The following is a 57671-nucleotide window of genomic DNA, read 5'->3' as shown; positions in this document are numbered from 1 at the left end:
CGGATTCGTTCACGCCGCCGAATGGCGTCTCGGCTTCGTGGACGGAGGTGTGGTTGATGCCGACGCAACCTGTTTCAAGCTCTTCGCTCATCATGGCCGAGATTGCGGCGCTTCTGGTGAACACATACGACGCAAGGCCCCACGGCAGACCGTTTGCCCGCTCGATGACTTCGTCCATCGTTTTGAAGGACGCGAACTGGGCGAGGGGGCCGAACGGCTCTTCTGTCATAACCTTTGCGTTGTCAGGGATGTCGCGCAGAACGGTTGGCAGATAGAAATTGCCCGTGCCGGCAATGCGTTCGCCGCCGAGCAGAACCTGTGCTCCCAGAGCTTTGGCGTCAGACACGAATTCATCCATCATGTCCAGCCGGCGGTTCGTGATCAACGGTCCCATCTGCGTCGCATCGTCAAGCCCGTTGCCAACAACGATCTTCTTGGTGCGTTCGACGAAACCGTCAACAAATCGATCGTAGATGCTTTCCTGAACGTAAAAGCGGGTCGGTGAAGTGCAGACCTGTCCAGCATTCCTGAACTTGGACGGCACCAAAGCGTCGAGTGCCTTCTCTATATCGGCGTCTGCGAAAACCACGACGGGCGCGTGACCGCCAAGCTCCATCGTGCAGCGCTTGAGGGTGTCGGATGCGAGCCGCTGCAGAAGCTTACCTACCGGAGTCGAGCCGGTGAGCGACACCTTCTTGGGAATCCTTGACGCAATCAGGTGTTCCGAGATCGGCGCAGGAGGGCCGAATACGAGGTTAAGCGCACCGTCCGGCACCCCGGCATCTTGGAAACAACGCGCGATGGTCACTGCGGTCCCCGGGGTCTCGTCGCTCGGCTTGACGATGATGCTGCAGCCTGCGGCAAGGGCGGCGGCGATCTTGAGCGTCACGTTGCCACCGGGGAAATTCCACGCCGCGAAGCCGAGGGCTGGACCGACAGGCTCGCGAAGGACGGTCTGGCGTATGTCGAGGCTACGCGAGGGGATAATGCGGCCGTAGGCGCGTTTTCCTTCTTCGGCGTACCACCGCGTCGCGTCGGCGCAAAATTGGATTTCGCCGGCGGCCTCGCGAAGCGACTTGCCGTTCTCCAGAGTCAATACGCGGGCGATTTCCGCCTTGCGTTCTTCGATCAGGTCGGCGGCACGGCTGAGAACCTGCCAGCGATGGGCGGCTGTCGTCCGCTTCCACGTCCGGAACGCACGTCCGGCCGCGTCGAGCGCCCGGTCGAGATCCGAAGTTGTTGCCCGGGGAAGCGCGGCAAGCTCCTCTCCGGTCGCGGGATTAAAGAGGGCTTCGCTATCGCGCGCGTCAGCGCCGATCCACTCTCCGTCGATCAGCATTGCCAGTTTTTCACCGTACATAATCATCTTCCTAACATCCGCCATTCAACGATCCCACCGCGGGAAAGTGAAACTTCGGTATTGTATAAAAGATTTCTATATCATATTCAATTATCAGAAGTTGGATAATATCCAGCCGTTGTTGAGGGCAGGATAATGAGGCAGGGAGATTGCAATGTCAGGTGGGCAGGAACATGCCGAGGTCGCCATTATAGGGGCTGGCATTGTCGGCATCTCGGTCGCCTATTATCTCGTCGAAAAATACGGCGTGAAGCGCGTCGTCATTATCGATCCTCGCGATCCGATGAGTCTTACCTCTGCCCAATCCGGCGAAAACTACCGCAACTGGTGGTCAGACGCGGTCATGCGAAAATTTACCGATGACAGCATCGATCTCATGGATCGCATTGCCCGGGATTCCGGCAACATGATCAATATGACGCGGCGGGGTTATGCCCTCATCACCCGCAGGGAGCGACCGGATGACCTGATGGGAGAGCTTGAGGAGTCGTACCGCGATAATCCCGGCCGCCTGAGAGTATATGAAGGTGGTGCGCCGCAAAGCTCCTACAAAGAGTCCAGTTCCGATTGGGCAGACGCTCCGGCAGGCGTGGACGTACTTTACGATCGAGCAATGATTCAGCGCGTGTTCCCGACACTGGCAAAGAACGTTAACACCGTCCTTCACGTGCGTCGTGCCGGCTCGATCAGCGGTCAGCAACTCGGCCAATACATGCTGGAGCGTATCCGGAACAAAGGCGGGGGGATACTTCGCGGGGAGTTGATGTCGATCGACAACCGCGAGCCCTTCTGGCTGGATGTCAAGATGGCGGGCGGGCATGTTCGTGTGATTGCGGACCGGCTGGTCAACGCTGCCGGACCATTTGTCCGCGACGTTGCAGCGATGCTTGGCGAAGATTTGCCCGTTGAGTGTGTCTATCAACAGAAGATCAGCTTCGAAGACAGGCAGCGCGTTGTACCGCGCGATCTCCCGTTCACGATCGACCTCGATCCACAGACGCTTGCCTGGACGGACGAGGAGATGGACTTACTCCGCGAAAACCCTGCAACAGCAAGGTTTACGGAGCAAATGATTGGCGGCATACACTGCAGACCCGATGGGGCTGCCGATGGTGCCTGGATCAAATTGGGTTGGGCATACAATAAGACGGCTACGGACCCGCACGCACCAGAACCGATTGACCCCGAATTCCCCGATATCGTCCTGCGCGGCGCAAGCCGTCTTCAACCCGGTCTGGCGCAGTACGTCGGCAGGCTTCCCCGCAATGCTCATCACTACGGGGGGTACTACACGATGACCAAGGAGAACTGGCCGCTCATTGGTCCAAGCGGCACCCCCGGCGCGTTCGTCGCTGGTGCTCTCTCAGGATTTGGTACGATGGCAGCCTGTATGACCGGTTCAATTTGCGCTGACTGGGCGATGGGTGGCCCTCTCGTTCCATACGCCAGAGCGCTGAGTGCTGACAGATACTCAGACCCGTCGTTGGCAGGCGACCTTTTGGCAGGCAGTCGTGGCCTGCTTTAACCTCATAACAGTTGACCGCTAATCACAAGGAAGAGGCGATGAAGACGGATATTGCCATTATTGGAGGCGGCGCGATCGGCTCGGCCGTAGCGTACTTTCTCAAGATCAAGGATCCAAGCGTTGGCGTGACAGTGGTCGAGCGCGATCCGACTTACAACCTCGCCTCTACGCCGCGTGCGTCTGGCGGTGTGCGCCGTCTTTTCTCGCTTCCCGAGAACATCGCGCTGTCCAATTTCAGCATTCCGTTCTTCGATAACTTCGCCAACACTATGGCGGTCGGCGGTGAGAAAGCAGAGATCGGATTAAAGAAGAACGGCTACCTCTTCATCGTACCTCCGACATCGCGCGAGATGCTTAAGCAGAATTTCGACACCGAACTGGAAATGGGCTGCAACGTCCTCTGGCTCGAGCCGGACGAAATCAAGTACAAATTCCCCTCAATGAACGTGTCGGACCTCGGTGCTGCGGTTCACTCGCCGGACGATGGCTGGCTTGACCCGCACAGCGTTCTCATGGGGTTCCGGAAGAAAGCGAAGAGCCTTGGCGTGGACTTCGTCGCCGATGAAGTGTCCGGTTTCGACCGGCAGGGTAGTATCGTCATCCGCGCGAAGCTCAAGTCTGGCGGAACGCTGGAGGCCAGCCAGTTCGTCAATGCGGCCGGAGCCTGGGCTAAGGACCTCTGCGAGATGCTGGACTTCAAGGTGCCGATTGAGCCTCTGCGTCGGTACGAACACTACTTCGAATCCGAAGATCCAATCGAGCCTCTGCCTTACCTGAAGGACCCGGAGCGCTTGGCATTCCGTCCCGAGGGCAAGGGTTATTCCGGTGGTGTGCCGACACTCGACGAGCCGCGCGGATATAATTTCGAGGTGGACCACGACTACTTCGAGAATGTCGTTTGGCCAGCGCTTGCTCATCGCTTCCCGCAGTTCGAAAAGACGAAATGTAAGAATACGCTACCAGGCCTTTATGATCAGAACGATCTCGATGGCAACGTGATCATCGGGAGCGGTGCTGACGGCCTCACCAATTTCCACCTGTTAGCGGGATTCTCCGGGCACGGCTTGATGCATGCTCCGGGTTGTGGCCTTGCCATGGCCGAGCTCCTCCTCGACGGTCGCTATGAGACGATCGACCTGACCCGCTTCGGATGGCAGCGCGTACTCGACAATACGCCGCTTCACGAGCGGGGAATTATCTGAAGAAGATCACCGGGCTTCCGCGCGACGCGTCGAGGCCCGGAGCGATTTCTGGGTTTGCTCGATGTGCCGCTCGAGCAGGCTCACGGCGCCATTCACATCACCCGATCTGCAAAGTCCGAGCAGTTCTATGTGATCGTGCTGGGGCTTTGTCTTGCCTGTCGCCGCGGAAACCTGGCGGCGGATATATCGGCTCACGTGGCCGTAGTTGGTTTCGATCATGTCCAGGAGCTTGCGCCGCTGGCATGGAAGATAAAGTGTCCAGTGAAACTGCCAGTTGAGTTCACCCCACGCCGACTGGTCCTCGCTTTCGTCGTACGCTTTCAGAATAGCCTCCGCCGCTTCGAAGTCTTCGAGCGCCATATTGGGAACGGAGAGTTTCAGCGCGCGGCACTCGAGCGCAATCCGGATTTCAAGCATCTCGACAACATCTTCGATGGAGAAACCCTTGACGATTACGCCCTTGTTTCGCTCAAAACTGACAAGGCCTTCGCTTTCCAGTTGGCGCAGTGCCTCTCGCACGGGGATGCGCGACGTACCGTACATCGCTGCTATTTCATCCTGGCGCAATGGTGTTCCTGCCGCATACTCACCCGCGAAAATAGCCGCACGCAGGCCATCCCGCACAACGAGGGGCGCAGGCTTGTCATTGTTTTTGATTTTTTCGTCCATTTACCGGAATCCTTATCTTTGGATTAAATTGGCATGAATTGCATAAGATTTATAACTGCCACCTGTTCCCGGAACAAGGATTTTAGTTCCTTCCTCTGCCAGTACCCTGGAAGGGCGGGCTCAGGTGCCTTCCGCTTTCCGGACGAAACTTTGGCTGCCGCTCTCGGATCGGCAGGTCTTCTTGGCCTGCTGGTTCTGTGGTGGCTGGGTGCCGACGTCTTGGCGGCGGAGCGCAGCTTCGCGCGCCGGTTCTCCCCCGTCGCCGCCCTGCCGGCGCTGGCAAACCTGCTGGCTTCTGGAACTCTGTGGGACCACATCCTCATCAGCCTGCAGCGCGTGCTCCTGGGCCTGGGACTGGGTTTCGCCGTGGGGGTGCCGCTCGGGCTTCTCGTCGGCACCTCCCGTCTGGCAGAGGTGGCCACGGCGCCGGCGTTTGAGTTCTTGCGCATGATCTCGCCTCTTTCGTGGATGCCGATAGCCATCATGGTGTTCGGGATAGGCGACAGGCCGATCTACTTCCTGCTAGCCTTCGCCGCAGTCTGGCCAATCCTGCTCAACACGGCAGCGGGGGTCCGACAGCTAGATCCGAACTGGCTTCAGCTTTCACGCAGCCTAGAGTCTGTCAGGTCTACGTTGAAGCATATCCTGCATGCGCGAGATAGGCGGCGCATTCGTGTGGGCTGAAGGTTTTGAGGACTTCGCCGACGCGCCTCCATGTTGCGTCAACAGTACGCTCGTCGGCTTTGCGCAGCAGGGTCTTGAGTTTGGCGAACATCATCTCGATCGGATTGAGATCGGGGCTGTAGGGCGGCAGGAAGAACAGATGGGCGCCGGCATCGCGAATGGCGTCGCGTGCCGGCTTGCCCTTGTGGCTGCCGAGATTGTCGAGGATGACGATATCGCCGGGATTGAGAGTTGGCGCCAGGCATTGCTCGATCCAGGCAGTGAAGGCGATGCCGTTGATCGGGCCGTCGAGCACGAAGGGCGCGACGATGCGGTCGTGGCGCAACCCGGCGAGGAAGGTCAGCGTCTTCCAATGGCCATGCGGTATTCTGGCGATCAGCGGCTGGCCGCGCTGACACCAGCCGCGGGTGCGCGTCATGTTGGTTTTGACCCAGGTTTCGTCAACAAAAACGAGGCGGTGCGGGTCAAGTCGATGTTGATGGGTCTTCCAGCGGGTCCGGAACCGCGCCACCTTCGGCCTGTCCTGCTCGCTGGCGATCAGCGTTTTTTTTAAATGTCTTGCCTTGGCGGCGCAGGAAACGCCAAACGGTGTCATGAGAGACATTGATCCCTGCCGCCTTCAGGTCGGCGGCAAGCGCCCGAACCGTCCAATCGGTCTTGGCCGCCAGTCGGATGTGAACCGCATCGGCCGCCGCGCCCCGCAGCATCGGCTTGACATGGCCACCCATCTTGGCCGGCGCCAAACCACGGCCGGATCGGTCAAGCTGGCCGATCCGCACCGCCGTCGCCGCCGATATCCCGAAGCGCAAGGCTGCCGCCCGCACCGTCATGCCCCCGGCCAGAGCGTCGGCGACGCGCTGGCGTAAATCCAGAGAAAGAGGTCGCGCCATTATTGCTGGCCTCCCCACCAGCAATAATCTTGAACGTATGGCCCGCCCCGTCTGCAAGGGGTAATTTGAAGATCGCTCTGCTCAGTCTGCGTCAACGTATCCGGTCTCGGGATCAAGTCCCGGCCAAGATGGAGATTCGCGCAGTCTGGTCCTCATAATCACACCGGCCTCGATCGGCCGTTCAATGGTTCAGGTTTCCAGGCTGCCGTTCGACTGTCAGGCCATCTTCTTCTCACCACGCGCAGATTTCCGCGACCATCAGATCAGCATCCGATGATCTCCTGTTTCTACGCCGCTGCGATTGCCGGATCGAAGCTACGCTCCTTGCGCAGCACCGCCCAGACAATGCGCGCGAGTTTGGCGGCCAGCGCGACGACGACGATGTTCTTGTGCGCCCGCTCCAACAAACCTCGAGCCCAGCGGCCCAGGGGTGTATCCTGAGCCATGATGCGCGGCAGGACCGCGCGAGCACCATGGATCAGGTTTGCTCGCAGGTAGCGGTTGCCGCGCTTGGATATGCCCAGCAGCCGGGGCTTGCCTCCGGTGGTCGCCTGCCGGGGCGTGAGGCCCAGCCAGGCGGCAAGATCACGCCCGCGCCCGAAGCTTGCTGCATCGCCGACCGCGGCAACAAGCGCGGTGGCGTTGACGACCCCGATACCGGGGATCGTCGAAAGGCGACGGGCCGTGTCGTCGTCACGCGCCATGCGCACGAACTCAGCATCGAAGGCAGCAATCCGTTCGTCGAGGCTGCGCCACTCGGCGCGCAGGTCCTCGACCAGAAGGCGCATGCGTGATGACAGCCGAGGATCGTCCTCATCGGCGAAAACCCCAAGCAGATCTTCCAGCTTGCGGCGACCCTGGGCAACGACGATCCCGCGCTCCAGCAACAAGGCGCGCAGGTGATTGATCAGCGCCGTCCGCTCCGCCACCAGGCGCGAGCGCGCTCGATGCAGCGCCTGGATGTCGGATTGCGCTTCGCTCTTCACCGGCACGAACCGCATCGTCGGCCGCGTTGCGGCTTCCGCGATTGCCTCGGCATCGTGGTCGTCGTTCTTGTTCGCCTTCACATAGGGTCGCACATACTCCGGCGACATCAGCCGGATTGTGTGGCCCCTGGAACCCAATACCCGCCCAAGGTGATGCGCGCCGCAGCAGGCTTCCATCGCCACGATGCAAGGCTCTATCTTGCCGACAAAGTCCAAAACGCCATCGCGACGAAGGCGACGGCGCAGAACCACAGCGCCGGTCCCATCGAGACCGACAAGGCTGCAGACGTTCTTGCCAAGATCAATTCCGAGCACAAATATCGACATTGTCCGTTCCTCTCTCTTTCCAAAGCGGAGCAATCCTAACCGATTGCTCCGGAGAGGGGCGGGCCATCCCATAATCACAATCGCAACGAAAAGGGAATCCTGTTTCGATTCAGCTTAAAGCTGACCGACTCTAGCAGCGACGAGATGGGAAACTCTGAACAGGATCATTCTGCCCGGCATCCTCGGCTATGTCCTGACAGGGGTCAGGCTGGCCATAGGCATCTCATGGATCGTTCTCGTCTCGTGCGAAATGCTGGGGGTCCAAGCCGGCCTGGGCTATTTCATTCTCGACGCCCGAGATCGCCTCGCATACCCGGACCTGATGGCGACGGTTCTTGTGATCGGCGCGACGGGCTTCGCCCTTGACCTGCTCGCAAGGTCCGCCGTGGTTCGGATGACCCGTTGACGCTGTCGCTACTGCGGTCGACCACGTTCCACGCTGGCGCCGATCGTGTCATGGATTGGCCTTGAGGTAGGCAACAAGATCCTCGACCTTCCGATTTCCGGACACTCCAGAAGCGCATGCTCGCTCGTGGGACCTTCTTCGCTTGGATGAGTTGTGAACTGAACTCCGCAAGCGCTTACGGCATGATCAGCCCATCCAGCCGCCGCCGGAAAGGGAGTTTGCAAGGAACAGGAGCCCGGCGCGCAGTTCGTCCCGCTTGATGACTCCTCCGAGGCAGATCCGCACGTGCTCGTCCGGCTTGCCGAGGACCGTGAACGCGTCCGAGGGCATTAGTCCGACATGCCGTCCTGCCATGCGTCCCATGAGTTCGGCCCTGCTCGCGCCCTCAGGCAGCTTCAGCCAGATATTGAAGGCTTCCGGTTCACCCCGGTACTCCAGTCCGGGCAGGGACTCGGCGACGATGTTTTGACGCGCCGCGCTCTCCGTTCGTACGAAGTGCCGGATCGCATCTGCAGTACCGTCCTCGATCCAGCGTGTCGCAAGCGCCATGCAGATGGGCGAGGGCATCACGGCGCTGGCGCGAAGGGCCTGTGCGAGAGCATAGGCGGCGCGGGCGTTGGGGGCGACAGTGTACGCCAGCCGGAGCCCGGCTCCCAGGCATTTCGCCAGGCCGCCGATATGCCAGGTAAGGTCGGGTGCGAGCGTGGCGAATGGAGCCGGGGCGGATGCGGGTATGAAACCGTAAGCGTCGTCCTCGATGATCGGCAGGCGATGGCGCAGGACCGCCTCCGCGATCTCCATCCTGCGTGCCGGGGGTATGGTGAGCGTCGTAGGGTTTTGAACTGTCGGATTGAGGTAGAGAGCCTTCGGCTGATGAAGGTGGATCGCAGTGTCCAGTGCATCCGGAATGATGCCCGACGAGTCCATTGGAATACCTACCAGTTGCAGCCCCATGCGGGAGGCAATGGCGCGCAGGCCGGGATACGTCACGGCCTCGCAAAGGATGACGTCTCCCGGACGCGTCATCGTTGACAGGATGGCGGTCATCGTCGCATGGGCGCCCGGCGTGATCGCGATGCGCTCCAGGCTCGGAACCATTCCCCTCTTGGAAAGCCAGGAAGATGCCGCCGCCTTGTCCTGATCCCCTCCGCTGGTCGATTGGTACCGCAGAAGCGACACGAGGTTCGCAGAGACGGTTCCAAGTCCGTTCTGCATCCGCGCCAGCAGCTCCGGATCCTCGGGCTCGGGCGGCATGTTCATCGACAGATCTTCGTCGCGAGATCGCCTCGGGTCTACCCGGTGCTCGTTCTGCACGAGGCTGCGGGCGAAAGTGCCGCGGCCCACATGGCTCTCCACTACGTTCCGCGCGTGCGCCTCCGCGTAGGCACGGCTGACAGTGGTGAAGTCGATCCCCAGTCGTTCGGCCAGCTTCCTTTGCGGAGGCAGCCGCTCGCCGGTCGTGAGCTCTCCGCTTTTTACGGAAGCTTCGATCGCGTCTGCAATCTGCAGATACCTAGGCTTTCCGTCTGGGCGGAGCACCGGCAACCATCTCCCCAAGGCTGGATCTCCTTCTTGGCTTGAGAAATTGTTGCGCATTGTATGGATTAGTTTTTCAAGATGCAAGGGCATCATTCCCGGAACAATGATGCCGAATTTCTGGGCGCATCGAGCAAGATTTTGATGATCTACTAGTCACTCCGCATCTAAAATTGGCATTTTTGATCGCTGCACAAAATTTATTGTATGGATAAAAGACTGATCGTTGATTCCTACAATTATCGCCGTACCGTATGCTCCATCACCCACGCCAATAGGAGCGATGTAATGCCTCAGGTCACGCATGAACCCCACAAGGACGGCGACTTCTTTGTAGACTACGAAAGCAAGGTCTTCGAGGATGTGAAGGCGGACGCCGGGGAGAAGGCTCTTGTCACGTTCCATACCGTCGCGTTCGAGGGATCGATCGGCCTGGTGAACATCCTCAACGCCATCCGGCTCCAGAGGAAAGGGTACGAGACGTCGATCCTGCTTTACGGTCCGGGCGTCACCCTCGGCCTGCAGCGCGGGTTCCCCAAGCTCGGAGACGAAGCCTTTCCCGGACACCTGAACTTCAACAAGAACCTCGAACGATTCATGAAGGAAGGCGGCAAAGTATACGCCTGCCGCTTCGCACTCCAGGCGCTCTACGGCCATGGAGAGCCCGCTCTGATCCCCGGCATCATTCCGATCCTGCCGCAGGACGTTCTCGACTGTGTTCTGCTTCACAAGAAGGCAAACGCGCTGATCATCGACACCTGGACCGTCTGACCGGTTCCGGCGTCCGGCGCGCGACGCGCCGGACGCCCAGTCCGCTCGTAACATGCAGGAGCCAGCCATGAGCAGAATCATACGCGCTGCCGCGGTGCAGATCGCGCCCGACCTTTCTTCCCGTGCGGGAACGGTGGAACGGGTGCTGAACGCAATTGCGGAGGCGGCCGACAAGGGAGCGGAAATGGTCGTCTTTCCGGAGACGTTCGTGCCTTGGTATCCCTACTTCAGCTTCGTCCTGCCGCCCATTCAGCAGGGTCCCGAGCACCTGCGCCTCTACGAGGAGGCGGTTGTCGTTCCCTCCGCCGAAACGCAGGCCGTCGCGGACGCCGCGCGAAAGCGTCGCTTGGTCGTCGTTCTAGGAGTGAATGAACGTGACCACGGGTCGCTGTACAACACGCAGCTCGTCTTCGACGCTGATGGAAGCCTCAAACTGAAGCGCCGCAAGATCACGCCCACCTATCATGAGCGGATGATCTGGGGGCAGGGGGACGGGGCCGGGCTCAAGGTGGTGGACACCGCAGTTGGCCGTGTGGGCGCCCTGGCCTGCTGGGAGCACTACAATCCTCTCGCACGATACGCGTTGATGGCCCAGCACGAGGAGATACATGCGTCACATTTCCCTGGCTCGCTTGTCGGCCCGATCTTCGGCGAACAGATCGAGGTGACGATGCGTCACCACGCGCTCGAAGCAGGGTGTTTCGTCGTGAACGCGACGGGATGGTTGAGCGAGGAGCAGATCTCTTCCATCCATCCTGATCCGAAGTTTCAGAAGGGGCTTCGGGACGGGTGCATGACCTGCATCATAACGCCCGAAGGACGCCACGCAGTGCCTCCACTGACTTCGGGCGAGGGAATTCTTGTCGCCGATCTCGACATGCGACTGATCGTCAAGCGCAAGCGGATGATGGACTCGGTCGGACATTATGCCCGTCCGGAGCTTCTGCATCTCGTCCATGACACGAAGCCGGCTGCGGCGGTGGAACTGACGCAGCCATTCCCGTTCGACCCGATCGTCGTTGCAGGCGAAGAAAGCTATCCGGCGCAGGAGCTTCAAAATGCTTGAACTGACGGCAAAGACCGATCCCGACCTGATCAACGACCTGCAGACGAGGGGTATGCGGCTGGTTGACCCGCGCGCCGGTCACGAGAGCCGGCGTGGCGGTGCGGGGCCGTCCGATCACAAGGCAGTCACTTTCGGCGACAGCACGGTGATGGTGCCCGTCCACACCGCTCCCGCCTTCGAGAGCCCGTATGTGGTGGAGGCCCCGGCCGCCGACGGACTTGCGCGGGTGACGAAGGAGGGAGCGGAGATCGGCCGCGTCCGCTTTCCGGGAAGGCCGAAGTTCTACGACCTCACAACTGCGGACGGCATTCCTTACAACAAGATCGCGGTACTGCATTCGCGCGACGTTCTGGCGACTACGATCCTCCAGACATGCATCCGCTACGAGAGTCGAAAGAAGACGTGCCAGTTCTGTTCGATCGGCCAGAGCTTGGCCGCAGGCAGGACCATCGCCCACAAGACGCCACAGCAGCTTGCGGAAGTCGCGAAGGCCGCAGTCGAGCTGGACGGCGTGAAGCACATGGTAATGACCACCGGCACGCCGGCCGGCAAGGACCGAGGCGCGGCCGTGCTCGCGGAGAGCGCCCGCGCGGTGAAGGCGGTCGTCGATCTTCCGATCCAGGTGCAGTGCGAGCCCCCCGAGGACGACGTCTGGCACCAGCGCATGAAGGATGCCGGTGCGGACACGCTCGGGATGCATCTGGAAGCGGTGACCCAGGAGGTCCGCGAGAGGATCATGCCCGGTAAGGCGAGCGTCCCGCTGGAGAAGTATTTTTCCAGCTTCGAGGCCGCAGTCAAAGTTTTCGGAAGAGGACAGGTCTCGACCTACATCCTCGCGGGTCTCGGCGACACGAAGGAGGCTATCGTCGAAATGTCCGCCCGACTCGTCGCCATGGGCGTCTATCCCTTCGTGGTGCCGTTCGTGCCGATCTCCGGAACTCCGCTGGAAAGTCACCCGGCGCCGGCGTCGGAGTTCATGGCGGCCATTCTCGAACCCGTGTCGAAGCTCGTGGTCGACGGTGGTCTGAAGGCCACCGACATCAAGGCAGGCTGCGGAAAATGCGGAGCCTGTTCGGCGCTGTCGATCTACGAGAAGCTGAGGATAAAGGCATGAGCGTCATGGACCATTCTTCCTTCATCAGCCCCGAATTCATCATAAGGGCCGCGACCGCGCGATGGGAGGTCGCGGGAGCGGCCCGGCTTCGCCGCCAGGTCTTCGTGGAAGAGCAGCGCATCTTCGAGAACGACGACTCAGACGACATCGACGAAACGGCGATCCCGCTCGTGGCAATCGCGACCTTGGCAGCGGAGCCAGCCGACGTCGTCGGCACCGTCCGGATAAATGAGGACGCTCCGGGGGTCTGGAAGGGGTCGCGGCTTGCGGTAGCGCCCTCGCACAGGAAGGTCGGCAGGCTCGGGGCCGAGCTCATCCGTTTGGCCGTCAGCACGGCGAACGGTCGGGGATGCCGTGAATTCCATGCACATGTCCAGATCCAGAACGTGCCCCTGTTCAAACGGCTGCACTGGCTTCCGGTGCAGGAGATGAACATCCATGGCGTGCCGCACATGCACATGCTGGCTTCGCTCGAGCATTACCCACCCATTTTCGATCCTGCCTCGGGCTGGTCCGCCAGAGCAAGGAGAGGCGCATGAACCCTCGGGAACTCGCCGAAGAGCTGAGGGCTCATCCATCTATCCGAGGCAAGCTCGACATTGGAGTAGCCGCCACCGCACTGGCCATGTCGTCGGCAGGAGCAGGACGGCCGGGAGACGACGCGGCTGCTATCGCGCGACCCGAAGGCGGCTGGGACCTGCTGGCTGGCGAAGGATTCATGCCGCAGTTCGTCCAGGACGATCCATGGTTCGCAGGTTGGTGCGGCGTTATGGTAAACCTGTCCGATATCGCCGCCATGGGTGGGCGCGCGACGGCGTTGCTGGACGCAGTATGGTCTCCGGACGCAGACGCGGCTGGCCCTCTTCTAGCCGGCCTCAAGGACGCGGCGTCCGCCTATGGCGTGCCGATCGTCGGAGGGCACACCAACCTGCACAGCCCCGAACTCGGCCTTTCGGTGTCGGTGACGGGTAGGGCGTCCAGGCTCATAACTAGCTTCGACGCCCGACCTGGAGACGTACTGGTAGCCGCCATCGACCACCGGGGCACATACCGGCCGCGCTTCGACAACTGGTGCGCCGCGCTCGACGCTCCTCACGAACGTCTTCGCGAGGACTATGAACTACTGCCCTCGATGGCAGAGGCGGGTCTCGTCGACGCCGGCAAGGATATCAGCCAGGGCGGCATCGCGGGCACCGCCCTGATGCTCGCTGAAAGTTCACGTTGCGGGTTCGATATCGATCTCTCGGCCATTCCCCTGCCACCTGGAGCCGAACTATCGCGATGGCTCCGCAGTTTTCCAAGCTTCGGCTTCCTTCTCTCGGTCCGACCGGAGCTAGCCGAGGAGGTATGTGCCCGATTCGACGAACGCGACATAGCCGCCGTCGGCATTGGGCGGGCGACCAACGGGTCCAAGATAAGCCTGGTCTCGGACAGGGCGTCAGCCCTGTTCTGGGACTATGCGGAGAAACCTTATCTTTCACTTCACAGGGAGGCGGAATTTGCCTGAAGTTCGTTTCACCATCCGATGGCCGGACGGGCAGGAGGAGAGCTGCCACTCGCCGTCCACGGCGATCCACCGTCATCTTGAAGCCGGCCAGACCTATGAGATCTCAGATTTCCTCGGAAGGGCACGGGCCGGACTTGCAGAGGCGTCAGCGCGCGTCGTGGCGAAGTACGGCTTCGCATGTTCTTCGGCACTCGATCAGCTAGCAAGTATCGAAACCACGGCTGCAAGCCAGCCAGCCGACGGGCAGGTCGTCTGCTTGTCGATGACGTGAGGGTTACATCATGAGCAACGCCCAGAAACTCCATGTCCCGGTGCTGATAATCGGAGGCGGTCAGGCGGGCCTCTCCGTCAGTTGGTACCTCAAGCGCGAAAACATCGAGCATCTCGTCCTGGAGCGTGATCGTCGGTTCGAGAGCTGGCGCAACAACCGGTGGGACAGCTTCTGCCTGGTGACGCCCAACTGGCAGTGCCGTCTGCCGGGATGGCCCTATGCGGGTCGGGAACCAGACGGCTTCATGCTCAAGGACGAGATCGTGGATTATCTCGATGGGTTCGCCGAGAGCTTCGATCCACCTCTTCGAGAGGGCGTCGACGTTTCCCGCGTATCTATCCGGGACGAAGGTGGATATCTGGTAGAAACGAACCAGGGTATGTGGACGTGCGACCAAGTCGTCATTGCGACGGGGGGGTATGACGCTCCGATCGTCCCCGCCTATGCGGCCGACATAGATCCGCGCATCGTGCAGATCCATTCCCGCGAGTACCGCCGGCCCTCGCAAATGCCGGAGGGCGGAACGCTCGTCATCGGCACTGGGCAGTCGGGCGTCCAGATCATGGACGACTTCCACCTGGAGGGCAGGCAGGTGCATCTCGCTGTCGGACCTGCGCCCCGCAGCCCACGCAGGTACCGCGGGCGCGACGCGACCGACTGGCTCTACGACGCCGGCACCTACGCCGTCACCATCGATCGCCATCCCGATCCTATCAAGGCTCTCACCCAGACCAACCACTACATGTCGGGCCGTGACGGCGGCAAGGAGATCGACCTGCGGAAATACGCACTGGAAGGTGTGGGTCTGGTCGGTTCCGTAGCTGGAGCCAGTGGCACGACGATGAACTTCCTGCCGGACCTGGAGAAGAACCTGGACGATGCGGATCGCAGCTATCTCGGCATCCGCACCCAGATAGACGCCTGGATCGCGCGGCAGGGGATCGATGCGCCGGAAGAGCCGCCGTTCGAGAAAGTCTGGCGGCCGGATCAGGAGATCACGGAAGTCGATCTAGTCGATATGGGCATCTCCTCCATCATCTGGGCCATCGGATTCAGACCGGACTATTCCTGGATCGAGATCGACTGTTTCGACGAACGTGGCAAGCCGCGCTTCCGGCGCGGCGTGACCGAGGTGCCTGGGTGCTATTTCATCGGGCTCGGCTGGTTGAACACCTGGGGGTCAGGACGCTTCCTTGGCATCGATGAAGATAGTCGGTACCTCGCGGAAAAGATCGTGGCTCTTCAGAAGAGCGTGCTAGCGGCATGATCTCCCTCGCTGTCTCCGCCATGAACAAGCCCGGCCTTTCCGAGACGCACACGCTCGGGATGGCGGAGATGGGATACAAGGGGCTTTCGGAACAGTGGTTGATGCGGCGGGCAGGCGACCTCCATTGGCGCCTGATCGCCGCCGCGATGGGTCAGAAGAGCGCGGTATTCACATGCCCGGCGGGCCAGCCTCTTTATGCGGCTTTTTGCGCTACAAGTCTGCAGTTCTCCAAACCGGAGCTCCCTCGCCTCGGTGCAGAGCTCGCCCTGCATGGCTCGCTCCACCGCGTCGGAACCGGCCGTCTCGGGTCTCTGGTGCAGATCACGGTCAACCGACAGTGCGTAGGTCGACTTGTTCTTGTGTCGACATTCGTGGGGCGCTCCGATCTTTCGAGCAACCGGTCGATCGTTCGGCGGGCCCCTCGAGTGCTGGCGATGCCGGCCGAGACTTCAGAAATAGTGAGCCGCGTTTCTGGCGAGGCGGCGAGGATTGCGCGTATGGCTTCGCAGCGGCTGCTCGATGTGCCGTGCGACCACGCAGTGAAACTGCTCCCATGCCCGGCGGTGGACTTCAACGCGGCCGGGCTGATGTACTTTCCGAGTTTCAGCGCGCTATGCGATCGCGCGATGTTCGAGGTCTTCAGGGGTGCGGACATGGTCGCAGCTAGGCACGTAGTGCATCTCGGCAACGTGGAACCAGGTGAAGCTGTGCACATCGGCCTTCGTCGGAGTGCTCGGGGCGTCGAGGCAGCAATGCATGGCGACGATGCCCGGCTCCTGACCGTCATGCGCATCCGGCTTGCGTCGACCCCACCCGCCCGCACGAGGTAATCGGCTGGGAGCGTGATGCCATCATGGGAAGCTCAAGTCCAAACCAAGCATCCTGCTAAGGGCGAAGGCGACGAGCGCTACGGCTAGGAGCGCTAGAATGAAGACTGCAGCCATCATGCCTCCTGTGCGTAATACAGCTCGCCTTTCCTCCTTCCCCCCTGATCGTAGTGCCACTTGATCGCGAAGAAAATGCCAATGCTCAACGCCAGTACCTTGAACGTAACGAAGACTATAGGTGTCCACTCGATCATAATACTCTCTCGTTCATCAGCTACCCGCGTTATGATCTCATCTCAGGCACCCAAAAATCGTCCATTCGCGACGCTGGCGTGTAACCGCAGGCGGCAGCTTCCTTTCTTAAGCCGCTAAGAACAGGTTGTTTAGACCGAGCAGATGCCGACACGGACTGCGTAGGGTGGCGGCTGTATGGTGTCCGTAACCGCAATTCTGGCTTGCGGCTCCCAGATCCGGTGCCTGTTCAATTTGAAGTTGGTTTGGAACCGTAGGTGTCGATGTCAATCGCCATCTGTGTGTGATTGCGCCGCTTCAATCGAACGTGGTCGCGATCGATACCTTCCGCTTCCGCCTTCATGCAGAACCGGCTGTTCATAAGCCAGCCTTTCAACGGCCGAAGGGGTAGAAGACAAATCAGGAGGACGGGCGGGAGAGCAGTGAAGAGGTGCACCCAGATGGAGGGCGAGTAACCAGCCTGGATCAGGCAGGCGAGCGCAACACCGGTTAGGCAAACCTCTGGAACTGGATGAAGCGAAGGCTGACGCCCAGCTAGGAGACCGAAGATCAGGTGGTGAATCACAGGCTTTCAGTTCCGCGATCTTGCCGTCTCTCGTCTCCGGCCTCTTCACCGTCACGATCGGATGCAGCAGCATGTAACCCTTCGACTTCCCCCCAGGCTTCGAAGGCCGTCCGAGCAACGTAGTTCCCCGACAGCCCAGTGCGACAGCTGATCTCGCGGATCGGCTGATTCTCGCGCAGCGCTATCCGACGGATGATGTTTAAAAGTCCGATGTAGATCACTCCGTTGCCCGTCACTCAGCGCGTCAAGGAGAAGGTTCCCATGGCTCAGTTCTTAATGGAAATTTAAGCACTAACCGGTTGAGCTCCGCGTGAAACCAAAGGCACAATCACTTGGCCCATTTCTTGCTTGCTCTGCATCCTGGGGCATAATCGCTCAATGCTCTTGCCTTCCAAACCAGCTACGGTCCAACGGGCGTGGCGTTGGATTTTTTGAAGAATATTGCCCAACGCGCTCCCGAATGCGAGCGTCACCATCTTCAGGCAATAAGTGCAAGCGCGGGCGATCTCGTGATCAATGGCATCCTGTCGCAAGCAGCCGGTCTTGCACCGCGTCGTTGGCTGTTCGAGAAGCTTCGTAGCGGGATCTCGAATGAAATCAGGGATCCGGAATTCGGTGCGCTGCAGTTCGCCAGGCATGCGAAGATGTCCGACCGATCCCTCAGGAGACTTTGCGCGGAAAGCGGAACTTCGCCGGGCGAGGTCATAATGAACGCGCGGCTTCGTGGCGTACGGCGTGAATTGCTTGCAGGTCCGAGTGGCCGCAAGTCCATAACCGAGATCGCTCTGTCTTGGGGCTTCAATGTCTATTCCTGTGTGTCTTAACACCAAAACAATCAAGTTCGCCCAAGGTTTAATAACTAGGTCGGTTGACCGATCTGTTATTTTGTGCGCTATTTCCGCCGAGGTTCGGAGGAGGAAATTATGGACCAGACATTCAATCAGACTGAAGCGCATGAAGAATCCGCGCCCGAGCGGAATATCCGGTTGACCGGGCAAAAAGTCGGCCTGTTGTTCGTTGCGCGCTACATCGCAGCTCTGGTTGGGATTTATATTGCCTTGATCACGCCGGCCTCGGTGACCCTTGCGATCAGGGTTGGTCAGATTGATCCTGCCGGGAAGGCAGGTTCGCTTGCCCTAGTCGCGAGTATAGGTGCCGCGGCCGCGCTTTTCTCGAACCCGATCTTCGGAATGCTAAGCGACCGTTCGACGTCACGCTGGGGGCAGCGGCGCCCGTTTATCTTCTTCGGATTTGCGATCGGCGTGTTGGCCATTTTTGCCATCGGGCTCGCACCGACTATCCCTCTCGTTGCCTTGGGCTGGGCAGTCGCGCAGGTCGCCTTCAACGCGGCAATTGCCGCCATCATCGCTGTGTTGCCCGAACGCGTGCCCGCGTCCTTACGCGGACGTGTGTCCGGCTTTATGGGCATGACGGGGCAGCTCGCGGTGGTCAGCGGTGTTTTCCTCATCCAGCTCGTCGGGACGCAAGGCGCGGGAATGTTTGTCTGGCCAGCCGTTCTCGGATGCGCGCTCATCCTGCCGTTCTTATTGACGTTGCGTGAGGTGCCGCGCAAGCCCGGTGAAGTTCCCAACGTCAATTTGGCTAGCGTGATTGGAGCTCTATGGATCAATCCGTTCCAGCACCGAGACTTCGGTCTCGTTTGGGCCGGCCGTTTTCTCGCATGGACAGCGCTATACCTGCTGACGACCTACAAGACGTACTTTCTGATGGATCGGCTTGGATACACGACCAGCACGGTTGCGCCAATTTTGACGACCGCGATGTTTGTGTTGGCCATCACTGTCGCGATATCCAGCATCGGCGGCGGTTGGCTGTCCGATTACCTCGGGAAGCGCAAGCCGCTTGTCGTCCTTGCATCCCTTTTCTTCGTGGCGTCGATGCTGATCATCGCATTCTCCCATAGTGTTGAGATGTTCCTTGTTGGTATGGCGATCGCCGGGCTTGGAAACGGCCTCTATTTCGGAGTTGACTACGCACTTGTGTCGGAAGTCATTCCAGACCGCGAGAACGCGGCCGCCAAAAGCATGGGCGTTTTTAACCTGTCGAGCACGATCCCTCAGACGCTGGCGCCGGTTATCGCGCCGGTCCTGCTAATGATTGACGCGGACGGCGGAACGCCGAACTATACGTCGCTATACCTGTTCGCTGCAGCATTTGCTTTGATCAGCGCCATTTTCATCCAGTTCATAAAAGGTACCAAATGACAGGACTCGCCAACGACGAAACTTGGCCAGACACATCGAGTGCCGAAGCGCTGTCTCTTTCGACCGGGGCGGATTATTGGACGACGGCAGCCGCGCCGGCGCACGGAATTCGGTCGCTACGGCTGGCGGATGGTCCCCACGGACTGCGTGTTCAGGACGACGAAAACCCCGACCATCTCGGGCTAGAGCGCAGTGCTTCCGCGACGTGCTTTCCGCCTGCGGTGACGCTTGCGTCGTCATGGGATCCAGAACTCGTGGAGGCGGTCGGGCAAGCTCTAGGCAAGGAAGCGCGGGCGGCCGGTGTCAACGTTGTGTTGGGCCCCGGTCTCAATATCAAGAGAAGCCCGCTTTGCGGCCGCAATTTCGAGTATTACTCCGAAGATCCGCTGCTCACCGGCATGCTGGCCGGAGCGGCTGCGCGCGGACTTCAGACCGAGGGAGTCGCGGCCTGCCTGAAACATTTTGCAGTCAACAACCAAGAGACTGATCGCCTTCGGGTCAGCGCAAACGTTGATGAGAGAACGCTCAGGGAAATTTACCTGCGCGCTTTCCAGATAGCCCTTCGCGAGTCTGCGGCATGGTCGGTGATGTCCTCCTACAATCGCATCAACGGGGAGTTCGCGTCTCAAAGTCACTGGCTTCTCACAGAGGTTCTTCGCCAGGAATGGGCCTTTGACGGGATTGTCGTTTCCGATTGGGGGGCTGTCCGGGATCCGGTGGAAGCCCTCAAAGCCGGGCTGGATCTTCGAATGCCCGGACGACCGGAGGATAAGCGGGTCCATGAAGCCTGGCGCGACGGGCAGATAGGTGCCAATGTGCTGGAAAATACGGTCTCCAGGATGCGGTTGCTGTGCGAGCGCACGGCGGGGCCGGCACCCGCGTCGCCAATCGATTACGATGCACATCATCTCTTGGTCAGGAAGGCGGCGGCGGAATCCGCGGTTCTTCTCAAAAACGACGCGGTGCTGCCACTCAGCTTCGAACCCGGTCGGAAGATTGCGGTCATAGGAGAACTGGCGCGCAGTCCTCGATATCAGGGCGCTGGCAGTTCACGCGTGAACGCGACCCGGGTGGTCAGCGGTTGGGACGCATTGTCGACAAAGGCCGACGAGATGGGCGCCCACATTGAGTTTTCCGGTGGTTATGCTCTTTCGAGCTCGCAATATCTGCCGTCGCTGTTGACGGAAGCGGTGGAGTTGGCCGGACGTTCCGACACCGTTATCCTCTTTCTCGGGCTACCCGGGGAATACGAGGCAGAGGGGCGGGACAGAACGACGATCGAGCTGCCCGACAACCAGATAGCGCTTGTGAAGGCCCTTGGGGAAACGGGCGCGAAGATCATCGTGGCGTTGAGCAACGGCTCCGCAGTTACGAGCCATACCTGGCGCGATTCGGCCCATGCGATCGTCGAGTTCTGGCTCACTGGCCAAGCACATGGCGACGCCGTTGCCGACGTTCTTTTGGGCGAGGTCAATCCGAGCGGGAAGCTTGCCGAGACCATTCCGCGTCGTTTGGAGGACACGCCGGCGTTCCTGAACTTCCCAGGTGAAAATCAGAATGTGGACTATGGCGAAGGTATCTTTGTCGGTTACCGTTACTATGATGCGCGAGACATCGAAGTGGACTATCCGTTCGGTCACGGACTGTCTTACACGACATACGAGTATTGCGGGTTGGAGGTTGCGGTCCGTCCTCTCACCGACACCATCGCCTTCGACGCAAAGGTCCGCATTCGCAACACAGGAAAGCGTTTCGGGCGGGAGGTTGTACAGCTCTACATTGAGGATAAGTCCGGCTTCCTATCGACACCTCGGCGGGAACTGGGAGGATGGAAGAAAATCGGCCTCGCACCCGGCGAAGAGATGAATGTGGAGATTTCTATCCCCCGTGAGCGCCTTCAGCATTGGCATGTTCCCACTGCGGACTGGGCCTATCCGGGTGGTGAACTTATCGTAAGCTCTGGCGGCTCATCCCGCGACTTGCCGCTCGAAACGATTGCCACTGTTCCGGGAAACGATATCGTCGTGAAGATCGATGAGTGGTCGACATTCGGTGAATGGATGGATCATATGGAGCTTGGGCCGCGGCTGTTTAGCATTATCGAAGAGCGTGGCGGTCTCAAGGGGCGCATGGCAGATCTTCTCGAGGACGAGGGCGGCGGTCGCGACGCCGTTCGGTCGGTACCGCTCGCAACCATTGTCGAATTTCCAGGCGTCCCAGTCACTTTGGAAGAAGTCAAAGCGCTTGCCGCCTGACACACTGCGCGGGGCGCCATGCAAACATTTGGAAACATGGCACCCCGCCGGCCGAACCGGCACAGCATACTTTCCCTCACGTCGATTTCAATGTTGGCACTGATGCGCGAGCTTCCCACGCCACGGGGCGACTGAATTCGGCCGGTTGGTTGCGAACCGATCACCTTTGAGTTACACGAGTGCCGAGTATTGTAAGATGTAAGGATTTCCATGCCGCGCGCGCAGAAACATGCGGAAAAGGGAGAGAGAACAAGACTTGCAATTCTCAAGTCCGCGGTCGAACTCTTCGGCGAGAAGGGATATCGTGCTACCTCGATCAGCCAGATAGCTAAACGGGCCGGGGTCGTGCAGTCAGCCCTGCATCATCATTTTGGTGCCAAGGAGATGGTGCTCGAAGAAGCCTTGAAGTTGCACTATCCCTCATCGGTATCAAGGCCTGATATGATGTCGGTGGCTGCGGGAAAAACCGAATTCGTTGATGAACTTATGGCAGCCGCCCGCCGCAACATCAGAGACCCCGAACTCGTTCGCTTCTTTTCGGTGATGACAGGAGAATCTCTGACGCCGGAACACCCGGCTCACGGGTTTTTCGTCAACCGTTATGATGTCGCGCGCGAAGGCTTTACTGATGCTATTGCACAGGCCAAAGGTGTTCGTGGCGAGGCTGGACGCGCTGAAATTTCGCTATTGGTTTCCACGCTATTTGCGGCCTCCGATGGCTTGCAGATGCAATGGCTGCGCAATCCGCAGGTCGATTTCCTCGGAGGCCTTGAGCGCGTCGCGGCGATGGTTCGCGATGGATTGAATTCGCTTGAGCAAGCCTGATGCGTTGATGGCACGTGTCGAACGTTCTAACCAAAACGGTCGTCGGACGCGGCGCGCAAACAATCTGGCACGTTGCGCAGATCAATTCGCGCGCCGATAAGGTGGCTATTCGGACTGCGGCTCCACCGCTTGATATTCCGGTTCAAACGCTTGCACGCGCTGCATTTCGCGTCTGTTGAACATCAGCCTGACGACGTCCGGGCGGGAATAATGACCAACAGGATCGTATGCCGCCTTCGCCACACCGATGACGCCGAGGTCAACGTCGGCGTACATGATGCCTTCCCGTTTCGGGAATCGGCTTGGCGAGAGGCGCGCCGTCCGGCCCGAAGATCATCGTGAAGCCACCGCCCTCCAGTAGAAGAGGTTGTTTAGCCGGACTATCGATCAGCAGATCGATCATCGATTTGGAGATGATAGCGCATGGGGCAAGAACATATGTTCCCCCTTCAAGCGCGTAGACCTGACTTGCCGCAAGATTGGCCTCGGCGCTTAGCTGAAACGCTGCTCCCCGATAAACCGAAAAGCTCGGCCAGCTTGCAATATGAATCTGCTCGTTCTGCGAATACATGGCGAATTTCGACAGCGGCTGAATGTGCTCAGCACAGCAGAGTGCGCCCATCCTGCCCAGCGAGGTGTCGTGAACAGCGAGATGGGAGCCGTCGCCTTCGCCGAAGACTGTCCGCTCTGCATGCGTCGGCTTCAATTTGCGTCGGTTCGCGATCGTTTTACCGCTGTCGTCGATCAGCGCCTAGGACAGATACAGCGTACCGCCGGACCGTTCCACGTAACCCATGACAACGTGAATCTTGTTGTCGGCAGCCGCCTTCTGCAGCTTTTTGCAAGACGCGTCACCGACTTCCATGGCATTGGCGAAATACTTTCCGACGAACTGCATTCCCCAGGCTGGCGAGTCCAGCCAGATCCACCACGGGTAGCCTGGCAACCACACTTCGGGGAATGCCACAAGAGACGCACCTCCGCGTGCAGCCTCTTCGATCAGAGCAATTGCCTTGTCTACGCCTTTGTGAAGGTCGAGAAATTCCGGAGCCGCCTGAATCGCGGCGACCTTGTATTGTGTGGTGACCATCGTTTTTTCCTTTCGTCCCCGACGTCATCCTCGCGTGACTGGCAATATTCTTCTTGGCATATCCAGGCCAGGAATATTGCCCAAAACGGCCATGCGGCGATAGCCTCAGCCTCGTGCAATCGACAAGCCAGACAACCGAAAGAACGATCGAGCACATCCGCTCGGGCGGACAAGAGGTTTTCCTGATCGCCTTTCAGATAGACGGTCGGGGTGCGGTTTATCAGGATGATCGTGTCGCGGAGACACGGCCTGGAGAGTTTGTCTTTTACGACAGCCGAAAACCCTACAAGCTGGAATTTCGTTAGCCTTTCAAGCAATTGGTTCTTCGCTTATCGCGTGCGACGCTGGGATCGCGCGCAAACAGTTTAGACAACCTCAATGCGCTTGCCTTCCAAACCAGCTACGGTCCAACGGGCGTGGCGTTGGATTTTCTGAAGAATATTGCCCAGCGCGCTCCCGAATGCGAACGTCACCATCTTCAGGCAATAAGTGCGAGCGCGGGCGATCTCGTGATCAATGGCATCCTGTCGCAAGCAGCCGGCCTTGCACCGCGTTGTTGGCTGTTCGAGAAGCTTCGTAGCGGGATCTCGAATGAAATCAGGGATCCGGAATTCGGTGCGCTGCAGTTCGCCAGGCATGCGAAGATGTCCGACCGATCCCTCAGGAGACTTTGCGCGGAAAGCGGAACTTCGCCGGGCGAGGTCATAATGAACGCGCGGCTTCGTGGCGTACGGCGTGAATTGCTTGCAGGTCCGAGTGGCCGCAAGTCCATAACCGAGATCGCTCTGTCTTGGGGCTTCAATGACGTCAGCTATTTCAACAGATCTTTTAAGGCTGCGTTCGGGTGCACACCATCTCAATGGCGTCGCGCTTCCCACTGATCAAACCTCATCCTGCCGTGGCTGTCATCCGGCGAACGGCAATGCATTCTCGAAGGCCGTCACCGCCCAATATCGCGGCAATTTGCTGAAATTCTAGTTCGGCGGCGTTCGCTTTGCCAGCAAACCATGGTGGGAAGCGAAGAACAGTGGGATTTCGTCCCCTTTCAATCCCAAACGACTTCGCTCAGATCAACAGAAATGTCGATACTGGACAATGGAAGCATCTGCTTTGCTGGCGAAAACACAGCAGGAGATGCAAATGGAGCTTTGGAAACTTACGCTCACCGAAGCGAGCACTTTGCTTGGCCGTGGTGAAATCACGTCGGTGGATCTTGTTTCTGATCTTCTTGATCGAGCGCACGTTCTGAGCGAATTGAACGCCTTCACCTACCTCGATCGTGAAGAGATTATTGCTGCGGCGCGAGATTGCGATGTCCGGCGCCGAAAGGCGGATGGCCCTTTGCCCATCCTTTACGGGCTGCCGATTTCCCTCAAGGACAACATAGCCTGCGTGGGCATGCCGATGACTGCGAATACGCCGGCGTTGGAGAATTTCAGACCGCAAGCAGACGCCACGGTGGTTGAAAGACTCAAAAGTGCCGGCGCCATCCTTTTCGGAAAGAACACGATGCATGAGCTTGCGTTCGGCGGTACATCGAACAATTCTTTCGGTGGTCCGGTTCGCAATCCGTTCGATCGGACAAGGGTTCCCGCAGGTTCCTCCGGAGGGACTGCCTCCGCGGTCGGCGGACGGCTCGTGCCCGCCGGTATCGGAAGCGACACCGGTGGGTCGGTCCGTGTTCCGGCGTCGTTTAACGGCGTCTTCGGTTATCGTCCAACCGTGGGACGATGGTCGGGCAACGGTGTCCTCCCGCTGTCGCACACCCGCGACACCTTGGGACCCCTCGCTCGATCCGTTTCGGATCTGGATCTCATCGACCGCGCGATCAATGCTCGAGAGCCTGCTGTTCCCGCCGAAATCGGGACGCTGCGCCTCGGCAAGCCCTCCGGTTTTTACTGGGAGAATCTGGCCGAAGATGTGCGTTTGGCCTGCGAAGATGCACTTTCTCGATTGTCAGACGCCGGGGCGACCATCGTAGAAATTGACTTGGCCCCGCTGACCGCCCGCGTTCGAGAGATAGCTTTCCCGATTGTCTTTTACGAAGCAGTCCCGGAACTTTCCGCCTTCCTGGAGGAATGGAAGACGGGTTTGACCGTGGAGAAGCTGCTGTCCGATGTCGCTTCGCCCGACGTCGCTCAGGTTGCTAAAATCCTGATGGACCCGGCCCAAGCCGTCGCCCTTTCCGATTACCGGCGCACCATCGACGAGATGATACCCGAGATAGCCGCGAGCTACGCCTCGGTTCTTGCGGAAAACCGACTGCACGGCATTCTCTACCCGACCTCGCCGATTACCGCTCCGAAGATTGGGGATGACGACACCACCGATCTGAACGGCGAGCGTGTTCCAACCTTCCTGACGGTCATTCGCAACATGGATATCGGCAGCGTGATCGCCCTGCCCAGCATTTCATTGCCCGTCGGCGTCGATCGCAACGGTCTGCCGATCGGTCTGGCACTCGAAGGCGCCCATGCTGAGGATGAGGAGCTCATCTCGATCGCGCTTTCACTTGAAACGATACTGCCTGCAATTCCACAACCAAAATAAATCAAGGGGAAAAGATGACAGATACGATTTCTCGCCGTCAGCTAATTAAGTTCACCGCCACGGCAGCGGTATTAGCAGCCACTGGAAGGGTTGCCTTCGCGGCCGACCCCATCAGGATTGCTGTCTTTATCACCCTTTCTGGTGGTGCCTCGCTCTTTGGCGCGTCCAGCAGGGCCGCCGCCGAATTCGCAGCGGCGCAGATCAACGCCACGGGCGGCATCACGGGACGACCGCTTGAATTGACAATCGCAGACGGAGGGGCGGCGCCCGCCGAGGTTGCAAAGACCGCGACACGAATGGTCTTGGGAAAGAAGGTCGATATCATCGTCGGCGCTCACGACAGCGCCGTCAGGCAAGCGGTTGAAGCGGCAATCCGCGGCAAGGTTCCCTACATCTACACACCGGTCTTCGAAGGTGGGGATTGCGCGCCTTTTACCTACTTCCTTGGAGAAACGCCTGAGCAGCAGATCGGGGCATCGATCGGGTCGTTGGTCAAGCGGGCGAATGGAAAATCATTCTATCTGATCGGTAATGACTACGTGTGGCCGCGCGTAACGAACGACGCCGTAAAGGCTGCGGTGAATCGGCTCGGCGGCACCATCGTTGGCGAGGAATACTATCCGGTAGGGGCGGCGAACAAGTTTGAGAGTTCCATCGAGAAGATTCGCGCGACCTCGCCCGCTATCGTCCTCCAGACGCTGGTCGGCGGCGACAACGTAAATTTCAATCGAACATTCGCCAATTTCGGACTTTCCGCCAACATTACGCGAATGTCCTGCCTGCTTGAGGAAAATACGTTGCTGGGCATCGGCAAGGAAGCGTCCGACAAGCTCTATTCTTGCATGGGCTATTTCACCAACCTGGATCTGCCTGAAAACAAGGCGTTTCTCGACGGTGTCTCGAAAGCATCGGGTGGAACACCGGCGATCCAGAACACGATCGCGAAGTCGGTCTATGATGGTCTGGCGATGGTCAAAGCGGTTGTCGAAAAGGCAAAATCCGTGTCTCCAACGGAATTCGATGCGGCCGCGGAAGGCACTAGCTTCACCACACCGTCAGGCCTGATGACGGTAACGAACAGGCATACCACAAAGACAATGTATCTCGCAAAATGCAACGGTACGGATTTTGAAGTCGTGGAGACTTTCAAGGATATCCAGACCGGGCAAAGCTGCAAGTAACGGCGGGCGGTCTAGGATGATGACACTCACTCTCAACCTTGGATACGACGTGCTGCTCCTAGCGTTGCTTACGCTTGGCTTGGCTGTATCCATGGGGCTGCTCGGGGTCCTTAATATCGCTCATGGAGAGATGGTGATGGTCGGCGCCTACTGCGGCCTGAGCGTTCAACATCTGGGGCTTTCCTATTTCCTCGGCATCCCGCTTGCTTTCCTGGTCTGTGGTTCGCTCGGTTTTTTGGCCGAGCGACTGATCATCAGGCCGCTTAAATACGATGGTTTCGCAACCCTTTTGGGGACATGGGGCCTCGGCATGGCAATACGAGAGATTGTCAAACTGGTTTGGGGCAACGGATATCAGAGCGTTGATCTCCCGATTCCCGGCACGGTTGATCTGTTCGGCACTGCTTTTCCGGGATGGCGGCTGTTTGCGATGTCATGCGCCTTTGTCGCGCTGGCGTCAGTTGGCATATGGTACCTTCGTGCCAAGACTGCACTTCGGATCAGGGCGATGGTATCCAATCCGATGCTCGCGCAGGCCATCGGCATCAATTCCAGCCGCCTTTCCACGCAGACATTCGTCTTTAGCGCCGCGGCGGCTGGAATGGCTGGAGTGCTGATTGCACCGACGGTTCCCGTCGAGCCATCAATGGGCATCCTGCTCGTCGTCAATTCCTTCTTTTCGCTTGTCGTCGGCGGTTACGGAACGATCGCCGGGCTCTTGAGCGGGGCTGCAGCAATCGGCGGCTCGCAAAGCATTCTTGCCACTCAGCTCAGCCCAACAACGGCCTATCTTGTCGTTCTCGCCATCGCCATCATCTTTCTATGGAGACGTCCCCGTGGTCTCTTCAGCCTTGCATAAGCTCGCGCTCCTGGCCTTGGCATTGATCCTCCTGCCACTACTGGCCGGTGATCTATGGGCCTATGAGGTCTCACTTTATCTGACATACGGGATCGTTGCGACCGGCTTGGGTCTTGCCTGGGGGCTGAGCGGAACCCTGTCGCTGGGACACGGGCTTTACATGGCCATCGCCGCTTATCTTGCTGCCAACATGTTCATCGTCGTCGATGGTTCGGCCGTTGCATGGCCGGCGGCCTTGCTATGCGCTCTGGTTCCCATGCTGGTTGCATTTCTAGTCGCTTATGCCGTGTTTCGTGGCCAGACGGGAAGCGCGACGTCTTTCTCGATGGTAACGCTCGCGCTGGCTTTTGCCGGCAGTCAGATTGCAATCACCTGGTCGAGTGTGACCGGCGGCTTCAACGGTCTGCTGGGTATCCCGAACATGCCGGGCGTATCTGGGTTAATGGAGCAATACTTCCTTGTTGCCGCCGCAACCCTCGTTGTGTGCGCCGGTTATGCGTGGCTGGTATACGCGCCGATCGGAACAGTGTGGAAAGCGATAGCCGCGGACGAGCGTCGGATGCAGTTTTTCGGGTTTGACACCGCACTGCTCAAGGCTCTGGCGTTTGCCGTTTCCGGCTTTTGCGCGGGCTTGGGGGGCGTGATCTACGCGCAACAGCAAGGGCTCGTCACGCCCGATCTCACCGGTTTTGCATTTTGCGGGACATTGCTCGTCTTCGTCGCCGTAGGGGGGCGCATGTCGGTGTTCGGACCGCTCATCGGCGCGCTCGCCGTGGGAATGTTGAGCTCCGAGCTAAGGGATAGGATCGACTGGTGGGAGCTTGTTCTAGCGCTCGTGTTCATCGCCGTGGTCCTGCGTTTCCCAAAGGGCCTGGCAGGGATCATTCCAACAGCCGCCCCGCTAATGAACTTGCGCATGCCGATCGAGGCGCCTCGGTTGAAAAGTGACAATTCGGCACTGTCCTGCGATCTGCGGGGTGTGTGCGTTCGAATTGGTTCGGTCCAGATACTGAATGGTCTGGATTTCTTCGCCGAGCAGGGCAAGACGACCTGCATCATCGGTCCGAATGGCGCAGGCAAGTCATCGTCCTTCAATGCGCTGACAGGCCTGCTTCCTCTTTCATCCGGTGTGCTTTCGCTTGACGGGAAGCAGATACGAAAGGCAACGCCCGCTGGCCTGACGCTTGCCGGTGTTTCGAGAAAATTCCAGGCCCCGACCGTATTTGCGGATTTGACGGTGCGCCAGAACCTGTGCCTTGGGCTTTGGAGCAAACGGATCTCAACGCTGAGGCTTCTGGACCGTCGTCTCTGGCAGTGGAATAGCCCGCTGCTTGTCGAATTGCAGCGGCGCTTCGCATTCCTTTCCGATAGCGCCAAGCTCGCATCTGAGCTTTCCCATGGTCAGCGACAAATTCTTGAGTTGTCCATGGTCCTTCTGACGGAGCCGCGCATTTTGCTGCTCGACGAACCCTGCGCCGGGCTGTCCCACGACGAAACGTCCGCTGTCATAGAGCTGATCAAATGGATCAGGCAGGCGAAAGGAATGACCATCGTTATCGTGGAACATGACATGGCTCTGGTTGAGGCGCTTGCCGACAACGTCACCGTTTTTCATCAGGGACGCTTTCTAGCCCAAGGAACGATTGAGGAAATCCGGGCGAACAACGACGTCCGCGGCGTCTATGCGGGAGGGCAACGATGAGCCATCTGGAGGTTTTGACCGTCAACAAGCTATCGGGCGGATACGGCTCCGGTATCGTCCTTCGTGATTTCTCGGCAGGTTTCCGAGCAGGCGAGGTGCATTGCATTGTCGGACGCAACGGTGTCGGCAAATCCACTCTTCTGAAGTTGCTGGCCGGCGCGATCAAGCCTGCATCTGGCGAGATCGTTTTCCAGGGTAGGGACTTCTTTCTGGCGTCGATGTTCGAGCGGGCGAGGATGGGATTGTCTTATGCGCCGCAGGATAAGGTCGTGTTCGACGAACTGACAGTGGCGGAGAACCTCACCCTGATGCGTGGCAATAGAAGCATGAAAGGCCTGGAGCTCTATCTCGATACGTTTCCGCGTTTGCGCGAACGGCTCTCGCAGAAGGCAGGTACGCTTTCCGGCGGCGAGAAGAAGCTGCTTTCTCTGTCGCGCGTATTGTCTGAAGATCGGCCTCTGGTTTTGCTGGATGAGCCTACCGAGGGGGTGCAGTATGAGAATGTCGTTCGTATTGGCCAGCTGTTAAGCGCTCGCAAGGCTGCTGGTGCAGCCATTGTACTCGTGGAACAAAGCCTGGGTCTTGTCGAAAGCGTCGGCGATCAGATTTCGGTTCTCGACCATGGCGACGTCGTGTTTCGTCGGAGTGTGAGCGAGATAACACGCGCGGAAATCCAGGGCTGGCTGAGCGTCTGAGCTCCTGGCAAAATTTCTGCGCTTGAAACGTCGCAATCTGCAGCCTTTCCGCGATTATGGCGCAAGTCATCGTCCCTGCCGGGCATTGGCATGACGCGTCACAGTTCGCGCATCGTCATTTATGTCGATGGCGACTGACAGCCATTTCCATAGGCTGCGACATGGAAAAATGTAGGAGATCAATTTCGATGGAAGTTGCACCAAAGCAGTTGGGGCTGATCTGTCGACGGATAGGTTTGAGCTTCGTCACCCTTATTCTGGTGTCCGGGCTGATATTCATGGCGACACAGGGACTGCCCGGTGACGTCGCCAGAATGATCCTGGGAAAGGAAGCGGGTGCCGAACAGGTGGAGGCGTTGCGATCGCAACTCGGTCTCAATCTGCCGCTCATCGAGCAGTATATGCGCTGGGTTGGTTCGCTTCTGAGTGGGGATCTCGGATTCTCGGCCGCATCGAACCGGTCCGTCGCCGACCTTGTTGGGCCGCGGGTCGAGAACTCGTTTGCCCTCGTCGCGATGTCCATGGTTCTGGCTTTGCCGATTTCCGTTCTTCTCGGAGTAGCGACCGCCAATTTCAAGGATACGTGGTTCGACCGCATCGCGATGGCAACCTCGCTCGGCGTGAATGCCCTGCCGGAGTTCGTGCTTGGGCTGCTTCTGGTCGTGGTTTTCAGCACCAACGTCTTGCATGTCGTGCCGGCCGTGTCGCTTCTGTCGCCGGGCAAGCCGTTCTATCAGCAGCTCGGTGCCTACGTGCTTCCTGTTGCGACGCTTTTCCTGCTCCAGACAACCTATCTTTATCGTCTCGTTCGCGGGACGATGATCGATGTCCTCGCTTCGGACTACGTCCAGTTTGCGAGGCTCAAGGGGATGTCTTCCGGCAGGATCCTCTTCCGCCATGCCCTGCCGAATGCCGCCGTTCCGGCAATTCAAGCAGCGGCAAACGTCTTCGCCTTATCCGTGGGCGGCGTCGTGGTCGTGGAATATGTCTTCGGCTACCCCGGCATGGGGACAGCGCTCACCGATGCCGTCGGAAACCGCGATATCCCTGTCGTGCAATTCATTGTGTTGATCATCGCGGCCACCTTCCTTCTGTCGAACATGATCGCGGACCTTGCGGCGGCGCTCCTCACTCCCCCGGGCCGAGGTACCTGACATGAGCAAGGAAATCATGATGGACAATGTCGAAACGCAGCGCTCGAGGATGGCGGTTACAAGATTGTTCCGATCGGCAAGAACAGGTATCGGTGTCGCCCTCATGATTGTCGTTGCAGCGGTCGCGGTCCTTGGCCCGTTTCTCGCGCCTTACGGGGCGACCGAACTTGTGGGTATACCGTTCGACATACCTCAGCCCGGTTCGCCACTCGGAATGGATTTTCTCGGCCGGGATGTGTATTCCCGCTTCCTCAATGGCGGGTTCAGTCTCGTTTGGATGTCGCTCTGCGCGACGGCGTTTGGTCTCGTTCTCGGCGCGCTGATCGGTCTTTCCAGTGCTTTCTACAAAGGATGGACCGACCTGCTTCTGATGAGGCTCGTCGATGTGAAGCTCGCGTTTCCCAGTGTGATCTTCGTGCTCCTGGTTGTAACCGTCGCAGGCCCGGGCAAGATTCTTCTCGTGGTCCTGGTCGGCATCTCACAGGCACCCAGCGTTTCGCGCGTCATCCGCGGTGCGGCGCTGTCGGTCGTCAATCTGGAATATATTCAATACTGTCGGGCGATCGGTTTGTCCGGACCGCGGATCATCGTCACGCAGGTCTTGCCGAATGTCGCGACGCCGCTTCTGGTCGAAGCGGGCCTTCGTCTCATGTGGTCGATCTCGCTCCTTGCCGGTCTGAGCTTCCTTGGCTACGGCATTCAGCCCCCGGAGGCCGACTGGGGCGTCATGATCAACGAAAATCGCAACGCGCTTTCCATCCAGCCGTGGGCAGTCATTGCTCCGATCGTCGCCATCGCGGTTTTCACGATCGGCGGAAACATATTTGCTGAAGGTGTCCTTCGCTCTTTGGGCCGGACAGATGGTGGAAAGGACTGATCATGATCAAGATCTCCAATCTGAGAGTCGATGCGACAGCGACCGGTCTTCCGATCGTCAAGGATGTCCACTTCGAGATCGCTCCCGGCGAGGTGCTGGGACTGGTTGGCGAATCCGGGTCCGGTAAAACGACCATTTCTCTTGCTTTGCTCGGTTTCGCCAAACCCGGGACCACCATAACGGCGGAAAGCCGAATTGTCCTCGATGACATGGATTTGATGGCACTGTCGCCACCCGCGAGAAATCAGGTGCGCGGAAAACTCGTGACCTACGTACCGCAGGATCCCTTCGCATCGCTCAATCCGGCGATGAAGATCGGCGAACAGCTCATCGAAGGCTTGGTGCGGGGCCGGAGCGCTCTGTCCCCGGGCGAGGCGCGGGCAAGGTTGAGCGACCTCCTGGTGGAAGTCGGTCTGGCTGCGACGCCCGAATTGTTCGGCAGATACCCATCCCAGCTCTCCGGCGGGCAACTGCAGCGCGTCGCCATCGCAATGGCGGTCGCTCCGCGACCCCGGCTTGTCATCATGGATGAGCCGACGACAGGTTTGGACGTATCGACACAGGCGGATGTGCTCTCCATGATGACGCGGCTTTGCCGGGCTCACGGCATCGCGACTGTCTATGTTTCTCATGATCTGCCCGTCGTGGCGCATATCGCCGACAAAGTCGTCGTTCTCTATGCAGGGCGCATCGTTGAGGCTGGAAGCCGGGATGATGTGTTCTCCAAGCCAGCGCATCCCTATACACGGTCCCTTCTCGATGCGGTGCCTTCGGTCCGAGAAGCCCGAAAACTGCGAGCAATCGCTGGAAAAGCTCCTGCTCTCGTCGATCGGGAGCATGGCTGTGTCTTTCGTCCCCGTTGCCCCCACGCGACCGCTATCTGCGCCGGCGCCCCGCCACTCGAAAACATTCCGGCGGCCACCCATGCCGTCGCATGCCATCGAACCGGCGAACTTGACGGCATGGCCAGGCCAGCGCCGCTTTTGGTCAAGGAGAGAACGCTTGAGGAGATTAAAGTCCTCGACGTGCGCTCACTGTCGGCGCGCTATGGCGATCGAACCGTATTGCGTGATGTCTCGATGACGCTTGCCAGGGGGCAATGTCTCGCCGTCGTGGGGGAATCCGGCAGTGGAAAGACAACATTTTCACGGTGTCTGATCGGGCTGCATGGTGACTGGAATGGTGAGGTTCTTCTTGATGGGCGCAAGCTTTCTCCCTCAGCCGGTCATCGTTCTCATGATGATCGTCGCAGGCTGCAATACGTGTTCCAGAACCCCTATGGTTCCTTGAATCCCCGGCAGACCATCGGCGGCAATCTCGCAGTGCCGATTGGCCACTTCCGATCGTCGCAAGGCACGGATCGCAATCGCCAGATCCGCGACGTCCTCGAACGGGTCGAGTTGAGATCCGCCTATATCGACAGGTTCCCGAACGAATTGTCGGGTGGAGAGAAACAGCGTGTCGCAATCGCACGCGCCTTGCTTGCCTCTCCCGACGTGATGATCTGCGACGAGATCACCGCGGCTTTGGACGTTTCGGTACAAGCCGCGATCGTCGAACTGCTCAGGTCTCTTATGTCCGATGGCCTGAGCCTGGTGTTTGTGACACATAATCTCGGCGTGGTGCGAAGCCTCGCCGACACCGTTGCTGTTCTCGACAAGGGGGAGATCGTCGAAATCGGCTCTTGCGAGGAGGTCGTGAGCCGACCGGCCGCAGCCTACACCAAAGGCCTTTTGGCCAACACCCTGGAACTGGCCTGACACAGGCCCACAGCGGCAGCTTCAAAGATCGACATTAATGTCGATACCGCAACGGCGCGGTCTCTCTATCAGTGACATTGCAATCCAATGCATCGGGGAACGAAAGAAAGGTTTCATATGTCGAGCGACACGAAGTTTACCAGCATGCCGTCCGTCTCCCGGCGACAGCTTCTCCGCGCGTCAGCGGCAATCGGCGTGGCCGGCATCCTCGCATCGCCTTTGGGCTCGATTGCGGCAATGGCTCAGGGCGAAGTACCGAAGAAGGGCGGGACCATTCGTGTGGCTGTACCGGGCGGAAGCGCCGATTCACTCGATCCACATCGGACGCAGGGGCAGATTTCCGACATCGTACGCTTCTGCAACCTGTTCGACGGACTTTGCGAATACAAGGCGGATGCCAGCGTCGCGTTGGTTCTCGCCGAGTCCTTCACTCCCAATGAGGATGCGACCGTATGGTCGGTCAAGCTTCACGCGGGTGTGAAGACCCATGCCGGAAAGGATTTCACGGCTGATGACGTCATCTACTCGGTAAAGCGAATTCTCGACAAGGAACATCCGTCCAAAGGTGCCTCGCTGATCAGCTTTATCGACCCGACGAAGGTCGAGAAAGTCGACGATCTGACGGTGAAGTTTACGCTCGCGGCGCCCAACGGCCTGTTCTCCGAAGTGTGGGCAAACCGCTATCTGAAAATGGTGCCGCGTGATTTCGATCCGGCGCTGCCGATCGGAACCGGCGCATTCAAATACGTTTCCTTTACGCCGGGGCAGGAATCCGTGTTCGACCGCTTCGACGGCTACTTCCGCGAGCCGGCATGGGTCGATCAACTCGTGATCTCGGTGATCAACGACAATACCGCGGCAATCAATGCGCTGCGCGGCGGCCAGGTTGAAATCACCTATACAATGCCGTTCGCGCAGGCACGAGTTATCTCCGTCGATCCGAGCTTGAAGCTGCTGAACAATCCTTCCGCGATGTCCGTTCCGATCTACATGCGGACCGATGTTGCGCCTTTCGATGATCCGAAGGTCCGAATGGCGATGAAGCTGATCGCGAACCGGGAGCAAATGGTAAAAATTGCTCTGGCCGGTTACGGCACGGTCGGCAACGACATGGCCGGGCGAACAATTGCACCTTGCGGAGAGTCCACACTACCGCAGCGCAAGCAGGACATTGCCAAGGCGAAGGAGCTGCTGAAGGAGGCTGGAAAGTCGGAACTGACCTTAGATATGGTGACGGTCAACGGCACCGCCGGCATGGTCGAGTGCGCGCAGGTGTTCGCCGAACAGGCAAAGGCGGCCGGGGTCACGATCAATGTGAAGGTGATGGAAGTCGGCGCCTACCTTGCGAAATACGGGCAGTGGTCCTTCGGGGTCGATTTCCTTTCCGATACCTATCTCGCGGTCGCAACGCGCAGCCTGCTCCCGAGCGGCACGTTCAACACCTCTCACTGGAATGACCCCGAGTTCAACGACTTGCACAGGCAGGCCGTGGCGACGGCCGACATCACCAAGCGGTGCGATATCATCGCGAAGATGCGCGCGATCGAACACGAGCGCGGCGGCAACATCGTCTGGGGCTTTGCCAATGTCCTTAACGGTTACCGCGCGAACGTAAACGGCCTCGTCCCTTATACGGTTGACTCCGCTCTTTACAGCCTGCGCTCGGTATGGATGGCATGAAAAATGAATGGGAGGGCATCGCCCTCCCATTGCACTTTCAGTTGCAGGTCTGTTCGCGCCGGTTCCGGTTCCGGTTCCGGCTGTGGGTCGCCGCCGACGCTGCATGTACGATCAATGGCACAAGTGCCGAAATCCCGTTTGGATCAACGGTTGGATCAAAAGAACTGAAATCCAGGCCGACGATTTCGAAACGGTCCGCGATGGCGTCCAGGGCCCAGACGAGCTGCACGTCGGACAAGCCGCCCTCCGCCGCGTGGTGACTGGACATGAGGACTGTCGGGTCCAATACGTCGACATCGACATGCACGTACAACCTCGAACAGCGCGTTCTCAGATCCGCCAAGGCATCGACGATCGCCGCTTCATAGCCCTTGCTCTCGATTATGGCCGGGTTGACGATACTTCCCGGTGACTTTTGACCACGGTTTGGCTTGTGCTCATATTTTTCATGCAGGCCGATCGTCAGAATACGGTCGGCCGGAATGGGTTCGAATCCAGGAATCTGACGGCAGAACGCCTGCCAGCATCGCCCAGCAATCATCGATACGGGCATGCCTTCAACCAGCCCGCTCGTCGATGTCTCGGGTATTTCCGCATCATCATGGGCGTCGAACCAAACCATGCCGATGTCGTCGACTTCTCCAAGCCCGGCGACCATCCCAAGCGTGCAGGTGCATCCGCCATTCGCCACCAAGGGAAGCCGATCCGCGGATACGGCAGTGCGGACCGAACGGGCGAGCCTCGAGGTCTGAACCTGGAGACGGCTCATCTGGTCGCCTGCGAACAGACCCGCGACATTTGCGTCGAAATTACCTGCAGTCTCGTCCGGAGCGGGGTCATCCACGTCCTCGATAAGCTCGACCGTCAGATCGCGGCTGACGTCAGACAGGGCGCTCAGAAGGGTCTGGTCCGAAAGCAGTTCTCGCGGACCAAGCGCCATGGCATTCCTTGGCGATGCCTCGCGACGCCCGAAGACGTAGGGGAGGCCTATCCATGAAATCGGCGTTGTCACGCTGCACCGCCTCGCCGGGCAAGGCCTGCCGCAGCCGCTTCCGCCGCCGCGACAACAAGGGGTACGAGGACCTTCGGGCCGCGCTTGTCGACGACCGGATCATAGGAGGCGAAGCTTACGGCAAGGATCTCAAAACGCTCGCCGATCAGACCGAAGGCCGTCTTGCATTGCTCGTCCGTCAAGCCGCCATCGGCCGCGTGCGTATTGGCTCGCAGCACAGACGGATCAAGGACGTCGGTATCGAAATGGATGAAGACCTTGTTGCATTTCGATGCCAAGCCGTCCAGCGCCTGGGTCAAAGCGTTCTCGAATCCGAAAGCATCGATGACCGGCTTGTAGACGAGAGTGCCAAGAGCGTCGCTCGCATGCTTGCGCGCGGTTGGTGTAAACATTTCACTTAGGCCGATCGTTACGATGCGGCTTTCGTCGATCTCGCGAAAGCCAGGGATTTTGCGACGATAACGAGGCCAGCATTTGCCGGCAATGGTGGTGACCGGCATCCCCTCGATGAAGCCGTTTTCGGACGTATCTGGTGTTTGCGCGTCTCCATGGGCATCGAACCAGATCATGCCGATCTTGCCATCGGCATCCCCCACGCCGCCGACCATTCCAAGTGCGGCCGAGCAAGCGCCAACGCAGGCGATCGGGATTCGCCCACGGTCGCGGGCGCCCTTGACTTCCTGCGCCAGGCGAATGTTCTGGACAAGAACGCGGGACATCTGGTCGCCAACGGGCAGGAGCCGATAATCCCCGCCCGTGAAGGCTGTGTTCGGCTCGTCCGCATCCTCGATCATGACTGTTTCGACATCGGAGAAAAGTCCCTGCATCGCCGCCGGAGCGTTTTCGGCAGCAAGCAGCACGCGCGGCCCCTGCGCCATCTGATAGCCAAGATTGGGCCCTTTCGACCCCATCAGATACGGAAGCCCGATAAGGCTGACTGGGAATTTCTCGGTGTCCATTTCAATCTCCTTGCAGTAAGATGAAGTATAATGCGTCCGACAAGAGCGCACTGCCATCGTTAGAAATGTCGATGTCGCCTTCAAGCGGACTCTCGGCTGGCATGATTCCTGCTTTACTTATTGCGAACGCGAGAACGACAGCATGATATCGTACATTCGGGATCTCTCATCGAACGAGCTTCAGCTGTTTGGCGACATAGTCGCGCGTCTCTCACGTTTGGATAGCGACATCGAAGCGCGTACGGCGATCTTCCAGGATATCGTGAAGTTGGTTCGCGCAGACTTCGCCGCGTCATACATTTGGAACGACCGCACGCGCCGTTTCGAGAAGGGTCTGATCCACAATATGGATCCTGAGAACATACGGAACTACGAGCGATATTATCAGTTCCGCGACCCTCACACTTTCAAGCTGCGGGCGAAGCGCAAAGCGACGCTAGTCGAGGAGGTTAATCCCTATAGCGAACTCATGCGCACCGAGTTCTACAACGACTTTTTGAAGCGTGATGGGTTGCACCACGGGATCAATGTGTTTCTATTCGAAGGTGATCGCGATCTCGGCGATTTCCGGCTATGGCGATCCGCCAAAAGCCCCGACTTCAATGAGCGAGAAAAGCTGCTTCTTGATACGATCTCGCCGTTCCTGAAAAAGGCGATGGCAAACAGCAGCGAGCGTTACGAGAATCTCACACCGCGGGAGCGGCAAATCGCATTCCTCGTGGCCCGAGGCCTTCGAGACCGCGAGATTTCCGACATGCTGAATATCGGGTTCTCGACGGTCCGGACACATCTGAATAAGGCGATGGAAAAAAAGGGCTGTTCGAACCGCGCTGAGCTTGCCGTCTTGATCATGCGCGAAAACGGGGAGCCACGGGGAACTGCCCGAGCAATGGGCAAAACGATCAAAATCTGATCTTTATAACGACGGTTAACACGTCAATTGACAGCTTTCTATATCAAACGTTGGGTTCGCTCTGGCAAGGTTGATCGACCGCAAAGTTCTCAGATCTATATGCGGCAAAGCACCCACTTTCGCTTACACGTTTCGCGCGGCGTTGGAGAAACCTCGTCTTATTGGATGCATCTTCGAAATGCCGCCGCCGGTTTTCGAGTCTTTGCGATAGGCGGAGACAATGCTTTCCAGAGCATTCCGAGCCGCTGCGATGGCGCAGTTCTGCCGTTGGAATGACGAAGTTCTAGGGCCGAAAATGCATCGGCGGTGTTATTTGGAAAACGGGAAATGATTGTGGGACGCACGCAGTGTAAGCAGGGGAAGGATGGCGCATCTGGCACGGACCCCTTTTGCGTGAGGGCAGGCTCAAATGTTTCCAAGAACCGAGTGCAGGCATTCCTGAAGCCAATGGTGACCTGGGTCATGCCTGTTTCGTTCGTGCCAATGGATCCTCACCTTGAAAGGTGAGATAGGGAAGGGGAGCGGTACCGCTTTCAGCCCGCGGGTTTGCGCGAAGAATTTGGCAACGCGCGAAGGAAGCGCGATCACGAGGTCCGTTTTCAGAATGATCTCGGGAACGCTCGTGAAATGCGGGATTTCCAGCGCGATCATCTTAGTCAAGCCTTGTGCGCGCAGTTCATCCTCGACCCTGCGGTGCCCGGAAAACGGGGAGGCCACCGTCACGCGGCGAATGCTCTTAAAGGCTTCGAATGAGAGCTCAGATCCAGCGAGAGCCGGGTGCCCCTTTCGGAGTAAACACGAATAGACCTCGTCGAAGATCAGCGAGTGGTTCGTGTCGTCGTTCAATTCCGGGAGATTGCCTATGGCAAAGTCGATCTGCCCGACCTCCAACGCGCGCAGCAACTCAGCCATCGCGATCTGGCGTACTTCGATCGTAATGTCGGGAGCGACCACCTGCAGATGTTCGAGGATTGGCGGAAGAAACACCATCTCCCCAAGGTCGGTCATGCTGAAGCGGAACCTCCGGTGGGATTTTGCAGGGTCGAAGTGCTTCCTCTCCTCAACGGCGGCTTCCACCAACGAGATCGCCTCTCTGAACGCGTTGTATAGTTGGATCGCCCTCGACGTCGGCTGCATCACGGAGCCGGTGCGTACGAAAAGCTCGTCGCCAATCTCGCGACGCAACCTGCCAAGTGCGTGACTGACGGCTGGTTGGCTGACAAACAATACGTCGGCAGCCCTGGAAACACTTCCCGTCTCATAAACCGCACACAGAACCCGCGTCAGCGACAAATCCATAATACCTCCCATAAACTGTGTGCATAATAAAAATACCAATTATTCATTTGAATTACAATCGCCGCGGCTCAATTGTGTGCTCACAAAACGAGGGCGGCTATCTCGCAAAGAGCCGATTATCTGCCGATTGATATGATCAATGACGCGGGTTGGCGGCGTGACCTTTAGCAAATCGGTCGCGGCGCCTTTCAAAGTTGCTTCATGGCATTCCCAATCATAAATGATGGATAAGACATGACTACTGTACAGGTCGCCACATTCGAGCTTCTCCGCGCGAAAGGCTTAACCACGATCTTCGGAAACCCTGGCTCGAACGAACTGCACTTTCTTAAGGGGTTTCCCTCGGATTTCCGCTATGTTCTCGGACTGCACGAGGGGGTGGTCCTCGGCATGGCGGATGGTTTCGCCCAAGCGACGCGCTCGCCTGCTTTCGTGAACCTGCACGCCGCGGCCGGGACCGGCAACGCAATGGGCGCGCTGACGAATGCAATCGCCACGCATTCTCCGCTCGTGGTCACAGCCGGCCAGCAGGTGCGCACGACCATGGGCTACGAGCCCATGCTGACCAATGTCGATGCGCCTTCGTTGCCGCGGCCGCTTGTCAAGTGGAGCTACGAACCCGCATCCGCGCAGGACGTGCCGCGCGCGCTGAGCCAGGCGATTCACATGGCATCGCTCGCTCCGACAGGTCCGGTCTATGTTTCCATTCCTTATGACGACTGGGCCGAAGAGGCCGCGGATCAGAACGAACTGCTTAACGCGCGCCGGGTATCGAACCGGACGCTGCTCCCGGCGGACGAGATCGAATCGATCGCGGCTCGCCTCAAGGCCGCTAGAAACCCCGTGCTTGTCGTCGGCACGGACGTCGATGCCGCCGCAGCGCAGCGCTTCGCCGCGAACCTGGCTGAGAAACAAGCAATGTCCGTTTGGATCGCTCCGCGCCCAGCGCGGCTGGGGTTCCCGACGACGCATCCCAATTTTCGCGGAGTGCTTCCCACGGGCATGGCGTCGATATCGCGCATCCTGTCGCAACACGATCTCGTGCTCGTCGTCGGTGCGCCGGTCTTCCGTTATCACCAGCACGAACCCGGTCTCATCATTGCCGATGGCACCGAGCTCATCCATATAACCTGCGACCCGGCCGAGGCAGCGCGGGCACCAGTCGGCGACGCCTATGTCGCCGATATCGCGCTGACGCTGGAAGCGATAGCGGAGTTGGCGACACGAACTGATCGTCCTGCTCCGCCGCGCAGGCCGAAGCCCGCGCCTGCGGCAAAGTCGTCCGAACAGGCGGTTCACCCGGAGCAAGTGTTCGACATTCTTGCGGAGGTTGCTCCCCGCGATGCCATTTACGTCGATGAATCGACCTCCACGACCAACGAACTCTGGGATCGCCTGCCCATGGAAGAGCCGGGCAGCTACTATTTTCCGGGCGCAGGTGGTCTCGGCTTCGGCATTCCCGTGGCGCTCGGAGTCCAATTGGCGTGCCCTGACCGCCGCGTGATCGGGGTGATTGGCGACGGATCCGCAAATTTTGCCATCACGGGGCTGTGGACCGCAGCGCAGGAAAACATTCCGGCGATCTTTATCATCATGAAGAACGGCACTTATGGAGCGTTGCGCTGGTTCGCCAACGTGCTGCAGGCGCAGGACGTACCTGGATTGGATGTTCCCGGCATTGATTTTTGCGCGCTTGCAAACGCCTACGGGATAAAGGCCGCGTCGGTCTCAACACCCGAGGATTTCCGCTCTGTTCTAGGGCAAGCGCTAGAGCAGTCGAAGCCGATGCTCATTGAGGTTACCACCTCCATAAACTGACACTGACTTGTATGCCGGCACACTCGGCCGACGCGATTGGAGTACGAAATGAAGCCCGTCAACGTAGAAGATTACCGGAAGCTGGCCGCCAAACGGCTGCCGCGCATGGTCTTCGACTATCTCGACGGTGGAGCGTCCGGCGAGAGGGGCCTTCATCGCAATCGCCACGCCTGGGAAGCGATCACTTTCGAACCCAAGAGACTAAGCGACGTGGGCAATCGCGATCTTTCGATCGAGCTCTTTGGACGTCGCCAGACACTTCCGCTGGTGATCGCTCCGACCGGCCTCAACGGCGCGATCCGGCCGGACGGCGACTTCCTGCTCGCCAAGGCCGCCGCCAAGGCCGGTATCCCGTTCGCGCTATCCACGGCGTCGAACATGGCGATCGAGGATCTGGCGCGTCGTGTCGATGGCGAGCTGTGGTTTCAGCTCTACGTGGTGCAGCGCGGTCTGGCGAAGGCGCTGGTCCAGCGCGCGCGCTCGGCAGGGTTCAGCACGCTGATCCTCACCACCGATGTGGCAGTCAACGGACGGCGGGAACGCGACATGCGCTCCGGCTTCGGCGTGCCGTTCCGTTACACGCCGCGTATCGTTCTAGATGCCGCCATGCATCCGCAATGGACGGTGGCGCAATTGCGGCACGGGCTCCCACAACTGGCGAACTTCGCCAGCGTCGATGCCGATAACGTCGAGGCTCAGGCCGCGGTCATGCGCCGCCAGATGGATGCGAGCTTCAATTGGGATGACTTGAAGGCTCTGCGCGACGAATGGCACGGCACGCTGCTCGTGAAGGGCATTCTCTGCACGGCCGACGCGGTGCGATGCCAGGAACTCGGGGTGGATGGCGTCATCATGTCGAACCATGGCGGTCGCCAGGTGGAGGATCTTCGCGCCCCCGTCGAAGCACTCGCGTCAGTTGCGTCAAGCATCTCGGTGCCAGTCATCATCGACAGTGGGATACGGCGAGGGACGGACGTGGTCAAGGCGCTGGCCTTGGGTGCCAAGGCGGTCATGCTCGGACGCGCAACACTCTACGGACTGGCGGCGCGCGGCGAAGAAGGTGTGCTGGACGTGCTTCGGATGCTTCGCGAGGAGATCGACAGCACGATCGCGCTGATCGGCTGCGAGGCCTGCGCGAAACTCGATGGAACCTATCTCGCGAGATAGGTCAGTTGACAGAAAATTATATTAAACGGGAGGCCCGTGTGAACAAGACCAATTCCATTTCAGATATCGACGTGACCATCACGGGAGTGCTTGCCCGATCGGTTGACATCCCGCTCGAATTCCCGGTGCAGACCAGTGTCGGCCTTGTCGCGACCGCACCCCTTGTTCTCATAGACATCACGACGAGCAACGGCGTCGTGGGGCACGCCTACCTGTTCACATACACACCCATGGCGCTTCGCGCGATGCGCGAACTGGTACAGGCTCTGGGCAATGCGCTGGTCGGACAGCCGCTCGCACCGGTCCAGCTCGACGCGCTTCTGTCTCAACGGCTACGTCTTCTGGGCAAGACAGGTCTTGCTCTGATGGCGTGTTCCGGGCTCGACATGGCGGCCTGGGATGCGCTTGCCAGGCATCACCGGCTGCCGCTTGCGACCTTGCTCGGTGCCACGCCAAGGCCCGTGCCGGCATATGACAGCCATAGCATGGAAGGGTTGAAGGTCGGCGTGACCCGTGCCGCGAGGGCGCGAGATGAAGGTTACCGCGCAATCAAGACTAAGATCGGCTATCCCACGCTTGCCGAAGACATCGAGGTCGTCCGCGCGCTGCGCAAAACGATCGGTGACGATATGGAGCTGATGGTCGATTACAATCAGTCGCTATCCATTCCTGAAGCTGTCCGGCGCATCCACGCGCTGCAGGGGGAGGGGGTGAGCTGGGTGGAGGAGCCAACCCTGCAGGACGACTGGAAGGGACATGCCGCCATCCGACGCAAGGCTGGGCTTCCGATCCAGATGGGCGAAAACTGGTGTGGTATCGAGGAAATGTCCAAGGCACTCGACGCGGATGCCTGCGATCTGGCAATGCCTGACGCGATGAAGATCGGTGGCGTCACTGGATGGCTGCGTGCTGCCGCTTTGGCCAAGGCTCGCAACATGCCGATGTCGAGCCACCTCATGCATGAGATCACCACCCACCTGATGCTCGTCACGCCGACCGCACACTGGCTCGAGCGCATGGAGCAAGCTGGCCCGATCCTTCGGCAGCCACAGAGGTTCGTGGATGGCAATGCCATTCCCGCCGACGAGCCCGGAAGTGGCGTCGCCTGGAACGAGGATGCCGTGACCCGATATCTCGCGAACTGATTTTCCATCGTCCGTCCGTACATGGAGGTGTGCGGGCAGATCAATGACGGGTCATACAAGGAGGAGCTTCGATGACCTACTGCGCACAATTTTTCGCTCGAACAGATCGGAGCGACGTATGAACGCTCCGGTCTCTTCTCAACAATCCCAGGTGGACATCGGCAGGATTCTTGACGATGGCCCCTGGACCGGCCTGCAGAAGCTTGTCGTTCTGCTCGCCGCATTCGCCATCATCGCGGACGGTTTCGACGGCCAGCTGATCGGATATGCCATTCCCTCATTGATGGCGGAATGGGGTGTCTCACGGGGCGAATTCGCTCCTGTCGTCGCCAGCGGTCTTGTCGGAATGGGGATCGGCACCGCCTGTGCGGGCCTTTTTGCCGACCGGTTCGGGCGAAAGTTCGCGCTGCTCGCCAGCATCGTGGTCTTCGGTGTCGCGACCTGCGCCATCGGCTTCGCTCAAAACATCTGGCAGGTCGCATTGATCCGTCTCATCGCCGGTCTCGGCGTGGGGGGCGCATTGCCGACAGCGACGACGGTGACAGCCGAATTTACGCCGCTTCGTCACCGGACGCTCGCCATCACGGCGACCATCGTCTGCGTTCCGTTCGGAGGGATGTTGGCAGGTTTTGTCGCCGGTCACGTCATTCCGCTTTACGGCTGGCGAGGCCTTTTCTGGATCGGTGGAGCGATCCCGCTCATTCTTCCCTTGATCCTCATTATGAAGTTGCCGGAATCCCCGCGTTTCCTTGCCCATAATTCCAACCGCTGGGCGGAACTGAGAACCCTTTTAGGGAGGATGTCGCGACCGGTTCCAAACGACATAAGCTTCTTTGACAGCCGGGAGCAGGCTGTGGCGGGTAACGGTGGCGTAAAGGCGCTGTTCCAGCAAGGTAGAGGCTTCGACACCCTTGCGCTGTGGATCGCCTGTTTCGCGGTGCTGTTGGCGACATACAGCGCCTTCAGCTGGCTACCCACGATGCTGACCGGCGAGGGAGTAAGCGGAGCGGTGGCCGGCACGGGCCTCACTGCCTACAATCTCGGCGGTGTTCTTGGCGCCATGGTCTGCGCCTATGCCGTAACCCGCTTCGGCTCGAAATGGCCGCTGGCGATATTCACCGCCGGAGGCGCAATCAGCGCCTTCTTCCTGATGACGATAAAGCCGGCCGAAAACATCGACGTGCTCATAGTCGGGATCGGTATGCATGGCTTGTTCGTCACAACGGTCCAATGCATCATCTATTCGCTCTGCGCCAACGTCTACCCGACCAATATTCGCGCGACGGGGACAGCAGCGACGCTCGCGATCGGACGTCTGGGTGCGATTCTCAGCTCCTTCGTCGGCGCTGCGATGATCACTGCGGGCGGTGCGTTCAGCTATTTCGCAATGCTGGGAGCTGCCATGGTCGTCGCCACGTTCGCGCTCTGGTTCGTCAGGAACCAGATACGGCCGGTAGAGAAAACTTGAAACCACGACTCCACCGGCTTCAGTCCACGACACGGATTGGAGCCGGATTTCGCGTAGCCAGGTTTGTGCGAGTCCGCAGCACGCGCCCGACACTTTCCTATCCAATCGAAGAAAGGATTCCTTATGAGCAACGAGCATCAGAATTCGGCGAAGTGGCAACAAGCCTACTTCGTCGGCGAGTGGGTGAGAGCCCCCGACTCCATTCCTGTCCGCGAACCCGCGACCGGCCAGGAACTCGGGAAGGTCGGAAAGCCGGATCCGGCGACGGTCGCCGAAGCAGCCAGAATTGCCACCAACGCTCAGAAGACCTGGATCACCATGCCGTTTCTCGAGCGTGCCGCCATTTTCCGCCGCGCCGCGGCGATCATCGAGAGACGTTCGGCGGAAATCACCGACTGGATCGTTCGCGAGACCGGCGCGATCGCTCCCAAGGCAGCCTTCGAGATAGCGCAAGTCATCAACCACATGCAGCAGGCGGCGGCGACGCTGACCCAGCCACACGGCATGCTTCTGCCCTATGACGGCAATGGCCTGTCGATAGCCCGGCGTGTACCCCACGGTGTGGTCGGCATCATCTCGCCGTTCAACTTTCCTTTCCTTCTGTCGAGCCGTCCTCTCTGCCCGGCGCTCGCTTGCGGCAATGCCGTCGTGCTCAAACCGGATTCTCGCACGCCGGTCGTCGGCGGCATGCTGTTGGCCGAAATCTTCGAGGAAGCCGGGCTCCCGGCAGGTATGCTTTGTGTTCTCCCGGGCGACGCCGAAACGGGTGAAGCAATCGTCACCGATCCGGCGATTGCCATGATCTCGTTCACCGGTTCGACGGCGGTCGGACGCCGGGTCGGCGAATTAGCGGGCCGCAACCTCAAAAAGGTCGCGCTCGAACTTGGCGGCAAGAATTCGCTGATCATCCTCGATGATGCCGATATCGATCTTGCGGTGGCAAACGGATCCTGGGCTTCATGGCTGCATCAGGGGCAGATCTGCATGAGCGCCGGCCGTCACCTGGTGCATGAAGGTATTGCTGAGCGATATACTGCCCGAATGGCCGAAAAGGCCAAGAACCTTCCGGTCGGCGATCCCTTCCGCGAGCAGGTGGCGCTGGGTCCACTGATCTCGGATGTCCAGGCTCAACGCGTCAACCGGATTCTCCGTGACACTCTCGAAGCTGGCGCCACACTCAAGGCCGGGGGCATGTCGAACGGGGTGTTTTTCCCGGCGACAGTGATCGACGGGGTGAAGCCGGGTATGGCCACCTTCGAGGAGGAGATATTCGGTCCGATCGTATCGATCACCACTTTCCGGTCGGATGACGAGGCGGTCAAACTGGCCAACAACACCGAATACGGGCTGTCGGCGGGGATCATCACGTCATCGATCAATCGCGGTAAGGCCATCGCCGACCAGCTCAAGGTCGGCCTCGTCCACATCAACGACCAGACGGTCAACGATGACGGCTTTATGCCGATGGGTGGTCGCGGAGCCTCAGGTAACGGCTCACGGCACGGCGGTCCCGCGAATATCGATGAATTTACCCAGTGGCAATGGATGACCATCAAGGACACCGCGCCCGCTTACCCGCTTTGATGCGGATCGACCCCGGTTGCCCGGCATCCGCCCTGCCGGCGTCGTCTTCTTGTTCACGGCAAAAGCCTACCTGAAAGCAGTCCGCGATTACCGTTCGAAATGCGGTCTTGTTGGCAGATTATGCTCAATTCCCAGCCACGGAGGGTTCTCGTCATACATCTCTTGAATCAGGCGTTTGACAAGTCCGATGTTCGAGGATTTGTCCCCGAGACGGTGGTTGAGAATGACCGGCGTCGTTGCGCCGTCGCCTTCGATCAAGCGGTAGTGAACGTCGGAGCGCATCTGCTTCGCCGACGACGGGATGATGCACAGGCCGGATTCAGCCGCGACAAGACCAAGAGCGGTCTGTATCTCGCGCACTTCTTGCACCTCGCCCGGACGCGCGTCGTTCGCATGAAGGAAATTAAGAACGTGGTCCGCATAGTTCGGCCTCGGTTCCTTGGGATATACGATGATTTTCTGCCCGGCAAGCGCTGCGACGGGCAAGGGGGAGGTGTCTTGGGCGAACATTGTCCCCTTGGGCGCCGCCAAAACCAGACGCTCCTCGCGAAGCAGAGTGCTGACGGTGTTCGCGTCGTTGTGCCATACGCGCCCGAAACCGATATCAATCCGACCCTCCTTGAGCGCGGGGATCTGCTGGACAGAGACCATTTCAAGCAGCTGGATGTCAATTTCAGGAGCGTTCTGCCGCAGTTTGCGTATCAGCGTCGGCAAGCCGCCGTAAAGCGTCGATGCGACGAAGCCGATCGAAAGCACGCTGTTCTGGTTCAGGCCGACACGGCGCGTGGCGGCCTGCATTTGTTCCACGCGTCCGAGCACCTGAATCGATTGCTCGTAAAAAAGCCGCCCCGCCTCCGTCAGCTTCAAGGGCCTGCTGGTCCGGACGAGAAGCTCAACGCCGAGCCACTCTTCGAGAAGCTGTATCTGGCGGCTGAGAGGGGGCTGCGCGATGTTAAGGATATGCGCCGCCCGGGTAAAGTTGCGCTCTCGGGCAACAGCAACAAAATAGCGGATTTGACGCAGATCCATTATAGCCTCCAAACTATTGAATCAGGTATATTGCGCTGCAACATGCGCGCATTATCGCATGCTAATTAGAATACTATATCCAATAGGTATGAAACAAGACGTAAATGGTGTTGGACGTCGGGTGCTTCGCGTAGCACCCTGGCGCTCATGAACAGCACCGTCGCAAATCTCGTCACCACCGCAAGCGTAAGCCCCGTCATCGAACGGGTAGAAACCCTACTTGTGGACCTGCCCACCATCAGGCCCCACAAGCTGTCGGTCGCCACAATGAACGGGCAGACCTTGATGCTCGTGAAGATCTTCTGCAGCGACGGTTTCGTGGGTATCGGCGAAGGCACCACAATCGGCGGGCTGGCCTATGGGGCCGAAAGCCCGGAAAGCATGAAGCTTGCGGTCGATACTTATTTCCGGCCCTTGCTTGTTGGTCAGGATCCCACGCGCATACAGGCACTGATGCTGCGGGTAGGCCAGCTGATCAAGGAGAACCGCTTCGCGAAATGTGCGGTGGAAACGGCTCTTCTCGACGCCCATGGGAAGCGCTTGAACCTTCCCGTCAGCGAACTTCTGGGTGGTCGCATGCGCAGCACCCTGCCCGTGGCATGGACGCTCGCCTCCGGCAACACATCGCGCGACATCGCCGAGGCCGAGGAGATGCTCGAACTGCGTCGCCACAGGATCTTCAAGCTGAAGATCGGCGCCAGGCCTCTACGCGACGACATCGTCCATGTGGCGGAGATCAAGCGCGCTCTCGGTGATCGCGGCTCGGTGCGCGTGGATGTGAACATGGCTTGGAGCGAGCGTGATGCGGCTTACGGGATGGCCGCTCTTGCGGACGCTGGCTGCGAACTGGTGGAGCAGCCGGTTGCCTCTACCTCCGCATTGAGCCGCCTGGTGCGCCGCTTTCCGATCGCGCTGATGGCCGATGAATCGCTGCACGGCCCAGAGACTGCGTTCGAGATCGCCAAGTCACACGGCGCCGATGTTTTCGCCGTGAAGATCGAACAGAGTGGCGGCCTTTTCAATGCCTTGCGGGTAGCGGCGATCGCCGATGCCGCCGGCATCGGCCTTTATGGGGGAACCATGCTTGAAGGCGCTGTCGGTACTATTGCGTCGGCACAGGCGTTCTCGACGTTCGCTAAGCTGGAATGGGGTACCGAGCTGTTCGGCCCGCTCTTGCTGACGGAAGAGATCCTTGCGACGCCGCTGGAGTACAAGGACTACGAGCTGTCAGTACCGACCGGGCCGGGCCTCGGAATCGTGCTGGATGAGGACCGAGTAGCGTTCTTCTCCCGAAACAGAGCGGGCAAGACCGTCAGTGTTGGCGGGTAAGGAGGCTGACTATGTTGTTTCATGTGCGCATGGACGTGATGCTTCCTCGGGATCTGGACACTTCGAAAGCTGCCGAGATCCTGGCGGAAGAAAAGACTTACTCGCAGGAACTGCAGCGCACCGGCAAGTGGCGCCACATCTGGCGGATCGCCGGCCAGTACGCGAACTACAGCATCTTTGACGTGGCGGACAACGCGGAGCTTCACCAAGTGCTTTCGGGCCTGCCACTTTTTAAGTTCATGAAGATCGAGGTGAGCCCGCTGTTGCGTCATCCCTCGGCCATTCGTGAGGACGACAGCTAACCTGGCATCAACGCGTACCGGTCGCCGGACACGCGTCCGACGCGGTTTCTAAAAGGAGGAGTTAGAAATGACCGTAACCATCTTCAACAGACCTGACATTCAGGAATTCCTGACAACCCTTAGCGGTTTGAACAACGACAGCGGCAATCCTCGCGTCAAGCAGGTCGTTCATCGAATAATGTCGGATCTGTTCAAGACGATCGATGATCTGAACGTGACGCCAGACGAGTATTGGACGGCAGTCGCATGGATCAACGAGATCGGTGCCTCAGGCCAAGCCGGCCTGATTTCTCCCGGCCTGGGTCTCGACCATTTCCTCGATGAGCGGCTCGACGCGATTGACGAGGCGCTGGGGATCGAGAACCCCACGCCGCGCACCATCGAAGGTCCGCTGTATGTCGCCGGCGCCCCTGTTGCCCATGGCTTTGCTCGCCTCGACGACGGAAGCGATACCGACGGGCATCCCTTGATCATGCACGGCACGGTCTACGGCTCTGACGGAACACCTTTGCCAGGCGCGACGGTCGAAGTATGGCACTGCGATACCCGCGGCTTCTACTCTCATTTCGATCCGACCGGAAAGCAGGCGCCCTTCAACATGCGCCGCACTATCGTCACCGATGAAAAGGGCTGTTATCGCTTCCAGAGCATAGTCCCGAACGGCTATGGCGTCCCTCCGGGAAGCCCGACCGAACAGCTTCTGTCCGCGCTCGGACGTCATGGACAACGACCTGCACATATCCATTTCTTCATCAGCGGCGACGGCCACCGTAAGCTCACGACGCAAATCAATATCGAAGGCGATCCGCTCGTCAACGATGACTTTGCCTACGCTACGCGCGATGGCCTCATCCCCTCGCTAATTGAGCGAACGGATGTGGAGAGCATCGAAGCCAACGGAATGAACGGTCCTTTTGCCGAGATCGTATTCGACATCCGCCTTACGCCCTTGGTCGACGGCATCGACAATCAGGTAAACGAACAGCGCAAGCGCGCCGCCGCATAGTCTCGGCTCGCGCTTGAGCGCGGCCCGTAGCCACCCTTTCAATGGAAGTCTATTGCGAGGAGCACCGCCGCCAAGCGTGTTCCTCGCGGGAGGAAAATCATGCCTGCAAATATCGACAAGGCCCGTGACCTGGAACACCTCCTCTCCAACGCCGTCCAAGACGACAAGGAGGCAGGCATATTCCGCTGCCGTCGGGATATCTTCACCAATGAAGACCTGTTCGAGTTGGAGATGAAGCACATCTTCGAAAGCAACTGGGTCTACTTGGCACATGAAAGCCAGGTTCCCGAGAACAACGATTACTACACGACCTATATCGGACGTCAGCCGATCGTGGTGACGCGTGACAAGACCGGCGCGCTGAATGCAGTGATCAATGCTTGCGCGCACCGCGGGGCGATGATCTGCCGCCGCAAGCACGGCAACAAGGGCAGCTTTACCTGTCCGTTCCATGGTTGGACCTTCTCCAACACCGGCAAGCTTCTTAAGGTGAAGGACGAGAAGACGAGCCAGTATCCCGCCCAGTTCGCCAAGGATGGCTCACACGATTTGAAGCGCCTCCCGAGGTTCGAAAGCTACAGGGGATTCCTGTTCGGCAGCCTCAAGGAGGATGTTGCGCCGCTCGAGGACTACCTCGGCGAAACCAAGATCATCATCGACCAGATCGTGGATCAAGCACCGCAGGGTCTCGAAGTACTCCGCGGAAATTCGTCCTACATCTACGACGGCAACTGGAAACTCCAGATGGAGAACGGTTGCGACGGTTATCATGTGAGTTCGGTCCACTGGAACTATTCGGCCACTATGGGTCGCCGGAAGCAGGAGGGCACCAAGGCAGTCGACGCCAACGGGTGGAGCCGTTCCGTGGCCGGCGTCTATGGCTTCGAGAACGGGCATATTCTCTTGTGGACCAACACGATGAATCCCGAAGTTCGTCCGGTTTATCATCAGAAGGCTGAAATCGAATCGCGTGTCGGCAAAGAGCGAGCGCAGTTCATCGTCAACCAGACCCGCAATCTCTGCGTTTATCCAAACGTCTTCCTGATGGACCAGTTCTCAACACAGATCCGGGTCACGCGGCCTATCAGCGTCAACCGCACTGAAATCAGTATCTTCTGCTTCGCGCCCAAGGGAGAAAGCTCAGAGGATCGGGCTACCCGAATCCGACAGTACGAAGACTTCTTCAACGTGTCCGGCATGGGCACTGCGGACGATCTGGAGGAGTTTCGTGCCTGCCAGGAGGGCTATGCCGGAACTGCCGCCCTCTGGAACGACCTGTCACGCGGCGCGCCCTTGTGGATAGACGGGCCGGACGAAAACGCCAAACGGATGGGCCTCAAGCCTTTGCTATCCGGAGAGCGTAGCGAAGACGAGGGGCTGTTCGTCCGTCAGCATGAATATTGGGCAAAGGCAATGCGCAATGCACTAGTTGCAGAAAAGAATGGGGTCGTGGCATGAGCGTTTCATACGACACCATCTGTGCCTTTCTCTATCGCGAAGCGCGGCTTCTAGATGATCGACAGTGGGACGAGTGGCTCACCTGCTACGCTTCCGACGTCGTCTACTGGATGCCCGCATGGGATGACGACGATCGGCTTACGGAAGACCCGCAGTCGGAAATCTCGCTGATCTACTATCCCGACCGTGACGGGCTTGAGGACCGGGTCTTCCGCATCAAGACGGAGCGATCCGGCGCCTCCACGCCCGAGCCGCGAACCAGCCACAACGTAACGAATGTCGAGATCGTCGACGATCGCGGCGACGAGATAGACGTCCGCTACAATTTCCACACGATGAACCACCGTTACAAGGTCACGGACCAGTTCTTCGGCACGATGTTCGTCACCCTGCGAAATAGTGCTGAAGGACTTCTGATCTCGCGCAAGACGATAGCGCTGAAGAACGACTACATCCGCCAGGTCATAGACGTCTATCACATCTGATACGCGTCGGGGCTGTGCGGCAACCGAGGAGGAAAATTCTATGGCCTGCTACACGATCGCACTGAACTTCGAAGATGGCATCACGCGTGTCATCGAATGCGGAGATGACGAGAAGGTGCTGGACGCCGCATTCCGCAACAAGATCAACCTGCCGATGGATTGCTCCGACGGCGTCTGCGGCACGTGCAAGTGTCGTGCCGAAAGCGGCTCCTATGATCTAGGCGACGATTTCATCGAGGACGCGCTGACCGAAGACGAGGCTAAGGAGGGACTGGTGCTGACGTGCCAGATGAAGCCGAAGTCGAACTGCGTGCTAGCGGTTCCGACCACGGCTGCGGCCTGCAAGACCGGGCAGAGCAGCTTCGCGGCGACGGTCGCTTCTGTAAAGCCCTTCAACGATGCTGCGGTCGTGTTGGAACTGGAAACAGACGCCGGCACCGGACCCGCCTTCCTACCGGGCCAGTATGTGAATGTCGACGTGCCGGGCAGTGGTCAGAGCCGGTCTTATTCGTTCAGCAACGCACCCGCAGAACGGCGCATCAGCTTCCTGATCAAGAAGATCCAGGGCGGCGTCATGACCGAATGGCTGTCGAAGGCGCAGGTCGGCGACAAGCTTGCGATCACCGGCCCGCTGGGAAGTTTCTATCTTCGTGAGGTCAAGCGACCCCTCCTGTTTTTAGCGGGCGGAACAGGCCTTGCACCGTTCCTATCCATGCTCGAAGTCCTGGCACGTTCGGGATGTCAGCAGCCGATCCACCTCATGTACGGCGTCACGCGCGACAATGATCTGGTTCTCGTCGATCAACTCGAATCCTATGCGGCGCGGCTGGAGAACTTCACCTTCAGCACCGTCGTCGCCGACGAGACGTCCAGCCATCTGCGAAAGGGATGGGTGACGAGCCACTTGCCGGACGAAATCCTTGCTAGCGGCATGGACGTCTATCTCTGCGGGCCGCCGCCCATGGTCGATGCCGTTCGCCGGCATTTTGACGAGAGGGGGATTGTTCCCCAGAGCTTCCACTACGAGAAGTTCACTCCCAACGCTCCGGCCAGGGAAGCAGCATGAGCACGGGTGTCTGCGAAGGACGGTTTGCTGGCAAGGTCATCGTGGTGACGGGTGCGGCACAAGGGATCGGTCGGTCGGTCGCCATGCGCGCGGCAGCCGAAGGCGGACGGGTCTTGCTCGTGGATCGTGCGGACTTCGTTGCCGACGTCGCTGCTGAAGCGGGGCCCGGCAATGCGTTGGGTTTCGAGACAGACCTGGAGACTCACCAAGGCGCTGCAGCCGCAATGGATTTCGCGGCGAAAAACTTCGGTGGTGTCGACATCTTGATCAACAATGTCGGCGGCGCGATCCGGATGCGCCCTTACGAGGAGTTCGAACCGTCGCAGGTCGATGCAGAAATCCGCCGATCTCTCATGCCGACTCTCTACTGCTGCCACGCCGTTCTGCCGCATCTCTTTCGACGCGGCGCGGGCGTTATCGTCAATGTCTCGTCGAATGCGACACGGGGGATCTTTCGCGTACCTTATTCCGCAGCAAAGGGGGGCGTGAACGCCATCACCCAGTCGCTCGCGATGGAGGTTGCCGAACGCAATATCCGGGTGGTCGCCACGGCGCCGGGCGGTACGCAGGCGCCCGCGAGGCGTGTTCCGAGGAATTCGGACGGCGACACGCTCAAGGAACAGGGATGGATGCAAGACGTCGTCGGGCAAGTAACGGACTCGAGCTTCATGAAGAGATACGGGACGATCGACGAACAGGTCGCACCCATCCTGTTCCTTGCCTCCGACGAAGCATCCTACATCACCGGAACGGTCATGCCTGTGGCAGGAGGCGACACCGGCTGATCGTAAGGAACGATCCATGCGTACAACTCGGGAGGAGTAGAAATGCGCGATATAGATGTCAATGAAGTGATAGATAGGAGCCCCTTTGGGAGCTTCCAATGGATGGTGGTCGTCCTATGCGGGCTGCTGCTGATCGTCGATGGCTACGATGTGTTCGTTGCGGGCACGGTACTTCCGTCGCTGATTGCAGAATGGGGACTGACCAAGCCGCAGGCAGGCGCACTGCAAGCTTGGGCACTGTTCGGAATGATGTTCGGCGCTTTGGTGTTTGGTCCGCTCGCGGATCGCATTGGCCGCAAGAAGGGGATCGCAATCAGTTTCTTGCTCTTCACCATTTCGACTCTGCTGACCGGTCTTGCAACATCGCCCGAGCAGTTTAAGATTTTCCGGTTCATCGCCGGCCTCGGGTGCGGCGGGCTGATGCCAAACACCGTCGCTTTGATGAACGAATACGCGCCGAAGCGTCTACGTGGCACGATGGTTGCCCTGATGTTCTCGGGCTATTCGGTAGGCGGCATGGTCGCAGCCGGTCTCGGGGTCGGCCTGATACCGACAGTGGGATGGCAGCCGATGTTCTTCATCGCAGCCATTCCCCTGTTGATATTCCCATTAGTACTTTGGAAGCTGCCCGAGTCTCTCGGCTTTCTTATTCGGCAGGGCAAGCAGGACGAGGCGCAGGCAATCTTCAGCAAGATCGATCCGTCCGAAACGCTTGGCAAGGGCGACAAGCTTGTATTCAGCGAGGTCAAGGGAGCTTCTGCATCCGTGGCCGAACTGTTCCGGCATCAGCGAGCGCTGAGCACGTTCATGCTTTGGGTAGCCTTCTTCTGCTGCCTTCTGCTTGTCTACCTTCTTTCCTCCTGGCTGCCTAAGGTCCTGCAGGAGGCGGGGTATGCGGAGCGGGCAAGCCTACTCAGCCTTTTCTCTCTGAATTTCGGCGGAATGGCGGGTGCGATCGCCGGGGGATGGTTGGGTGATCGCTACGGGCTGCCGAAGGTCGTCGTTGGGTTCTTCGCGGCAGCGACGATCTCGATCGCCCTGACAGGCTTCAGTCTGCCGCCAGGAGCACTCTTCCTGATAGTCTTTATTACCGGCGCGACCACGATCGGAACCCAGATTCTACTCTATGCCGGCGTCGCCCAGCTATATAACCTTTCGGTTCGATCCACCGGTCTGGGATGGGCCTCTGGCGTCGGACGGATCGGCGCCATCGTCGGACCAACGCTTGGTGGCGTGCTGCTCGCTCAGGAATTGCCGATCCAGGAGAATTTTCTGATTTTCGCAATTCCTGCAGCTGTGTCCACGGTAGCAATGGTCGTATTTGCCGTGGCGACCGGTCGGCGCGCTCGCACGATCCCGCTCGCGGTCGCAACCTGACACACCCAGATCCGAGAAGCGGCGCTACGCTCCGGCGCCGCTTCCAATCTCCTACCAGCGCGGTGATCCAATGCCCTATCTCGAACTTGCCACCCATCGACTTCACTATCGCATCGAGCCGGACGATGAAGGAATGCCGGCGAGGCCTTGGCTTGTTTTCTGCAATTCGCTCGGCACGGATCTGAGGATGTGGGACCAACAAGTGGCGGAGCTCGGGCAGGACTTTCGCATCCTTCGTTACGACCGCCGAGGCCATGGCAGATCGACCGCGCCGCCGCCGCCCTACGCGCTTGCAGATCTCGGGCAGGACGTGATCGCATTGTTGAACGTACTCGCAATCGAACGAGCACATTTCTGCGGCCTCTCGATCGGCGGACTGGCGGGCCAGTGGCTGGGCGTCCATGCTCCCTCCCGTCTGCTCAAGCTGGTCGTCTGCGCGACGGCCCCGAAAATCGGTACGGCTCAAGGTTGGGAGTCAAGGATGGAGGACGTGAGGAAGCGGGGGCTAGGGCCGATGAGGGACGCCACAAAGGAACGCTGGTTCAGCCCTGTCTATGTCGAGAGCAATCCACTTCTTGTGGCCGATGTTCTGGACCGTTTCGAATCCACGTCGCCAACCGGATACATAGGCTGCTGCACGGCTCTCGCCAGCGCAGATCTCAGGCGCGATCTAGCACGAATTACTACGCCGTTGCTTGCCGTCTCCGGAGACCACGACCCGGTCTGTCCGCCCTCCGATTTAGAAGAGATCGCATCGAGCGTTCGGAACGGGAACCATGTTTCCCTTGCTGGACGGCACATAATCAGCATGGAATCGTCCCTTCAGTTCAACAAGACCGTTCGTACATTTCTGTCGAGTTAGGGTCACGAATGGGTCATGTCTGTGATGACTTCAACGGGAAAAACCTTGGGTGAAGACGGTCGAGTTCGCCAACCAATCCGTCAGGTCACCAACTCGAACACGGCGCCAAGCACCTTCCGTCGACCCAACTCGCCCAGCAGGCGGCTTAGTATGAAGCGCCTCTCTGGTCCATCCCGAGGGGTTCACTCCAAAAAACTGATACACTCTTTTCCGCAATTCCTGACGCAAAACCGGTTCCCACTTTTGCTGGAGTTGCTCTAGACACGGACGCGTAACGAATGTCGGTATCGGTGGTTGCGAGCCCCCGCAACCAAAACTTATATGACTATCAAGACTTTAATCGGCCTCCTTCGGGAGGCCGAAGTCGTTTTTACCCCTAGCACAACGCTAGGGCAGATTCTGTGGTCGATGAATCGATTGTGAAGGGACAGGGCGAGCGGAAGCTGATTCAACATCCACTGCGAAAGAGGTGGATGATGGGACGAGCACTGAGCGATGATCTTCGACTACGCGTGTTAAAAGCGTCTGC

The 57671-nt window shown here is 59.2% G+C and carries 51 protein-coding genes and 2 pseudogenes (1 of these 53 running past the window's edge); 41 read left to right on the top strand and 12 right to left on the bottom strand.

Annotated features, from left to right (window positions below; genetic code table 11):
* A protein-coding gene (locus ACQZ48_RS20215; RefSeq protein ID WP_448729293.1) for an NAD-dependent succinate-semialdehyde dehydrogenase crosses the window boundary here: on the bottom strand, window positions 1-1360 show its 5' portion. 80 nt of this gene lie to the left of the window's left edge; the window shows 1360 of its 1440 coding nt (coding positions 1-1360); it begins with the start codon at window positions 1358-1360; its stop codon lies beyond the left edge, outside the window.
* Between the two features lie 154 nt (window positions 1361-1514).
* Between ACQZ48_RS20215 and ACQZ48_RS20210 the strand changes: the two genes are divergently transcribed.
* Both ACQZ48_RS20210 and ACQZ48_RS20205 read left to right on the top strand, forming a co-directional pair.
* On the top strand, window positions 1515-2885 hold the full coding sequence (locus tag ACQZ48_RS20210) for an NAD(P)/FAD-dependent oxidoreductase (RefSeq protein WP_448729292.1): 1371 nt from the start codon (window positions 1515-1517) through the stop codon (window positions 2883-2885).
* Window positions 2886-2923: 38 nt separating this feature from the next.
* Complete coding sequence (locus tag ACQZ48_RS20205; RefSeq protein ID WP_448729291.1) at window positions 2924-4087, top strand: NAD(P)/FAD-dependent oxidoreductase; 1164 nt, start codon at window positions 2924-2926, stop codon at window positions 4085-4087.
* A 6-nt stretch (window positions 4088-4093) separates the two neighbouring features.
* Here ACQZ48_RS20205 and ACQZ48_RS20200 read toward each other — a convergent pair whose 3' ends face one another.
* Window positions 4094-4756: a GntR family transcriptional regulator gene (locus tag ACQZ48_RS20200; protein WP_448729290.1), complete on the bottom strand. Its 663-nt coding sequence runs from the start codon at window positions 4754-4756 to the stop codon at window positions 4094-4096.
* A 150-nt stretch (window positions 4757-4906) separates the two neighbouring features.
* On the opposite strand from ACQZ48_RS20200, the gene ACQZ48_RS20195 reads away from it, so the two are divergent.
* Window positions 4907-5440 (top strand): ABC transporter permease, encoded by a 534-nt coding sequence (locus ACQZ48_RS20195; RefSeq protein WP_448729289.1) that lies wholly within the window; start codon window positions 4907-4909, stop codon window positions 5438-5440.
* Here ACQZ48_RS20195 and ACQZ48_RS20190 read toward each other — a convergent pair.
* Both ACQZ48_RS20190 and ACQZ48_RS20185 read right to left on the bottom strand, forming a co-directional pair.
* Window positions 5385-6330, bottom strand: a protein-coding gene (locus ACQZ48_RS20190) for an IS630 family transposase (RefSeq protein ID WP_448729288.1) whose coding sequence is annotated in 2 segments (ribosomal slippage) — window positions 5385-5990 and window positions 5992-6330 — 945 coding nt in all. Because the reading frame shifts where the segments join, the coding sequence is not laid out codon by codon here. The two genes, ACQZ48_RS20195 and ACQZ48_RS20190, sit on opposite strands and share 56 nt — an antisense overlap.
* Before the next feature lie 287 nt (window positions 6331-6617).
* Entirely contained in the window at window positions 6618-7643 is a 1026-nt protein-coding gene (locus ACQZ48_RS20185; RefSeq protein ID WP_448729287.1) for an IS110 family RNA-guided transposase, read from the bottom strand.
* A gap of 142 nt (window positions 7644-7785) precedes the next feature.
* Between ACQZ48_RS20185 and ACQZ48_RS20180 the strand changes: the two are divergent.
* A pseudogene (locus tag ACQZ48_RS20180) lies at window positions 7786-8049 on the top strand (ABC transporter permease); the annotation flags it as partial.
* 186 nt (window positions 8050-8235) lie between these two features.
* Here the strand turns inward: ACQZ48_RS20180 and ACQZ48_RS20175 are convergent.
* Window positions 8236-9606, bottom strand: a complete 1371-nt coding sequence (locus tag ACQZ48_RS20175) for an aminotransferase-like domain-containing protein (protein ID WP_448729370.1) — start codon at window positions 9604-9606, stop codon at window positions 8236-8238.
* Window positions 9607-9873: 267 nt separating this feature from the next.
* On the opposite strand from ACQZ48_RS20175, the gene ACQZ48_RS20170 reads away from it, so the two are divergent.
* The 8 genes from ACQZ48_RS20170 to ACQZ48_RS20135 all read left to right on the top strand — a co-directional run bounded on the left by ACQZ48_RS20170 (window position 9874) and on the right by ACQZ48_RS20135 (window position 16411).
* Window positions 9874-10356 carry an MSMEG_0572/Sll0783 family nitrogen starvation response protein gene (locus ACQZ48_RS20170; RefSeq protein WP_448729286.1) on the top strand — a complete coding sequence of 161 codons (483 nt, stop codon included), beginning with the start codon at window positions 9874-9876 and terminating at the stop codon, window positions 10354-10356.
* A 67-nt stretch (window positions 10357-10423) separates the two neighbouring features.
* Window positions 10424-11422, top strand: coding sequence for a Nit6803 family nitrilase (locus tag ACQZ48_RS20165; RefSeq protein ID WP_448729285.1), 999 nt, complete (start codon window positions 10424-10426; stop codon window positions 11420-11422).
* Complete coding sequence (locus ACQZ48_RS20160; RefSeq protein WP_448729284.1) at window positions 11415-12536, top strand: MSMEG_0568 family radical SAM protein; 1122 nt, start codon at window positions 11415-11417, stop codon at window positions 12534-12536. The genes ACQZ48_RS20165 and ACQZ48_RS20160 overlap by 8 nt, the downstream gene beginning before the upstream one ends.
* Window positions 12533-13075: an MSMEG_0567/Sll0786 family nitrogen starvation N-acetyltransferase gene (locus ACQZ48_RS20155; protein ID WP_448729283.1), complete on the top strand. Its 543-nt coding sequence runs from the start codon at window positions 12533-12535 to the stop codon at window positions 13073-13075. Before ACQZ48_RS20160 ends, ACQZ48_RS20155 begins: the two co-directional genes overlap by 4 nt.
* Complete coding sequence (locus ACQZ48_RS20150; RefSeq protein WP_448729282.1) at window positions 13072-14043, top strand: sll0787 family AIR synthase-like protein; 972 nt, start codon at window positions 13072-13074, stop codon at window positions 14041-14043. The genes ACQZ48_RS20155 and ACQZ48_RS20150 overlap by 4 nt, the downstream gene beginning before the upstream one ends.
* Window positions 14036-14314 carry an MSMEG_0570 family nitrogen starvation response protein gene (locus ACQZ48_RS20145; RefSeq protein WP_448729281.1) on the top strand — a complete coding sequence of 93 codons (279 nt, stop codon included), beginning with the start codon at window positions 14036-14038 and terminating at the stop codon, window positions 14312-14314. Before ACQZ48_RS20150 ends, ACQZ48_RS20145 begins: the two co-directional genes overlap by 8 nt.
* A gap of 10 nt (window positions 14315-14324) precedes the next feature.
* A complete protein-coding gene (locus ACQZ48_RS20140) occupies window positions 14325-15581 on the top strand; it encodes an MSMEG_0569 family flavin-dependent oxidoreductase (protein ID WP_448729280.1) in 1257 nt (418 codons plus the stop codon).
* Window positions 15578-16411, top strand: a complete 834-nt coding sequence (locus ACQZ48_RS20135) for a Pnap_2097 family protein (protein ID WP_448729279.1) — start codon at window positions 15578-15580, stop codon at window positions 16409-16411. The genes ACQZ48_RS20140 and ACQZ48_RS20135 overlap by 4 nt, the downstream gene beginning before the upstream one ends.
* Window positions 16412-16889: 478 nt before the next feature.
* Here the strand turns inward: ACQZ48_RS20135 and ACQZ48_RS20130 are convergent, their stop codons facing one another.
* Complete coding sequence (locus ACQZ48_RS20130; protein WP_448729278.1) at window positions 16890-17225, bottom strand: DUF983 domain-containing protein; 336 nt, start codon at window positions 17223-17225, stop codon at window positions 16890-16892.
* A gap of 422 nt (window positions 17226-17647) precedes the next feature.
* Between ACQZ48_RS20130 and ACQZ48_RS20125 the strand changes: the two genes are divergently transcribed.
* The 4 genes from ACQZ48_RS20125 to ACQZ48_RS20110 all read left to right on the top strand — a co-directional run bounded on the left by ACQZ48_RS20125 (window position 17648) and on the right by ACQZ48_RS20110 (window position 22530).
* Window positions 17648-18049 carry a helix-turn-helix domain-containing protein gene (locus ACQZ48_RS20125; protein ID WP_448729277.1) on the top strand — a complete coding sequence of 134 codons (402 nt, stop codon included), beginning with the start codon at window positions 17648-17650 and terminating at the stop codon, window positions 18047-18049.
* 99 nt (window positions 18050-18148) lie between these two features.
* Window positions 18149-19450 (top strand): MFS transporter, encoded by a 1302-nt coding sequence (locus ACQZ48_RS20120; RefSeq protein ID WP_448729276.1) that lies wholly within the window; start codon window positions 18149-18151, stop codon window positions 19448-19450.
* Complete coding sequence (locus tag ACQZ48_RS20115) at window positions 19447-21705, top strand: beta-glucosidase (RefSeq protein WP_448729275.1); 2259 nt, start codon at window positions 19447-19449, stop codon at window positions 21703-21705. Before ACQZ48_RS20120 ends, ACQZ48_RS20115 begins: the two co-directional genes overlap by 4 nt.
* A gap of 210 nt (window positions 21706-21915) precedes the next feature.
* On the top strand, window positions 21916-22530 hold the full coding sequence (locus tag ACQZ48_RS20110; RefSeq protein WP_174166529.1) for a TetR/AcrR family transcriptional regulator: 615 nt from the start codon (window positions 21916-21918) through the stop codon (window positions 22528-22530).
* Window positions 22531-22635: 105 nt separating this feature from the next.
* Here the strand turns inward: ACQZ48_RS20110 and ACQZ48_RS20105 are convergent.
* Window positions 22636-23620, bottom strand: a pseudogene (locus tag ACQZ48_RS20105) (carbon-nitrogen hydrolase family protein).
* Between the two features lie 365 nt (window positions 23621-23985).
* Window positions 23986-24258: a hypothetical protein gene (locus ACQZ48_RS20100; RefSeq protein ID WP_448729376.1), complete on the bottom strand. Its 273-nt coding sequence runs from the start codon at window positions 24256-24258 to the stop codon at window positions 23986-23988.
* A gap of 6 nt (window positions 24259-24264) precedes the next feature.
* Between ACQZ48_RS20100 and ACQZ48_RS20095 the strand changes: the two genes are divergently transcribed.
* The 10 genes from ACQZ48_RS20095 to ACQZ48_RS20050 all read left to right on the top strand — a co-directional run bounded on the left by ACQZ48_RS20095 (window position 24265) and on the right by ACQZ48_RS20050 (window position 36078).
* The gene (locus ACQZ48_RS20095) at window positions 24265-24501 is read left to right on the top strand and encodes a helix-turn-helix transcriptional regulator (protein ID WP_448729369.1); all 237 of its coding nucleotides are present in this window, start codon (window positions 24265-24267) and stop codon (window positions 24499-24501) included.
* Between the two features lie 214 nt (window positions 24502-24715).
* Window positions 24716-26170 (top strand): indoleacetamide hydrolase, encoded by a 1455-nt coding sequence (gene iaaH / locus ACQZ48_RS20090; protein WP_448729274.1) that lies wholly within the window; start codon window positions 24716-24718, stop codon window positions 26168-26170.
* Between the two features lie 14 nt (window positions 26171-26184).
* Window positions 26185-27351, top strand: a complete 1167-nt coding sequence (locus tag ACQZ48_RS20085) for a substrate-binding domain-containing protein (RefSeq protein ID WP_448729273.1) — start codon at window positions 26185-26187, stop codon at window positions 27349-27351.
* Window positions 27352-27367: 16 nt separating this feature from the next.
* Window positions 27368-28210, top strand: coding sequence for a branched-chain amino acid ABC transporter permease (locus ACQZ48_RS20080; protein ID WP_448729272.1), 843 nt, complete (start codon window positions 27368-27370; stop codon window positions 28208-28210).
* A complete protein-coding gene (locus ACQZ48_RS20075) occupies window positions 28188-29912 on the top strand; it encodes a branched-chain amino acid ABC transporter ATP-binding protein/permease (protein ID WP_448729271.1) in 1725 nt (574 codons plus the stop codon). Before ACQZ48_RS20080 ends, ACQZ48_RS20075 begins: the two co-directional genes overlap by 23 nt.
* On the top strand, window positions 29909-30607 hold the full coding sequence (locus ACQZ48_RS20070; protein ID WP_448729270.1) for an ATP-binding cassette domain-containing protein: 699 nt from the start codon (window positions 29909-29911) through the stop codon (window positions 30605-30607). The genes ACQZ48_RS20075 and ACQZ48_RS20070 overlap by 4 nt, the downstream gene beginning before the upstream one ends.
* 188 nt (window positions 30608-30795) lie before the next feature.
* Window positions 30796-31761: an ABC transporter permease gene (locus ACQZ48_RS20065; protein WP_448729269.1), complete on the top strand. Its 966-nt coding sequence runs from the start codon at window positions 30796-30798 to the stop codon at window positions 31759-31761.
* A gap of 1 nt (window position 31762) precedes the next feature.
* Window positions 31763-32638, top strand: a complete 876-nt coding sequence (locus ACQZ48_RS20060) for an ABC transporter permease (RefSeq protein WP_448729268.1) — start codon at window positions 31763-31765, stop codon at window positions 32636-32638.
* 2 nt (window positions 32639-32640) lie between these two features.
* Window positions 32641-34398 carry an ABC transporter ATP-binding protein gene (locus tag ACQZ48_RS20055; protein WP_448729267.1) on the top strand — a complete coding sequence of 586 codons (1758 nt, stop codon included), beginning with the start codon at window positions 32641-32643 and terminating at the stop codon, window positions 34396-34398.
* A gap of 117 nt (window positions 34399-34515) precedes the next feature.
* Complete coding sequence (locus tag ACQZ48_RS20050; RefSeq protein WP_448729266.1) at window positions 34516-36078, top strand: ABC transporter substrate-binding protein; 1563 nt, start codon at window positions 34516-34518, stop codon at window positions 36076-36078.
* Between the two features lie 37 nt (window positions 36079-36115).
* Here the strand turns inward: ACQZ48_RS20050 and ACQZ48_RS20045 are convergent, their stop codons facing one another.
* On the bottom strand, window positions 36116-37090 hold the full coding sequence (locus ACQZ48_RS20045) for an arginase family protein (RefSeq protein ID WP_448729265.1): 975 nt from the start codon (window positions 37088-37090) through the stop codon (window positions 36116-36118).
* A complete protein-coding gene (locus tag ACQZ48_RS20040; RefSeq protein WP_448729264.1) occupies window positions 37087-38049 on the bottom strand; it encodes an arginase family protein in 963 nt (320 codons plus the stop codon). Before ACQZ48_RS20040 ends, ACQZ48_RS20045 begins: the two co-directional genes overlap by 4 nt.
* A gap of 142 nt (window positions 38050-38191) precedes the next feature.
* Here ACQZ48_RS20040 and ACQZ48_RS20035 point away from each other — a divergent pair, with 142 nt between their 5' ends.
* On the top strand, window positions 38192-38962 hold the full coding sequence (locus tag ACQZ48_RS20035) for a response regulator transcription factor (protein ID WP_448729263.1): 771 nt from the start codon (window positions 38192-38194) through the stop codon (window positions 38960-38962).
* 405 nt (window positions 38963-39367) lie between these two features.
* Here ACQZ48_RS20035 and ACQZ48_RS20030 read toward each other — a convergent pair whose 3' ends face one another.
* Complete coding sequence (locus tag ACQZ48_RS20030; RefSeq protein WP_448729262.1) at window positions 39368-40261, bottom strand: LysR family transcriptional regulator; 894 nt, start codon at window positions 40259-40261, stop codon at window positions 39368-39370.
* A 234-nt stretch (window positions 40262-40495) separates the two neighbouring features.
* On the opposite strand from ACQZ48_RS20030, the gene mdlC reads away from it, so the two are divergent.
* From mdlC to ACQZ48_RS20005, 5 genes are all read left to right on the top strand, one after another.
* Window positions 40496-42079 (top strand): benzoylformate decarboxylase, encoded by a 1584-nt coding sequence (mdlC, locus tag ACQZ48_RS20025; protein WP_448729261.1) that lies wholly within the window; start codon window positions 40496-40498, stop codon window positions 42077-42079.
* A gap of 48 nt (window positions 42080-42127) precedes the next feature.
* Window positions 42128-43246, top strand: a complete 1119-nt coding sequence (locus ACQZ48_RS20020; protein ID WP_448729260.1) for an alpha-hydroxy-acid oxidizing protein — start codon at window positions 42128-42130, stop codon at window positions 43244-43246.
* A gap of 5 nt (window positions 43247-43251) precedes the next feature.
* Entirely contained in the window at window positions 43252-44391 is a 1140-nt protein-coding gene (locus ACQZ48_RS20015; protein ID WP_448729259.1) for an enolase C-terminal domain-like protein, read from the top strand.
* Between the two features lie 118 nt (window positions 44392-44509).
* On the top strand, window positions 44510-45859 hold the full coding sequence (locus ACQZ48_RS20010) for an MFS transporter (protein ID WP_448729258.1): 1350 nt from the start codon (window positions 44510-44512) through the stop codon (window positions 45857-45859).
* A gap of 63 nt (window positions 45860-45922) precedes the next feature.
* Complete coding sequence (locus ACQZ48_RS20005) at window positions 45923-47443, top strand: benzaldehyde dehydrogenase (protein WP_448729257.1); 1521 nt, start codon at window positions 45923-45925, stop codon at window positions 47441-47443.
* A gap of 87 nt (window positions 47444-47530) precedes the next feature.
* Here the strand turns inward: ACQZ48_RS20005 and ACQZ48_RS20000 are convergent, their stop codons facing one another.
* The gene (locus tag ACQZ48_RS20000) at window positions 47531-48472 is read right to left on the bottom strand and encodes a LysR family transcriptional regulator (RefSeq protein WP_448729256.1); all 942 of its coding nucleotides are present in this window, start codon (window positions 48470-48472) and stop codon (window positions 47531-47533) included.
* 147 nt (window positions 48473-48619) lie between these two features.
* Here ACQZ48_RS20000 and ACQZ48_RS19995 point away from each other — a divergent pair, with 147 nt between their 5' ends.
* The 9 genes from ACQZ48_RS19995 (at window position 48620) to pcaD (ending at window position 57142) form a co-directional block, all read left to right on the top strand.
* Window positions 48620-49801: a muconate/chloromuconate family cycloisomerase gene (locus tag ACQZ48_RS19995; protein ID WP_448729255.1), complete on the top strand. Its 1182-nt coding sequence runs from the start codon at window positions 48620-48622 to the stop codon at window positions 49799-49801.
* 11 nt (window positions 49802-49812) lie between these two features.
* A complete protein-coding gene (gene catC, locus ACQZ48_RS19990) occupies window positions 49813-50103 on the top strand; it encodes a muconolactone Delta-isomerase (RefSeq protein WP_174166804.1) in 291 nt (96 codons plus the stop codon).
* 67 nt (window positions 50104-50170) lie between these two features.
* Window positions 50171-51109, top strand: coding sequence for a catechol 1,2-dioxygenase (catA, locus tag ACQZ48_RS19985; RefSeq protein WP_448729254.1), 939 nt, complete (start codon window positions 50171-50173; stop codon window positions 51107-51109).
* Between the two features lie 99 nt (window positions 51110-51208).
* A complete protein-coding gene (locus ACQZ48_RS19980) occupies window positions 51209-52567 on the top strand; it encodes a Rieske 2Fe-2S domain-containing protein (protein ID WP_448729253.1) in 1359 nt (452 codons plus the stop codon).
* The gene (gene benB, locus ACQZ48_RS19975; protein ID WP_448729252.1) at window positions 52564-53052 is read left to right on the top strand and encodes a benzoate 1,2-dioxygenase small subunit; all 489 of its coding nucleotides are present in this window, start codon (window positions 52564-52566) and stop codon (window positions 53050-53052) included. Before ACQZ48_RS19980 ends, benB begins: the two co-directional genes overlap by 4 nt.
* Before the next feature lie 40 nt (window positions 53053-53092).
* Window positions 53093-54118, top strand: a complete 1026-nt coding sequence (gene benC, locus ACQZ48_RS19970; RefSeq protein ID WP_448729251.1) for a benzoate 1,2-dioxygenase electron transfer component BenC — start codon at window positions 53093-53095, stop codon at window positions 54116-54118.
* Complete coding sequence (gene benD, locus ACQZ48_RS19965) at window positions 54115-54903, top strand: benzoate diol dehydrogenase BenD (RefSeq protein ID WP_174166799.1); 789 nt, start codon at window positions 54115-54117, stop codon at window positions 54901-54903. Before benC ends, benD begins: the two co-directional genes overlap by 4 nt.
* 42 nt (window positions 54904-54945) lie before the next feature.
* Window positions 54946-56280, top strand: coding sequence for an MFS transporter (locus ACQZ48_RS19960; protein ID WP_448729250.1), 1335 nt, complete (start codon window positions 54946-54948; stop codon window positions 56278-56280).
* A 70-nt stretch (window positions 56281-56350) separates the two neighbouring features.
* A complete protein-coding gene (gene pcaD / locus ACQZ48_RS19955; protein WP_448729249.1) occupies window positions 56351-57142 on the top strand; it encodes a 3-oxoadipate enol-lactonase in 792 nt (263 codons plus the stop codon).
* The last annotated feature ends 529 nt before the right edge of the window (window positions 57143-57671 follow it).

The sequence above is a fragment of the Agrobacterium sp. 22-209-1 genome (assembly GCF_053522485.1).
This window is presented reverse-complemented; position numbering and strand designations above follow the sequence as displayed.

Bases quoted from the DNA above. Each gene is read 5' to 3' on its own strand.
- ACQZ48_RS20210 (WP_448729292.1), top strand. From the start codon at position 1,515: ATGTCAGGTGGGCAGGAACATGCCGAGGTCGCCATTATAGGGGCTGGC.
- ACQZ48_RS20205 (WP_448729291.1), top strand. From the start codon at position 2,924: ATGAAGACGGATATTGCCATTATTGGAGGCGGCGCGATCGGCTCGGCC.
- ACQZ48_RS20200 (WP_448729290.1), bottom strand. From the start codon at position 4,756: ATGGACGAAAAAATCAAAAACAATGACAAGCCTGCGCCCCTCGTTGTG.
- ACQZ48_RS20185 (WP_448729287.1), bottom strand. From the start codon at position 7,643: ATGTCGATATTTGTGCTCGGAATTGATCTTGGCAAGAACGTCTGCAGC.
- ACQZ48_RS20170 (WP_448729286.1), top strand. From the start codon at position 9,874: ATGCCTCAGGTCACGCATGAACCCCACAAGGACGGCGACTTCTTTGTA.
- ACQZ48_RS20165 (WP_448729285.1), top strand. From the start codon at position 10,424: ATGAGCAGAATCATACGCGCTGCCGCGGTGCAGATCGCGCCCGACCTT.
- ACQZ48_RS20160 (WP_448729284.1), top strand. From the start codon at position 11,415: ATGCTTGAACTGACGGCAAAGACCGATCCCGACCTGATCAACGACCTG.
- ACQZ48_RS20155 (WP_448729283.1), top strand. From the start codon at position 12,533: ATGAGCGTCATGGACCATTCTTCCTTCATCAGCCCCGAATTCATCATA.
- ACQZ48_RS20150 (WP_448729282.1), top strand. From the start codon at position 13,072: ATGAACCCTCGGGAACTCGCCGAAGAGCTGAGGGCTCATCCATCTATC.
- ACQZ48_RS20140 (WP_448729280.1), top strand. From the start codon at position 14,325: ATGAGCAACGCCCAGAAACTCCATGTCCCGGTGCTGATAATCGGAGGC.
- ACQZ48_RS20135 (WP_448729279.1), top strand. From the start codon at position 15,578: ATGATCTCCCTCGCTGTCTCCGCCATGAACAAGCCCGGCCTTTCCGAG.
- ACQZ48_RS20120 (WP_448729276.1), top strand. From the start codon at position 18,149: ATGGACCAGACATTCAATCAGACTGAAGCGCATGAAGAATCCGCGCCC.
- ACQZ48_RS20115 (WP_448729275.1), top strand. From the start codon at position 19,447: ATGACAGGACTCGCCAACGACGAAACTTGGCCAGACACATCGAGTGCC.
- ACQZ48_RS20110 (WP_174166529.1), top strand. From the start codon at position 21,916: ATGCCGCGCGCGCAGAAACATGCGGAAAAGGGAGAGAGAACAAGACTT.
- ACQZ48_RS20100 (WP_448729376.1), bottom strand. From the start codon at position 24,258: ATGCCTGGCGAACTGCAGCGCACCGAATTCCGGATCCCTGATTTCATT.
- ACQZ48_RS20095 (WP_448729369.1), top strand. From the start codon at position 24,265: ATGTCCGACCGATCCCTCAGGAGACTTTGCGCGGAAAGCGGAACTTCG.
- iaaH (WP_448729274.1), top strand. From the start codon at position 24,716: ATGGAAGCATCTGCTTTGCTGGCGAAAACACAGCAGGAGATGCAAATG.
- ACQZ48_RS20085 (WP_448729273.1), top strand. From the start codon at position 26,185: ATGACAGATACGATTTCTCGCCGTCAGCTAATTAAGTTCACCGCCACG.
- ACQZ48_RS20080 (WP_448729272.1), top strand. From the start codon at position 27,368: ATGATGACACTCACTCTCAACCTTGGATACGACGTGCTGCTCCTAGCG.
- ACQZ48_RS20070 (WP_448729270.1), top strand. From the start codon at position 29,909: ATGAGCCATCTGGAGGTTTTGACCGTCAACAAGCTATCGGGCGGATAC.
- ACQZ48_RS20065 (WP_448729269.1), top strand. From the start codon at position 30,796: ATGGAAGTTGCACCAAAGCAGTTGGGGCTGATCTGTCGACGGATAGGT.
- ACQZ48_RS20060 (WP_448729268.1), top strand. From the start codon at position 31,763: ATGAGCAAGGAAATCATGATGGACAATGTCGAAACGCAGCGCTCGAGG.
- ACQZ48_RS20055 (WP_448729267.1), top strand. From the start codon at position 32,641: ATGATCAAGATCTCCAATCTGAGAGTCGATGCGACAGCGACCGGTCTT.
- ACQZ48_RS20050 (WP_448729266.1), top strand. From the start codon at position 34,516: ATGTCGAGCGACACGAAGTTTACCAGCATGCCGTCCGTCTCCCGGCGA.
- ACQZ48_RS20040 (WP_448729264.1), bottom strand. From the start codon at position 38,049: ATGGACACCGAGAAATTCCCAGTCAGCCTTATCGGGCTTCCGTATCTG.
- ACQZ48_RS20035 (WP_448729263.1), top strand. From the start codon at position 38,192: ATGATATCGTACATTCGGGATCTCTCATCGAACGAGCTTCAGCTGTTT.
- ACQZ48_RS20030 (WP_448729262.1), bottom strand. From the start codon at position 40,261: ATGGATTTGTCGCTGACGCGGGTTCTGTGTGCGGTTTATGAGACGGGA.
- mdlC (WP_448729261.1), top strand. From the start codon at position 40,496: ATGACTACTGTACAGGTCGCCACATTCGAGCTTCTCCGCGCGAAAGGC.
- ACQZ48_RS20020 (WP_448729260.1), top strand. From the start codon at position 42,128: ATGAAGCCCGTCAACGTAGAAGATTACCGGAAGCTGGCCGCCAAACGG.
- ACQZ48_RS20010 (WP_448729258.1), top strand. From the start codon at position 44,510: ATGAACGCTCCGGTCTCTTCTCAACAATCCCAGGTGGACATCGGCAGG.
- ACQZ48_RS20000 (WP_448729256.1), bottom strand. From the start codon at position 48,472: ATGGATCTGCGTCAAATCCGCTATTTTGTTGCTGTTGCCCGAGAGCGC.
- ACQZ48_RS19995 (WP_448729255.1), top strand. From the start codon at position 48,620: ATGAACAGCACCGTCGCAAATCTCGTCACCACCGCAAGCGTAAGCCCC.
- catC (WP_174166804.1), top strand. From the start codon at position 49,813: ATGTTGTTTCATGTGCGCATGGACGTGATGCTTCCTCGGGATCTGGAC.
- catA (WP_448729254.1), top strand. From the start codon at position 50,171: ATGACCGTAACCATCTTCAACAGACCTGACATTCAGGAATTCCTGACA.
- ACQZ48_RS19980 (WP_448729253.1), top strand. From the start codon at position 51,209: ATGCCTGCAAATATCGACAAGGCCCGTGACCTGGAACACCTCCTCTCC.
- benB (WP_448729252.1), top strand. From the start codon at position 52,564: ATGAGCGTTTCATACGACACCATCTGTGCCTTTCTCTATCGCGAAGCG.
- benC (WP_448729251.1), top strand. From the start codon at position 53,093: ATGGCCTGCTACACGATCGCACTGAACTTCGAAGATGGCATCACGCGT.
- benD (WP_174166799.1), top strand. From the start codon at position 54,115: ATGAGCACGGGTGTCTGCGAAGGACGGTTTGCTGGCAAGGTCATCGTG.
- ACQZ48_RS19960 (WP_448729250.1), top strand. From the start codon at position 54,946: ATGCGCGATATAGATGTCAATGAAGTGATAGATAGGAGCCCCTTTGGG.
- pcaD (WP_448729249.1), top strand. From the start codon at position 56,351: ATGCCCTATCTCGAACTTGCCACCCATCGACTTCACTATCGCATCGAG.